General features: G+C 51.3%; 55 protein-coding genes, 1 tRNA gene and 2 pseudogenes (2 of these 58 cut by a window edge). 33 read left to right on the top strand and 25 right to left on the bottom strand.

From position 1 onward, the window contains the following. The 7 genes from IPL17_RS25630 to IPL17_RS25600 all read left to right on the top strand — a co-directional run. Positions 1-469: the 3' portion of a TetR/AcrR family transcriptional regulator gene (locus IPL17_RS25630; RefSeq protein ID WP_345309931.1), read on the top strand. The gene continues 161 nt to the left of window position 1, outside the view; only the last 469 of its 630 coding nucleotides appear in the window; its start codon lies off the left edge, out of view; its stop codon occupies positions 467-469. Next, positions 469-1,293 carry a maleylpyruvate isomerase family mycothiol-dependent enzyme gene (locus IPL17_RS25625; RefSeq protein WP_345309930.1) on the top strand — a complete coding sequence of 275 codons (825 nt, stop codon included), beginning with the start codon at positions 469-471 and terminating at the stop codon, positions 1,291-1,293. The genes IPL17_RS25630 and IPL17_RS25625 overlap by 1 nt, the downstream gene beginning before the upstream one ends. A 23-nt stretch (positions 1,294-1,316) precedes the next feature. Further along, positions 1,317-1,877, top strand: coding sequence for a hypothetical protein (locus IPL17_RS25620; RefSeq protein WP_345309929.1), 561 nt, complete (start codon positions 1,317-1,319; stop codon positions 1,875-1,877). Between the two features lie 85 nt (positions 1,878-1,962). Then, on the top strand, positions 1,963-3,582 hold the full coding sequence (locus IPL17_RS25615; protein WP_345309928.1) for a hypothetical protein: 1,620 nt from the start codon (positions 1,963-1,965) through the stop codon (positions 3,580-3,582). Positions 3,583-3,721: 139 nt separating this feature from the next. Beyond that, positions 3,722-5,077 (top strand): hypothetical protein, encoded by a 1,356-nt coding sequence (locus IPL17_RS25610; RefSeq protein WP_345309927.1) that lies wholly within the window; start codon positions 3,722-3,724, stop codon positions 5,075-5,077. Between the two features lie 230 nt (positions 5,078-5,307). Next, complete coding sequence (locus IPL17_RS25605; protein WP_345309926.1) at positions 5,308-5,712, top strand: protease inhibitor I42 family protein; 405 nt, start codon at positions 5,308-5,310, stop codon at positions 5,710-5,712. 51 nt (positions 5,713-5,763) lie between these two features. Further along, complete coding sequence (locus IPL17_RS25600) at positions 5,764-6,462, top strand: hypothetical protein (protein WP_345309925.1); 699 nt, start codon at positions 5,764-5,766, stop codon at positions 6,460-6,462. 95 nt (positions 6,463-6,557) lie between these two features. On the opposite strand, the gene IPL17_RS25595 is transcribed toward IPL17_RS25600, so the two are convergent. After that, positions 6,558-7,238 (bottom strand): DUF4230 domain-containing protein, encoded by a 681-nt coding sequence (locus IPL17_RS25595; RefSeq protein WP_345309924.1) that lies wholly within the window; start codon positions 7,236-7,238, stop codon positions 6,558-6,560. Between the two features lie 67 nt (positions 7,239-7,305). Between IPL17_RS25595 and IPL17_RS25590 the strand changes: the two genes are divergently transcribed. Genes IPL17_RS25590 through IPL17_RS25580 form a run of 3 tightly spaced genes read left to right on the top strand, consistent with a single transcriptional unit; the run spans position 7,306 to position 9,581 of the window. Continuing rightward, a complete protein-coding gene (locus tag IPL17_RS25590; RefSeq protein WP_345309923.1) occupies positions 7,306-8,322 on the top strand; it encodes a PhnD/SsuA/transferrin family substrate-binding protein in 1,017 nt (338 codons plus the stop codon). 17 nt (positions 8,323-8,339) lie between these two features. Next, positions 8,340-8,987 (top strand): ElyC/SanA/YdcF family protein, encoded by a 648-nt coding sequence (locus IPL17_RS25585; protein ID WP_345309922.1) that lies wholly within the window; start codon positions 8,340-8,342, stop codon positions 8,985-8,987. 21 nt (positions 8,988-9,008) lie between these two features. Next, positions 9,009-9,581: an HDIG domain-containing metalloprotein gene (locus tag IPL17_RS25580; RefSeq protein ID WP_345309921.1), complete on the top strand. Its 573-nt coding sequence runs from the start codon at positions 9,009-9,011 to the stop codon at positions 9,579-9,581. A 77-nt stretch (positions 9,582-9,658) separates the two neighbouring features. Here the strand turns inward: IPL17_RS25580 and IPL17_RS25575 are convergent, their stop codons facing one another. The 4 genes from IPL17_RS25575 to IPL17_RS25560 form a co-directional block, all read right to left on the bottom strand. Next, a complete protein-coding gene (locus IPL17_RS25575) occupies positions 9,659-10,210 on the bottom strand; it encodes an LURP-one-related family protein (RefSeq protein ID WP_345309920.1) in 552 nt (183 codons plus the stop codon). A gap of 133 nt (positions 10,211-10,343) precedes the next feature. Beyond that, on the bottom strand, positions 10,344-12,905 hold the full coding sequence (gyrA, locus tag IPL17_RS25570; RefSeq protein WP_345309919.1) for a DNA gyrase subunit A: 2,562 nt from the start codon (positions 12,903-12,905) through the stop codon (positions 10,344-10,346). A 241-nt stretch (positions 12,906-13,146) separates the two neighbouring features. After that, positions 13,147-13,365, bottom strand: coding sequence for a zinc ribbon domain-containing protein (locus IPL17_RS25565; protein WP_345309918.1), 219 nt, complete (start codon positions 13,363-13,365; stop codon positions 13,147-13,149). Further along, entirely contained in the window at positions 13,352-14,251 is a 900-nt protein-coding gene (locus IPL17_RS25560) for a transposase (protein ID WP_345309917.1), read from the bottom strand. Before IPL17_RS25560 ends, IPL17_RS25565 begins: the two co-directional genes overlap by 14 nt. A 110-nt stretch (positions 14,252-14,361) precedes the next feature. Between IPL17_RS25560 and IPL17_RS25555 the strand changes: the two genes are divergently transcribed. Next, positions 14,362-14,784: a hypothetical protein gene (locus IPL17_RS25555; protein WP_345309916.1), complete on the top strand. Its 423-nt coding sequence runs from the start codon at positions 14,362-14,364 to the stop codon at positions 14,782-14,784. Here the strand turns inward: IPL17_RS25555 and IPL17_RS25550 are convergent. From IPL17_RS25550 to IPL17_RS25515, 8 genes are all read right to left on the bottom strand, one after another. Next, entirely contained in the window at positions 14,781-15,593 is an 813-nt protein-coding gene (locus tag IPL17_RS25550; RefSeq protein ID WP_345309915.1) for a class I SAM-dependent methyltransferase, read from the bottom strand. The two genes, IPL17_RS25555 and IPL17_RS25550, sit on opposite strands and share 4 nt — an antisense overlap. Positions 15,594-15,644: 51 nt before the next feature. After that, positions 15,645-16,964: a hypothetical protein gene (locus IPL17_RS25545; RefSeq protein WP_345309914.1), complete on the bottom strand. Its 1,320-nt coding sequence runs from the start codon at positions 16,962-16,964 to the stop codon at positions 15,645-15,647. Then, positions 16,939-19,122 (bottom strand): DNA-directed RNA polymerase subunit beta', encoded by a 2,184-nt coding sequence (gene rpoC / locus IPL17_RS25540; protein ID WP_345309913.1) that lies wholly within the window; start codon positions 19,120-19,122, stop codon positions 16,939-16,941. Before rpoC ends, IPL17_RS25545 begins: the two co-directional genes overlap by 26 nt. 81 nt (positions 19,123-19,203) lie before the next feature. Next, positions 19,204-19,899 carry a hypothetical protein gene (locus IPL17_RS25535; protein ID WP_345309912.1) on the bottom strand — a complete coding sequence of 232 codons (696 nt, stop codon included), beginning with the start codon at positions 19,897-19,899 and terminating at the stop codon, positions 19,204-19,206. A 234-nt stretch (positions 19,900-20,133) separates the two neighbouring features. Then, a complete protein-coding gene (locus IPL17_RS25530) occupies positions 20,134-20,844 on the bottom strand; it encodes a hypothetical protein (protein ID WP_345309911.1) in 711 nt (236 codons plus the stop codon). A 2-nt stretch (positions 20,845-20,846) separates the two neighbouring features. Beyond that, on the bottom strand, positions 20,847-22,109 hold the full coding sequence (locus IPL17_RS25525) for a penicillin-binding transpeptidase domain-containing protein (RefSeq protein WP_345309910.1): 1,263 nt from the start codon (positions 22,107-22,109) through the stop codon (positions 20,847-20,849). Then, positions 22,072-23,853, bottom strand: a complete 1,782-nt coding sequence (locus IPL17_RS25520; RefSeq protein WP_345309909.1) for a transglycosylase domain-containing protein — start codon at positions 23,851-23,853, stop codon at positions 22,072-22,074. Before IPL17_RS25520 ends, IPL17_RS25525 begins: the two co-directional genes overlap by 38 nt. 89 nt (positions 23,854-23,942) lie before the next feature. Then, positions 23,943-24,392 carry a MaoC/PaaZ C-terminal domain-containing protein gene (locus tag IPL17_RS25515; protein ID WP_345309908.1) on the bottom strand — a complete coding sequence of 150 codons (450 nt, stop codon included), beginning with the start codon at positions 24,390-24,392 and terminating at the stop codon, positions 23,943-23,945. Between the two features lie 136 nt (positions 24,393-24,528). Here IPL17_RS25515 and IPL17_RS25510 point away from each other — a divergent pair, with 136 nt between their 5' ends. From IPL17_RS25510 to IPL17_RS25500, 3 genes are all read left to right on the top strand, one after another. Beyond that, on the top strand, positions 24,529-26,913 hold the full coding sequence (locus IPL17_RS25510) for a hypothetical protein (RefSeq protein WP_345309907.1): 2,385 nt from the start codon (positions 24,529-24,531) through the stop codon (positions 26,911-26,913). A gap of 275 nt (positions 26,914-27,188) precedes the next feature. Beyond that, positions 27,189-28,406 carry a glycosyltransferase family 4 protein gene (locus tag IPL17_RS25505; RefSeq protein WP_345309906.1) on the top strand — a complete coding sequence of 406 codons (1,218 nt, stop codon included), beginning with the start codon at positions 27,189-27,191 and terminating at the stop codon, positions 28,404-28,406. Between the two features lie 11 nt (positions 28,407-28,417). Next, positions 28,418-30,223 (top strand): glucosyl-3-phosphoglycerate synthase, encoded by a 1,806-nt coding sequence (locus tag IPL17_RS25500; protein WP_345309905.1) that lies wholly within the window; start codon positions 28,418-28,420, stop codon positions 30,221-30,223. Between the two features lie 46 nt (positions 30,224-30,269). Here IPL17_RS25500 and IPL17_RS25495 read toward each other — a convergent pair whose 3' ends face one another. The 3 genes and pseudogenes from IPL17_RS25495 to IPL17_RS25485 form a co-directional block, all read right to left on the bottom strand. Further along, complete coding sequence (locus IPL17_RS25495; RefSeq protein WP_345309904.1) at positions 30,270-30,506, bottom strand: amphi-Trp domain-containing protein; 237 nt, start codon at positions 30,504-30,506, stop codon at positions 30,270-30,272. Positions 30,507-30,517: 11 nt separating this feature from the next. Then, positions 30,518-33,209: pseudogene (locus IPL17_RS25490) on the bottom strand (cation-translocating P-type ATPase). Between the two features lie 4 nt (positions 33,210-33,213). After that, positions 33,214-33,471: a hypothetical protein gene (locus IPL17_RS25485; RefSeq protein ID WP_345309903.1), complete on the bottom strand. Its 258-nt coding sequence runs from the start codon at positions 33,469-33,471 to the stop codon at positions 33,214-33,216. Positions 33,472-33,872: 401 nt separating this feature from the next. On the opposite strand from IPL17_RS25485, the gene IPL17_RS25480 reads away from it, so the two are divergent. The 6 genes from IPL17_RS25480 to IPL17_RS25455 all read left to right on the top strand — a co-directional run bounded on the left by IPL17_RS25480 (position 33,873) and on the right by IPL17_RS25455 (position 38,754). After that, positions 33,873-34,967, top strand: a complete 1,095-nt coding sequence (locus tag IPL17_RS25480; RefSeq protein ID WP_345309902.1) for a calcium/sodium antiporter — start codon at positions 33,873-33,875, stop codon at positions 34,965-34,967. Between the two features lie 68 nt (positions 34,968-35,035). After that, positions 35,036-35,497 carry a CBS domain-containing protein gene (locus IPL17_RS25475; protein WP_345309901.1) on the top strand — a complete coding sequence of 154 codons (462 nt, stop codon included), beginning with the start codon at positions 35,036-35,038 and terminating at the stop codon, positions 35,495-35,497. Next, positions 35,494-36,783 (top strand): ArsB/NhaD family transporter, encoded by a 1,290-nt coding sequence (locus IPL17_RS25470; protein ID WP_345309900.1) that lies wholly within the window; start codon positions 35,494-35,496, stop codon positions 36,781-36,783. Before IPL17_RS25475 ends, IPL17_RS25470 begins: the two co-directional genes overlap by 4 nt. A gap of 134 nt (positions 36,784-36,917) precedes the next feature. Continuing rightward, entirely contained in the window at positions 36,918-37,253 is a 336-nt protein-coding gene (locus IPL17_RS25465; RefSeq protein WP_345309899.1) for a cyclic-di-AMP receptor, read from the top strand. Between the two features lie 17 nt (positions 37,254-37,270). Further along, positions 37,271-37,534, top strand: a complete 264-nt coding sequence (locus IPL17_RS25460) for a cyclic-di-AMP receptor (protein WP_345309898.1) — start codon at positions 37,271-37,273, stop codon at positions 37,532-37,534. A 2-nt stretch (positions 37,535-37,536) separates the two neighbouring features. Next, positions 37,537-38,754 carry a hypothetical protein gene (locus IPL17_RS25455; RefSeq protein ID WP_345309897.1) on the top strand — a complete coding sequence of 406 codons (1,218 nt, stop codon included), beginning with the start codon at positions 37,537-37,539 and terminating at the stop codon, positions 38,752-38,754. Positions 38,755-38,799: 45 nt separating this feature from the next. On the opposite strand, the pseudogene panC reads toward IPL17_RS25455, so the two are convergent. Continuing rightward, positions 38,800-39,634 (bottom strand): annotated as a pseudogene (panC, locus tag IPL17_RS25450) (pantoate--beta-alanine ligase). A 103-nt stretch (positions 39,635-39,737) separates the two neighbouring features. Here panC and IPL17_RS25445 point away from each other — a divergent pair. Both IPL17_RS25445 and ssb read left to right on the top strand, forming a co-directional pair. Beyond that, positions 39,738-39,950, top strand: coding sequence for a hypothetical protein (locus IPL17_RS25445; RefSeq protein WP_345309896.1), 213 nt, complete (start codon positions 39,738-39,740; stop codon positions 39,948-39,950). A gap of 106 nt (positions 39,951-40,056) precedes the next feature. After that, on the top strand, positions 40,057-40,440 hold the full coding sequence (gene ssb, locus IPL17_RS25440) for a single-stranded DNA-binding protein (protein WP_345309895.1): 384 nt from the start codon (positions 40,057-40,059) through the stop codon (positions 40,438-40,440). Between the two features lie 140 nt (positions 40,441-40,580). On the opposite strand, the gene IPL17_RS25435 is transcribed toward ssb, so the two are convergent. From IPL17_RS25435 to ychF, 4 genes are all read right to left on the bottom strand, one after another. Further along, positions 40,581-42,398: a M3 family oligoendopeptidase gene (locus IPL17_RS25435; protein WP_345309894.1), complete on the bottom strand. Its 1,818-nt coding sequence runs from the start codon at positions 42,396-42,398 to the stop codon at positions 40,581-40,583. 30 nt (positions 42,399-42,428) lie between these two features. Then, positions 42,429-43,367: a hypothetical protein gene (locus IPL17_RS25430; RefSeq protein WP_345309893.1), complete on the bottom strand. Its 939-nt coding sequence runs from the start codon at positions 43,365-43,367 to the stop codon at positions 42,429-42,431. Next, positions 43,327-43,848: a hypothetical protein gene (locus IPL17_RS25425; RefSeq protein WP_345309892.1), complete on the bottom strand. Its 522-nt coding sequence runs from the start codon at positions 43,846-43,848 to the stop codon at positions 43,327-43,329. Before IPL17_RS25425 ends, IPL17_RS25430 begins: the two co-directional genes overlap by 41 nt. A gap of 99 nt (positions 43,849-43,947) precedes the next feature. Beyond that, entirely contained in the window at positions 43,948-45,012 is a 1,065-nt protein-coding gene (ychF, locus tag IPL17_RS25420) for a redox-regulated ATPase YchF (protein WP_345309891.1), read from the bottom strand. Positions 45,013-45,066: 54 nt separating this feature from the next. On the opposite strand from ychF, the gene IPL17_RS25415 reads away from it, so the two are divergent. The 11 genes from IPL17_RS25415 (at position 45,067) to IPL17_RS25365 (ending at position 55,189) form a co-directional block, all read left to right on the top strand. Next, positions 45,067-45,149: transfer RNA gene (locus IPL17_RS25415), tRNA-Leu, on the top strand. A 333-nt stretch (positions 45,150-45,482) separates the two neighbouring features. Further along, on the top strand, positions 45,483-46,733 hold the full coding sequence (locus tag IPL17_RS25410) for a glucose-1-phosphate adenylyltransferase (protein ID WP_345309890.1): 1,251 nt from the start codon (positions 45,483-45,485) through the stop codon (positions 46,731-46,733). A 197-nt stretch (positions 46,734-46,930) separates the two neighbouring features. Further along, positions 46,931-47,176: a hypothetical protein gene (locus IPL17_RS25405; RefSeq protein ID WP_345309889.1), complete on the top strand. Its 246-nt coding sequence runs from the start codon at positions 46,931-46,933 to the stop codon at positions 47,174-47,176. Further along, a complete protein-coding gene (locus IPL17_RS25400) occupies positions 47,173-47,688 on the top strand; it encodes a DUF6754 domain-containing protein (protein ID WP_345309888.1) in 516 nt (171 codons plus the stop codon). Before IPL17_RS25405 ends, IPL17_RS25400 begins: the two co-directional genes overlap by 4 nt. After that, the gene (locus tag IPL17_RS25395) at positions 47,685-47,903 is read left to right on the top strand and encodes a DUF6754 domain-containing protein (protein ID WP_345309887.1); all 219 of its coding nucleotides are present in this window, start codon (positions 47,685-47,687) and stop codon (positions 47,901-47,903) included. Before IPL17_RS25400 ends, IPL17_RS25395 begins: the two co-directional genes overlap by 4 nt. After that, a complete protein-coding gene (locus tag IPL17_RS25390; protein WP_345309886.1) occupies positions 47,903-48,514 on the top strand; it encodes a hypothetical protein in 612 nt (203 codons plus the stop codon). Before IPL17_RS25395 ends, IPL17_RS25390 begins: the two co-directional genes overlap by 1 nt. Next, a complete protein-coding gene (locus IPL17_RS25385; protein WP_345309885.1) occupies positions 48,514-51,027 on the top strand; it encodes a hypothetical protein in 2,514 nt (837 codons plus the stop codon). Before IPL17_RS25390 ends, IPL17_RS25385 begins: the two co-directional genes overlap by 1 nt. Position 51,028: 1 nt before the next feature. Next, positions 51,029-51,727: a hypothetical protein gene (locus IPL17_RS25380; RefSeq protein ID WP_345309884.1), complete on the top strand. Its 699-nt coding sequence runs from the start codon at positions 51,029-51,031 to the stop codon at positions 51,725-51,727. A 2-nt stretch (positions 51,728-51,729) separates the two neighbouring features. Further along, positions 51,730-53,487, top strand: a complete 1,758-nt coding sequence (locus IPL17_RS25375) for a glutamate mutase L (RefSeq protein ID WP_345309883.1) — start codon at positions 51,730-51,732, stop codon at positions 53,485-53,487. Positions 53,488-53,490: 3 nt separating this feature from the next. Further along, positions 53,491-54,546, top strand: coding sequence for a hypothetical protein (locus IPL17_RS25370; RefSeq protein WP_345309882.1), 1,056 nt, complete (start codon positions 53,491-53,493; stop codon positions 54,544-54,546). 58 nt (positions 54,547-54,604) lie between these two features. After that, positions 54,605-55,189, top strand: a complete 585-nt coding sequence (locus IPL17_RS25365) for a hypothetical protein (RefSeq protein ID WP_345309881.1) — start codon at positions 54,605-54,607, stop codon at positions 55,187-55,189. A gap of 77 nt (positions 55,190-55,266) precedes the next feature. On the opposite strand, the gene IPL17_RS25360 is transcribed toward IPL17_RS25365, so the two are convergent. From IPL17_RS25360 to IPL17_RS25345, 4 genes are all read right to left on the bottom strand, one after another. Continuing rightward, on the bottom strand, positions 55,267-56,517 hold the full coding sequence (locus IPL17_RS25360) for a flagellar hook protein FlgE (protein ID WP_345309880.1): 1,251 nt from the start codon (positions 56,515-56,517) through the stop codon (positions 55,267-55,269). Positions 56,518-56,590: 73 nt separating this feature from the next. Beyond that, positions 56,591-57,016 (bottom strand): TIGR02530 family flagellar biosynthesis protein, encoded by a 426-nt coding sequence (locus IPL17_RS25355; RefSeq protein ID WP_345309879.1) that lies wholly within the window; start codon positions 57,014-57,016, stop codon positions 56,591-56,593. Between the two features lie 2 nt (positions 57,017-57,018). Next, on the bottom strand, positions 57,019-57,429 hold the full coding sequence (locus IPL17_RS25350; protein ID WP_345309878.1) for a flagellar hook capping FlgD N-terminal domain-containing protein: 411 nt from the start codon (positions 57,427-57,429) through the stop codon (positions 57,019-57,021). A 31-nt stretch (positions 57,430-57,460) separates the two neighbouring features. Next, positions 57,461-57,671, bottom strand: the final stretch of a protein-coding gene (locus IPL17_RS25345; RefSeq protein ID WP_345309877.1) for a flagellar hook-length control protein FliK. It continues 1,037 nt past the right edge of the window; the window shows 211 of its 1,248 coding nt (coding positions 1,038-1,248); its start codon lies beyond the right edge, outside the window — the gene reads right to left on this strand; its stop codon occupies positions 57,461-57,463.

Genomic DNA, 57,671 nt, shown 5'->3' with positions numbered 1-57,671 from the left:
CTACTACTTCAGCAGCAAATCGGAAATTTACGACACCCTCTTCCGCCTCGGCTTTACGATGTTCGACACGCACATCAAGGAATTAATGAAAAATTCCACAGGTCTACGCGACGAACTGCGTATCAACATCGAAGGTTATATGTCCTTCGCGTTGGAAAACCCCGACCTCTATCAACTTTGTTTCGAGCGACCCGTCCCCGGCTTTGTTCCTTCCGAAGAAAGCCTTGCATTAAGCTTCGGCATCCTCAACCAATCTTATCAACGCGCCGATCAATTCAAAAAGCAATTGAACACCAAGCTTACAGGTCAACAGATCGTGGATACGGTCATCGCCATTTCTCACGGTCTCACCGCCATGCATCTTGCAAACGAGCCGCATCTTCCCATCGGGCAGGGACGCTTCGGCTCTTTAATTCCTGTCGTCTTATCCATCCTGGAACAAGCCATGCCCATCAAAGGAGAATCTTAATGAACGCTGCTATTTCCCCTTCGGCCATTGCCAACGCCGAATCTATTCCCTACACTCATGCGGATGAAGCTCATCGCCTCCTGACCACCGCCCTGAGTCGCTTCCTGACTTTACTTGAATCTCTCCGCGCTGACGATTGGTTCAAACCCACCCCCTGCACTGCGTGGAATGTGCATGATATGGTGGCGCACCAAGCAGGCGGATATGCCAGCGGCACAAGCTACAAGGAAATGATTCGCCAATACACCAGCAAACCCAAGCCAGGTCAACTGCCAGAGGATGCGATCAATGCGCTGCAAGTTGGCGAACGCGCCGATAAAACTCCCGCAGAATTGATCGCCGAATTGAAACAAGTTGGCGAAATCGCCGCACACAATTGGGCATACGGCTTCAACGCGATCAAGTGGATTGCCACTCCGCACCCCGTTGGCGGCTTTATGTCTATTCGTCATTTGATGTGGATCATCCACAGCCGTGACACCTGGATGCACCGCCTCGACATCTGCCGCGCCGCGAACCGTCCCTTCGAGCAGACCCGTGAACACGATGGTCGCATTGTCGAACTGGTGGTATTGGATACAGCCAAAAAGCTGACTAAAAAACTCAACGATCAAGCCATCACATTGTCATTGACAGGCATCGCAGGCGGCACATGGCAGATCGGCAAAGGCGAATCCGTAGCCGAAATGGAAATGGACGCACTCGATTTCAACATCTTCGTCTCGGGACGTTTTTCCTACGTGGAAGCCATGAAGCATGTAAATGTTTCTGGGGATAAGAACCTGGTCGAATTCGCTTTCAAGGATCTGCTTGTTTTGTACTAAAAGGTAACGATATAATAAATTCCATGCCTGCCATTTTCTCACTCATCTGCCCCACCTGCGGTGCCAGCCTGCAAGCTGACGGAACGACCCGCAATATTCTCTGCGAACACTGCGGAAATAAATATCTGCTCGACCAAAAGATCGAGCAGATGAATGAGGCCGAACGCGAGCATCTTTCTCCGACAGTCACGTATTCCAACAAGCCCGGTCAATGGATCAAAGTGGCGGGAGTGGATGTTCTTCTGCATAAATTCTCTGTGGAAAAAGTCGGCAAGGAACGTGTGTTTTTTATCGAGATCGAATATGAAAACAAAACTTCCGATCCTTTGAAGTATCGTCACGACCAATGGATCATCTACGACAAAACAGGCTATACCTATGAAGCGGTCAAGGATTTTTCCCATCCGCACCTGTATAAAAAAGAAAAGATCTATCTGGGCATGACGCGTGTCCTGAACCCTGGCATGCGATTAAGAGGCTGGCTCGCATTTGTGCTGCCCTCCGAGAGTGACATCGAATGCCTGCAATTTTCAGCAGGCACGCCGCTAAAGACATTGGAATTCCGAATAACGGATCAGCAGTAAACCCAAAACTGTTGTATAGTGGTAACAGGCAGGGCGGGTCGCTTCGCGTGGACCGCCCTTTTGTTTTATCTGTAATAGAGGAAAAATGAAACGAAACATCCCCCTGTTATTTACATTGGTTGTATTTATATTTGCATGTGGGGCTCCTGCCGTGTCAACCCCGCAGCCCGATAAACAAGTTAAGTCGACATCCACGCCACAGTCTGTGGAAAATACAGCAACCGCAACAAACACTTCAATTCCTGAACCAACCATAACTTCCACCCCCGTGCCGCCATCTCCGCGTTGGTATTGGTCAGTGGATGATTCAGATACGGCAAAGGTCATTGCGGTGAATCAATTTGGGGAGAAGCGTGAACTCGGCGCATTGGAACAGTCAGACGACATGCATACCGCAGTCACACCCCTTGACCATGAACGAGCCCTGCTCTTCCTGGATGCGGACAACACCCTGCGCGTGTACTTGCTTACGCCAAATGGCATGCAAAAGATCAAACTCCCTAACGAGCCTTTTTATTTCAACACTGAATTTTCACAAACTAGCCGTGCGATCATCGGTGTGTATGAGGATCACGTGCTCTTCTCGTATGTGACCGAGAGCGCCAGCAATATCATGCCTGATACCGGTCCCATCTTTCTTATGGATCTAACCGCGCTCACCACCCAATTGATCGATAAGACGGTCAGCCGCGACCCATACAGCAACAACAGCTATTGGTTCCATCCTTCGCCAGATGGTCGTTATCTGCGTTACATGAGTGGTGACCAGAGAAAAATGGACATCCGCGAATTGGACATGGCAACCGGCGAGGCACGCACGCTCTTCACGACCAGCGGCTCATCGTACAATATCCGCACTTCGCCCAAGGGTAACCTCTGGTATTTACGAGCCGATAAAAAGATCCTGGACCTCAATGGCAACCAAACTGAGTTCACGGATGAGTCGCAAACTGTCCGCCCCATGCAGGATGGTAACGTCGCGGTATACCCGCGTGAGTGTGTGGACGATTGCGAGATCAAAGTATTTGCGCCGTTCGGGAACACAACCGAACTTACTTATAAGTTTCCGTGGGTGATCGAAGCGGCATCCATTTACAACAACCTTAATCAAGTATTGCCTGATCAAAGTTTGTTAGTGGCAGGCAGACCGTCTGCCTTTCTATCAAAAACCCCCGCAGCCATGGCGGACTATCCCGATCTGCTGGGGGAAGATAGCCCGCTCTTTCGCCTCACTCCCGATGGACAAGCACGCCTCGTGGGCATTTACATCGGAAATGCTTCAGAAGACGGGCGCTATATTCTTCTGCGATCCTCAGACCAGACGAAGTTCTTTATTTACGATGTGATCGCAGACCGTCCACTCTTTGATATCCCAATCGATTCTACGCTGGAGGATTACTTTGTCATGTCCGCCAGATTCTTTGATACGGGTATGCTTGTCAATTTGAGCGCGTCTGTTCCGGGGGACCAGAGTGCATACCGATTCTTTTATAGTGCGTATGTCTATGACACATCAACCTCCATCGCCTGGGAGGATATCAACGCCGAGATCAATAGTTGTCCCGACCTGCTCGAAGATGGAAATCTGGTCTGCTGGTTTTATCGAACAGATGGCACCAACTTCGATCTTGTCCGCTTTGACCCGGTCGCTGGAACAAGGACAGTCTTGATGGAAAATGGGTGGCTAATCGATTTCACCCAATGATCTTTCAGGTGTGGATTGACGGGCAGCGGTTTTTATTAGCTGAGAAAAAAGGACTGTCAATGGCTTAGCAAAAAGCAGGTGATGGCAAAAGTTATCTATTTTTTTGTGACGGTTCACCTAATAATGAAGGAGTTTGATCATGAATAAAAGAATGACTTGGTACACCGTTGTGTTATTTATTGTTACATCTCTCGCCTGCCAGACATTATCATTTGGCGGTGGAGGCACCGGCACTTCAACTGACGCCCTGTTTACCGATCCGTCTGATCCCGTAAACGTGGCTGTTGAATTGGAAACTCAACAGGCACAAACGGCCACGATCTCGCCTGAGGGCGGGCAGATCACCGCAGTGGATATCGCCGGAAACCGATTCACCCTGGATATTCCAGCCGGCGCGTTGGTGGTGGATACGGAGATCACGATGACACCTGTTGGCTCGATGAACGGCCTCCCGTTGACGAACGGCTTGGTGGGGGCGGTACAGTTCGAGCCTGATGGTTTGTTCCTGTATCAAGATGCCATCCTGACCATTGAACCGATTCAGGAACTCCCGCTCGAAAATCAGATCATCTTCGGCTATGTTGGCAGCGGGCAGGACCTGCACCTAGCCAGCCCTGGTCCGGACCTCGATCGGATTCAGGTGCGTGTCCCGCATTTCAGCGGATTTGGACTTGGGAGCGGGATGGCAACTGACCGCGCCACGCTGCTGCTTAAACGAGCCGCCGATCATGAGATCCGCATCCAGCAACAGGTGGCAGACCTGCTCACCCGTGAACGGGAGGCGCAGTTGCAGGGTCAGGAATCGTCGGTCGATCTATCCGCACTAACCGAGTACTTTAAATCCTATTACGGCCTTGTCGTGCGGCCGCGTATGCTTGCCGCCGGCTCAAGTTGCGCAAACGGAAAATTGGCGATCCAGACTCTGCTTGGTTATGAGCGGCAAAAGCAGCTTTTAGGGATGGATGATGGTAACAACAACAGTATGCAGGATTTAATCGCCTTGATGGATACAGTGTATGCGAAATGTCGCGAGGAAGCGGTCAAAGAGTGCCAGGCGAAGGTTGATCCAAAGATCCTCATTCAGTTTGAGCTTGGATACGAACGCCAAAAGCAGCTGCTGGGATTAGGGGGAGGAAATCCCTCGGTGGCGAACATTCTCGAGGAGGCTGTCAGGATTTGCGGACAGAGTTACTCGATCTCCGGCGGGGCTGATGAATTCTTTGGGACTGGAACCATTTGCAGCATCGAGCAGCCTTGGACAATATCAGGCAGCGGTGTGACTGTGACTTTCACTCCTTCTTCAGCGAATGGCGGGTCTTACAGCTACTCCGGTTCGATGTCTGGCATCGATGTGTCCGGCTCCGGCAGCTATACTGTGATCTACAGCGACGGTTTCGCGGTATCAATCCAAGCGGGAGGCGGGGGGCAGGCTGGCGGCGCCTCAGGGTCTGGCGAGGAGGTTTACACGTTAACGCCCATTGCCAGTTGTCAATAAGATCACTCTTATCCCCGTGTCAGATGCAAGGATTTTATATCCAAATAACAAATTGTTGGCTCATGTCTTGAACTCTGTGCGATCGGGAAAGTTCTTTTTAACGCGAAATACAAAAACAGGGCGACGGGCGCGCAAAATTTGCATTAGGATTTTTGATCTTTGAAAATGCCGCGAATTGTACATAAGTCGCGTTTTTGACCGAAAGATTTATAATCCGTATGGAGGCGCACATGAAAAAATTTTTGGTCTTGCTGTCTATTACAGCCTTTATCTCTGCCTGTTCGCTTGCAAAAACAACAGAAGCACCAACAACCGTTCCGCAATTACAAATCTCCGATCCTGCGAAAATACTCGAAGCGTCTGCGGGTAATGAATTCAAGATCATCATCGACTCAAACCCAAGCACGGGTTATCATTGGGAGATCATCGGAGAAGTAGACAAGAGTGTTGTTGAGTTCATCTCAAATGAGTATCGTGCCGATGAACCTGTGATGCCCGGCTCCGGCGGCGTGGACGTCTGGGTATTCAAAGCCATTACGACAGGTAAGACTGATATCACTCTTGGGTACTATCCACCGTCAAATGACCCTGTAGAACCGCAACAAACGGTGACTTTCACTGTTACAGTAAAGTAGATGAACAAAGGCGACCAAACTTGGTCGCCTTTTATTTCCGAGGAGGAGATATTGAAACGCCTTATTCTATTTACTGGTACGCTCTCGCTATTATTGGCGGCGTGTTCCATCAGCACGCCTGCGCCTACCGCCACCCCAACCGCCGTTTCAACAGTTGCCGCTCCCACGCCGGCCGCGAGTCCCACCGCTACCCCGCTGCAAATGAGCCTGCGGGTGAAGGATGGAACTGTAAATTGCAGGTTTGGCCCGGGGATAAACTACGTCACGGTCAACGAATTGCATCAAGGGCAATCTGCGCGCGTAACGGGCAGGAACGATTCCTCCAATTGGTTGTATGTGCGCGACCCCGGCAATCCCGGCGGATTTTGCTGGCTGTCTGCATCGGTGATCGAACTCGATGGGCAGGCCGACCTGCTGCCTGTGATGCCTCCACCCTTCGTGACGGTGACAGATGTAAGTTTACGGGCTGACCCAACCCGCATCCTGGTGAACTGCTCCCAGTTCCCGCAGACGGTTTTCTTCGAAGCCGAGGTCACCACAAATGGTCCGACCCTGATGACCTGGAAATGGGAAGCTAGCACCGGCGCGATGTCGGATGTTGGCACAATGGTTTTTGAAAGGGCAGGCACACAACTACTCAACGAGTTTTATCCGATCGGCGCGCCAAATGAATACTGGGTGAAACTTCACATCCTCACACCAAACATTTTGGAAAAACAGGTGAGTTTCCCCGTGAGTTGTACTCAGTGATCTGTGGGGGTTCCACCGGCAAGGGACTGTTCGATGCCAGAGTAAACAAAAACTGCAGATGATACTCCATCTGCAGTTTTTCTAAATTGAAGAGTCTAGTGTTCGAACACAACCATCTTATACCCAAGCGCGGTGAAAAATTTGAGCAGATAATTTTCCGCATTGGTTTGTCCCTGCGTAAGGATGCCGTCTTCCAGCGCGGCTTTGCGGATCTCATCCTCCGCGGTCTGACGGGCGAGAGTTTCAAGGTCGGTAAAACCCTTGGTCAACAGGCCGGTTTCGCGGTCATAGACATAGGATTTTTCATTATCAAGTGTGGCAATAAAAATTTCAGTAGGAGGCAGCTTTACATAGAGCACACCATTCTCCAAACGCATGTCGCCGGGCTGTAGTTTTTCCATATCTATGCCAGCGATCACAACACCATGCGCGACGAAGAGCAGTTTATCTCCGAACGCGAAACCAAAGGTACCCTGCCCCACTTCAGCGGTGATCACTTTCTCAATGCTGTATTGAATGGTTTCAAGTCTGGCGATTGCGCGGATTTCGTTGATGTATGTGACGGGGTCGGGTATGATTGTGGGTGTTGGATTCAACAACTGAGCGACCTGCGTCTGCATCGAGGAGTTTGCCTCCTGGATTCCCTGAAACGGCGCGGTGGCGGCATTTGCGGCAGCGGCTGCACTCTCGCGCACGGTTTGTACGATAAAATATACACCTGCCGCCAATACGGCAAGGATCAGGATGGACATGAACGTGTTGAGACTATTTTTCATAACACTCCTTTTAACACATGTCTTATTATAGCAATATCGTGTCTTTGTGCGCCGACAAACCTGCAAGATGAAAAAACTCTTACTAATCCTCTCCCTCGCAATTCTTGGATGTTCACTCCCGGTTCAACTGCAACTGACCAGCGGGACTCCTACACCGTCGCCTGCCCCCACGCAGACTCCCACTCCCGCGCCAACGCCTCTACCCACGTCTGAGCCTGGTACAAAAACAAATCCACTGATCCTGGCCCTGGCACCCTCCCCCCGCCCGGATGATGCAGTTGCCGCCGCCGGTCAGGTGATCGCGGCCTTTATTGAAAAGCAGACCGGCTTCACCATCGTCATAGTTCAGAACACCTCCGAAAGCGAACTGGTGGAGGCGCTGGTAAAAGGTAATGCTCACATCGCATCTCTTTCACCCTATGGATATGTACTTGCCCGTGAAAATAATTCAGTCGAAGCGGTATTGGCGAGTGTGCGCAATGGCGAATTATTCTACGGTACGCAATTCATCGCCAATCGTGAAAGTGGTTTCACCTCATATTTCGACTCGGCCAGAAATGAAAATACTGCCGAAGCTGTTGTGGCGCTCAAACAATTTCAAGATAAAAAACCCTGCTGGAGCGACAGCGCTTCGCCGTCAGGATATGTGGTGCCGCTCGGATTGCTGATGCAGTCTCAAGTCGAGACGAGAAGCGGCGCATTCATCGAGGGGCAGCCCAGCGTGGTACGGGCTGTCTACGCTGACAATATCTGTGACTTCGGCGCAACCTTCATTGATGCCCGTCAATCTCCCGTGCTTGAAGCAGATTATCCGGATGTAATGGACAAGGTCCACGTCATCTGGCGCGCGCCGAAGATCATTCCGTATGAAAATATTTCCATTTCGAACAGACTGCCTTTCGAAATGCGCCGTGTCATCCAGCGCGCGTTCATTGACCTGATGCTCACGCCTGAGGGGAAAGCCGCGGTGCAAACGGTGTATGGATTGGATGAATTGCAGATCGTGGAAGATACAGCATATGACAGCTTTGTGTTGTACCTGCAAGCTTCGGGATTGGAATTGCAGGATCTGTTCAAAGAGTGATGCTTTAAATTAAACCCATGCTAAAAAAAATAATTAAATTTTCAACGCGCTTTGCGCTGATCCTCAGCCTATTGGTTTTATTCGGGTTGTTATTTCCAAAATTGATCGTGTGGTTGTTCGCGTCTCCGCGTATTTTCACAAAAGAAGGCGTGCCTGCCGGGCGTGTGGCGATCGTCTTCGGCGCAGGACTGCGTTACGATGGGACTCCCACGGCCATTCTGAGAGACCGCGTACAGACCGCTGTTCAGCTGTATCAACTCGGCAAGGTGAACAAGCTGTTGATGAGCGGCGACAATAGAGTGGTTGACTACAATGAACCAGAAGCCATGCGCCAATACGCGCTGGGGTTGGGCATTCCCGATGAAGATATCGTTTTGGATTATGCCGGCCGCCGCACGTATGACACCTGTTACCGTGCCAGCGCGATCTTTCAGGTGAATACAGCCGTATTGATAACTCAAGATTTTCACCTGCCGCGCGCAATATTTCTTTGTAACTGGTTCGGCGTTGAATCTGTCGGCGTGGAGTCGAACAACAATTATTACAGAAAGATCTCGCACTTTATCTGGAACACAAGGGAATTATTCGCAACCTCACAAGCCGTCTGGGATGTGTATGCGTTAAAACCCGTGCCTGTGCTAGGTGAGCCTGAACCGATCCACTAATCAAATCAATGGAGAATGTTAATGACCCGTGATGAAGCTCTTAACCTTGTGCGTGAATTTGTAAAGAACGAAGGCCTGGTGCGTCACATGCTGTGCGTGGAGGCCGCCATGCGTTTCTATGCTGAAAAATATGGCGAGGATGTGGAACTATGGGGCTTGCTTGGCTTGATCCATGATTTTGATTGGGAGATCCACCCCACGCTGGAACAGCATCCGCAGGCGGGGTCGGCGATCCTGCGCGAGCGCGGACTGAGCGAGGCGATCATTCAGGATATTCTCAGCCACGCGGATCATTGTGGTGTGCCGCGCGATACCCTGCGCCGCAAAGCGCTCTCCGCGTGTGATGAGGTGACTGGACTGGTGACAGCGGTTGCGTTGGTACGTCCCTCGCGCTCTTTATATGACCTGGAAGCCTCCTCGGTCAAAAAGAAGTGGAAGGATAAAGCCTTCGCCGCCGGCACAGACCGCTCTGAAATGGAACATGCCGCAAAAGATCTTGGCGTTGACATCTGGGAGCATGTCGGCAATGTCATCACCGCCATGCGCAAGATCGCGCCGGAGTTGGGGTTGGTGGGGAACATTCCACAAGGATAAGTATTTGACATTATCGGTAATGAGAAAAAACGCCAGGCTCAAGCGCCGGCGTTTTTGATTCAGGACATCGCAATTATTTATTTTCCCTTCTTATCCTTGTCTTTCTTATCTTTCTTGTCTTTTTTATCATCATCATCGTGCGCCATCATATCAATGGCAACCGCCACAGCGAGGATGAGGATATCATTCTGCCCGGGATCGATCTCAACGCCATACGTATCGGTCAGGCGGAACCATTTCTTCGAGATCTCGGCGACCTTGCTCCAGCCCTGCTTGATCGAATATTCATGGTCAAGGATATTGCCCTGCACAACCAGGTCCGGTCCATTCTTAACCTTCACATCCCATTTGTCGCGCAGTGGAGCGATAAGCGCCTTCTTGATCACAGCCAGGTCCTTGCCGTTCGCGTCCTCGACAACCATCGTATCTTTGATGGTCAGCAGGCGTTCCTTGATCTGACATAGGGTATTTCCGTTTATATCCTCAAAGACCAGGGTCTTGCGAATGCGCAGTACCTTGCCGTCCACTTTGAATACCTTTTGACCGGCTTCATTCTCGATCCAAAAATCATCCCCGATCGAGATCAGGTTCTGGCGTATCTTATAGCGGGACATTTCATTTTTTGACATGTTTGTTTCCTTTTAGGCGGATTGTTCAATTTGACATACTGACTCAAGCGTACCTTTCCAATCTCAATTATACAGAGTATCACTGATGATATTGGGGCAAAAAATACACTCTCAAAAGAGAGTGTATTTTTGCTTATTTTTTCTTCTTCTTAATTGGTTTCGAATCCTTTTTTGCCGCAGGCTTCACAGCTTTCGCCGCTTTCTTATTTTTTTCTTCCTTCTTCTCTTCCTTGATAGTTTTTACAAACCGCTCAACTGTCCAGCCGACAACCACGGATGTAACAGCTTCGCCCGGCTTCACTTCCACAAGCGCGTCGCCTTTTGTGGCGCCCCGTTTGCGGATCCCGGCCGCGTCCAGCCTCGCGGACTTAGGCGCGCCTTTGCTGGTGTGGATGGTAGCGATGTGATTCGGTTTACCGGAAGCGACGCCCGCAATGGTGATCTTTTTCGGCAACTGCCAGGCAACCACACCTTTGCCGTATCGTCCCTGGGTCGGGAATTCTTTTTCGCTGACGCGCTTGGCTTTGCCATCGGAGGTCATCAGGAATACTTCACCTTCGGTGGGCAGGATTTCCGCGCCAACCAATTCAACGCCATCATCTAATTTGATGCCGTTCACCCCCGCGGCGACGAGTCCCATCGGGCGCACATCGTCTTCCTTGAAGCGGATCGCCATGCCTTGAGACGTGACCAGCAGGACATCCTTCTTCAAGCCGTCAGTCAGTCCCACCCAGCCGAGCCTGTCACCTTCGTTGACCCTGGCCAATACAAAGGTCTGGGCGGAAGGGCCAGGCAATTCAGAAACCAGACTCTTCTTGACCATGCCAAAACGTGAGACCGTGATGACACAGGTCTCCGGCGCAAATTCAGAGCGTTTGGCGGGCATGGAGAATATCGCAGCAAGTTTATCGTCCTGGGTTAACGGAGAGGCTTTGAAGTATGGAATGCCGTCGGACAAGTGTCCATTCGAGCCGATCTCAGGCAGGGTATGCAATGCGATCGCGGCAGCCTTGCCGTTTTCAGCCGTAAGATAAAGTGTATCTGTGGATGAGGCCCTCACAAGGAAATGCGGCGCTTCATTCCCGGATGGACGCGGCGCCTTGTCGTCATGCGTGCGGGCCATGATGCCATCCGCGGTCACACCGATCCAGACGGTTTGTTCGGTGATCAGGTCCGTGGCGACCAGGGATTTCACACCCTTTCCACTCTTCTTAAGGTTCACGATCTGTGTACGGCGACGGTCGCTGTAGGCGGCCTTCACACGCAGTAATTCATCTGAAACAACGCCGCGCATTAACTTGGGAGATTTTAATAAATTCGTTAACTCTTTAATGATCCCAGCAACTTCCTTGTATTCGGTTTCGATCTTTTTGCGTTCGAGCGCGGCCAGACGGCGCAGCTGCATGTCAAGGATGGCGTTGGTCTGCAACTCCGTCAGCTTGAAACGCTTCATCAATTTTTGGCGGGCAGTATCCACATCTGGCGCAGACCGAATGATGTTGATGATCTCGTCCAAATTCTTTAATGCGATCAAATATCCTTCGAGGATATGCGCGCGCGCTCTGGCCTTATCCAGATCAAACTCGGCGCGGCGTTTGATGATCGTCAAACGATGTTCAACATAAACGCGCAGTGCCTGCTTCAAAGTTAAGGTGCGCGGCTCGCCGTCCACCAGCGCCAGCAGATTAATGCCGAAGGTGGTTTGCATGGGTGTGCGCTTATACAACTCGCGCAAAATATTTTCGGGTTCAACGTTCTTCGTCATTTCGAGGACGATGCGCATCCCCTGGCGGTCGGATTCATCGCGCAGATCGGACAGTCCTTCGAGATGACCGTCGCGCGCCAGCTCGGCAATGCGCTCGATCAAACTGGACTTGTTGACCTGGTACGGTAATTCTGTAACAATGATTCGGCTCTTGCCGCGTTCCATTTCCTCGATGTGCGCCTTGGCCTGCACCGTGACCCGTCCGCGCCCCGAACCATAGGCAGACTCAATATCCTCCTCCCCTTTTTCCTGAATGATGATGCCGCCCGTGGGAAAGTCGGGACCTTGTACGAACTCCATCAACTGCTCGACGTCAATATCATCAAGCTTTTCCCACTTCTCGATCATGTACACCAGCGCGTCAACGATCTCGCCGAGGTTATGCGGCGGGATGGAGGTCGCCATACCAACTGCGATACCTGTTGCGCCATTCACCAAAAGATTTGGAATCGCTGCGGGAAGAACACCTGGCTCTTCGAGCGTGTCGTCGAAGTTCGGGACAAAGTCAACTGTTTCTTTATTGAGATCGAACAAAATATCCAGCGCGGCGGAGGTGAGTCTCGCCTCGGTATAACGCATCGCAGCGGGCGGATCGCCATCCACTGAACCAAAGTTACCCTGACCATCCACGAGCAAAGTCCGCAGGGAGAAATCCTGCGCCATGCGCGCCATTGCTTCGTACACCGCCGAATCACCATGCGGATGATATTTACCGAGCACTTCGCCCACGATACGCGCAGATTTCTTATACGCCGTATCCGCGCGGATGCCCATGTCATACATCGCGTAAAGAATACGTCTCTGCACAGGCTTGAGTCCGTCGCGCGCATCAGGCAGGGCGCGCGCCACGATGACGCTCATCGCATAATCAAGATACGACTGCTGCATTTCAGTGTCAATATCTATTTTTCTAACGATACCAAGTTCCATAGTTACTCCGAAAATTTAACCACGAAGGGCACCAAGGCAGACAAAGGAAAACCCAACCTTCGCGCTATTTGTTTTCTTCGCAGTGAATGTATGTTCTATTGCGGGGCTTATCTTACGGGGAAAGGGAAAAGGCGTCAAGTGCGAAGCACTTTCTCAACCATTCAGGTGATTGCACAACATATGGTGAATCAGTAAAATTTTTCCCAAAAATTTAGAGGTCACCTGTAAACGAAACCCACAGCTAAAGCAGGGGGCTTTGTCCCTGACCACGAAGGTTCGAGACCATTGGCAGGTTTACTTCTGCCCTGACTGCGATATTCACAGCCGCTACTCTGTCCGCATTGCCAGAGAAGTTGCATGCGCTACAAAGGAAAACAGATTGAGACTTACGATTGGCTTTATCAACACAACCACATTCGGGGCAGGTGCGCGAGGTGTTTCTTGGATCAACGAAGATCACAGGAACCCCCCACGCGCTCGGCTTTGTATACGATGTACTGCCTCAGTTGGTAGAACGACCAATTCGCATGTCTCGCTCTCTGCTTGCGTCCTTTTACCGGAGCCTCACGGATACCGCCCAATTCTTCAAGGGCAATCGCTCGATGAGTGTCATACGCAATCTGTACGAGAATTTTGCTAATTCTATGGTTGGTTATTTTTTGAAAACGGGATTGAACGCCAGATATCTTCTTGAGTTTTCGTGTGGCGGATTTGGTCTGTTTCTTTTGCAAATTGCTTCTGCGATGTCCAAACTTTCGGCGGTTATCTTCGATCGCCGCGCCGCTGAACCCGCCACCGTCCGAAGTTGCGGCGATCTGGACAAGACCCAGATCAACCCCCAACACCCCTTCCACGTCAATTGGCTTGGGTGTCTCCACCTCGCAGACAACCATCAGGTAAAACTTGCCTTTGACCAGACACAAGTCGCTTTCCCCATGCTGGCCTTTGAGCAATTCAAGCTGGCGTTTTCCGCAGGCAAAGGACATCTTTTGTCTGCCCGCTACTGTCCAGAGGCTCAACTCCATCCTGTCCAGTTTGTAGGTCAGGATGCGGTCATCAAAAGCAATCGCGCCATGCGGCTTGAAAGTACGTTTGACTTTTCTATCCAGCTTATAAGCATCTGCAACTTTCGAAATGCAACGAACAACCACCTGTGCTGTCAAGCCAAACATTTCCTTGACAGCGTAATACGTAAGTTTGTGGATTGGAAATTGTTTGAATGTCTGACTCTCCCACGCCTGTTCGCTGATGTAATTGCAGGCGGCGTTTGCAACCTCAAGAGTTTTACGAAGGGCTTGCGCTTGTTCAGGCGTAGGCAGGAGTTTTATTTGAGCGATCAATTTCATGGCGTGATTATACCGCAGCTTCAATCTATTGAAACTGCTCTAGCGAAAGCACATCGCCAGCGGCTATCCCTCTCCACTGCTAAAGCAGGGAGTTTCTTGCCGAGGTCTCGATGAAACTGAATTCAGCAAAAGAAGTTTGGATCGCGCGTACGATCGCGTGGGTTGTGCTTGGTGTCATCTCATGCGGCATATTTTTTTCGGCCACGTTTATGCTTGGACCGTCATTATCTGCAATCCCCGACTTGAATGACACGATCGCTCTGGCGGTGTTCTGTCCGGGCGCCGAATCATCATCCACACAGGAAAGCGCATCCACACCGACCACGAGCGATCCCAATGGCATACGCGGACATACTGTGGAGATCACCTGCTATTTCACGGACGGCAGTACGAAGATCATTCGTAACGAGCAATTTGCACTGGCATCGATTGGCGGCATGTTCGGCATCGGCGGTTTGACCGGCATCCTGATCACAATCCCTTTAATGCTTCTGCCGATCTTCTTAATTCGCAGGAAGAAGGAGCCAGTCTAATCCAGCTGCCAGATCAGCCAGCCTTTATTGACAAATCTTTTTTGCAAGTTGATGGAATAGCCCTTTAACGCAAGACCTTGTGCCGATGCGGCGAACCATTGTTTTAATCCAAACACCCTTGCCGGGGATGTCTCTGCCGCGGAGCGTTTCCATGCTTCGATGAAATCATAAATTAATTCACCCTGCACGACATGGTGGATATAATTCTTCGGCAGCACGGCTTGAAAATCAGTAATGTCGAATCCCAAGCGGAAGTTGGTACTGAAGATCAACGCTTCCATTTTCCATGATCCGCTTTCCATTTTCCGCGCAATATTCGCAACCCAAACGCTTCCAAATGGATTCGATGTGCCTTCGATCATTATTCCGCCGGGCAGGACATATTGAGCGAGCCGTGTGTAAGCGGGATTGAAATCCTTTTCTTCATACTGACGGAGAACGTTAAAGGCGCGTATCAACCTGACCGATTCGCCTGCTTGCAATGGCAGGTTAAATCCACCCAGACGAAAGTGCGTGATCCCGTCTGCATAAGGCAGCGCAGCCTCGACTCTTTCCTTGTCAATCTCAACGCCGAGAATGGGGAGGTTCGGATTCACAACCCTGAACCGCTCCGCGCTTTCGAGGGTGGTGCGCGCATCAAAGCCATATCCAAGATCAACGAATAAGGAACGCTGAAACAGCCCGTCGGTCCGTGTGAGAAGCGAAGGCTCGTAGAGCAGAATAAAGTTATCGACACGCCGCAACCTGTTCGAAGCAGTCTTTCCGCGGGTGATTGATCCAACCGGTTTTTTATTTATTGATTTCGCCATAAAAGATCCAAAATAAAAGCGGCCGTTAAGCCGCTTTTATTTTTTCGTGCGTTAGTCTCCGATACTGCCCATGTCTGGGAGGTTCGACCACTGCGTGGCGTTGTGGACCGTTTCCGTGTCCGCGAAGCGCCCGTGAATGAAACCTGTGCCAGCCGGGATAAGCTTGCCGATGATCACGTTCTCCTTCAAACCGAAGAGCGGGTCGGTCGTGGAACCGATGGCTGCGCTCGCCAGCACCTTGATCGTGTGCTGGAAGGAGGAAGCTGAGAGGAACGAGTCGGTGCTGAGCGACGCTTTTGTAACGCCGAGCAGCACTTCCTGGAAGCGCGCCGCAGTCTTTCCATCTGCAAGCAATGCTTCGTTGGTCTTGCGGATCTCAAGACGGTCCACCGCGTCGCCGGGCAGATACTTGGTATCGCCGGGGCGAGTGACCTGGACCTTGCTCAGCATCTTGCGGATGATGACTTCAAAATGTTTGTCGTGAATGTTCTGACCCTGTGAACGATACACCTTCTGTACTTCGGTCATGAGGTACATCTGGCATGCATTGCGTCCCTGGATCTTCAAGATGCGATGCGGGTTGAGCGAACCTTCCGTCAACGGCTGACCAGGTTCCACATGCGCACCGTCCTTGACGAGCAGGCGTGAGGTGGTGGGGATGTCTACGATGGATTCTTCGCGCTGTTCGTAGGAGACAATGATCTTGCGGTCTTTCTTTTCGACAGCAACACGTCCAGCGTGTTGGGCGGTGATGGTGGCTTTTTCTTTTGAAGCAAGGATGTCGCCAGCCTGCACTTCGTCTTCATCTTTTGCAACGAACTTCCAATCTTCAGGAAGAGCGTATTCATCATGGATCATTTCCGCGTGTTCAATATGAACTTCGCGCATATCCGCATATTTCTCGGACTGCATAATACGAACCACGCCGCTGATCTCTGCGACAACCGCTTCGCCCTTCGGCATCTTGCGGGCTTCGAAAAGTTCTTCCACGCGCGGCAAACCTGTTGTGATGTCCGCAGCGCCCTGAGAAGCCACACCACCGGTGTGGAATGTGCGCAGGGTCAACTGAGTACCAGGCTCACCGATGGATTGGGCAGCCACAATACCAACCGCCGCACCGAGTTCAACGATCTCACCGCGACCCAGGTCAATGCCGTAGCATTTGGCGCAGATGCCGTGTGTTAATTCACAGGTCATCGGCGAACGGACTTTCATTTCAGTCACACCTGCATTGGCGATCTTGCGCGCCAAGTCATGGGTGATCACATCATTGTATTCAGCCAGTACTTCACCGGTATTGGGGTCAAGTACGCGTTCAACAGCCAGCCGGCTGTAAAGACGGTTGCTAATCGGTTGACCGGGCAACATCATCCACCTTGCGGATCCATAATCCTTCGTGCGTTCCGCAATCATGTTCGTTGATGATGATATCCTGTGCAATGTCCACGAGACGACGGGTGAGATAACCCGCATCCGCCGTACGGAGAGCTGTATCCGCGAGGCCCTTGCGCGCGCCATGCGTCGAAATGAAGTATTCCTGCGCTGTGAGCCCTTCGCGGAAGTTGGAGCGGATCGGCATCGGGATAATACGTCCGGAAGGATCTGCCATCAGGCCACGCATACCCGCCAACTGTGAGATGGTCGAGAAACCACCTTTTGTCGCACCGGAGGTTGCCATGGTCGAAAGGTTGCCATCCGGGTCCATGTGCTTTCTGACGGCGATACCCACCTTCTCGGTGGTCTCCTGCCAGATCTGGATCTCGCGTTCGTTCTTTTCCTGCTCGGTCAACAGACCACGGCGGAAGTCGCGCAGAACCACTTCAACCTGCTTGAGCGCATCTTCAATGATGCCCTTACGTTCCGGCGGGATGGAAATGTCCGCAACCGCAAGCGTGGTGCCGGAGATGGTGGCAAATGTAAAGCCAATATGTTTAATGGCATCAGCCACATCGGTCGTGATGACCTGTCCGCATAATTCATAGACTTCAGCGATCAGATCTTTGACTCCGCCTTTGTCAAGTTTTTCATTGACGAACTGTACCTGCTCAGGCAGCACGCGGTTGAACAGGACACGGCCAACGGTCGTATTCAGGATGCGGTACTCGGCTTCGGGCAGGCGATCACCCTTGTCGTCGTACCAGGTCTTCGCGCGGAATTTGATCTCAGAATGAACTTCCACTTGTCCGAGTGCGTAGGCGAGTTCCACCTCATCCATATCGGCAAAAGCGCGGCCGTCACCTTTATGGACAGCCTTTTTCTCCATGGTCAGGTAATACACTCCGAGAACCATATCCTTGGAAGGCGAGATGATTGGTTCGCCGTCCGCAGGCTTGAGCAGGTTCTTTGAAGCCAGCATCAGGTCACGCGCTTCGGCAACTGCTTTCGCAGAAAGCGGAACATGAACAGCCATCTGGTCGCCGTCGAAGTCCGCGTTGAAAGCGGTGGTCACAAGCGGATGTAATTGAATGGCAGAGCCTTCGATCAGGATCGGCTCAAAGGCTTGAATGCCAAGGCGGTGCAAGGTGGGCGCACGGTTCAACATGACCGGGCGATCGCCGATCACACTTTCGAGCGCTTCCCAGACCTCGGGTCTGTTACGTTCGATCAGGCGGCGCGCACCTTTGACATTCGCGGCGTAATTATTCTGAACGAGTCTTGCGATCACAAACGGACGATATAGTTCCAGAGCCATGCTCTTGGGAAGACCGCATTGATTCAACTTGAGTTGAGGACCAACCACGATCACGGAACGACCGGAGTAATCCACGCGCTTACCGAGCAGGTTGCGGCGGAAGCGTCCCTTCTTGCCTTTGAGCATGTCGCTCAAGGATTTGAGTTCGCGGCGTCCGCGGCGGGAAAGCGCCTTGCCGCGCTGGCTGTTATCGATAAGGCTGTCAACAGCCTCCTGTAACATGCGTTTCTCATTGCGGATGATGACATCCGGCGCGCCAAGTTCGAGCAATCTCTTCAAACGATTATTGCGGTTGATCACACGGCGATAAAGATCGTTAAGATCGGATGTCGCAAAACGGCCTCCATCCAACTGCACCATCGGACGCAGGTCCGGAGGAATGACCGGAAGAACTGTCAGGATCATCCAAGCCGGGCTGTTGCCGGAACGGCGGAAAGCTTCCACCACCTTCAAACGGGTCGTGGATTTCTTGCGCTTCTGCTTGCTCTTGGTGCTGCGGACTTCATGCCAGAGTTCTTCAGAAAGTTTATCGAGGTCGAGACGTTCGAGAATGTCGAAGAAAGCTTCGGCGCCCATATCAGCGCGGAATACCTGTCCCCAACGCTGTTTGAGTTCGCGATAGCGAATTTCGCTTAAGAATGTAAAAGGACGCAGTTCCAACAGCTCATCGCGCAGGCGTGAGGAGTTATTGGAGGAAGCGGTGGTTTCATTTTCCAATTCACCGCGCAAGGCTTCCATTTCCTGGTCAGCCGCTGCTTTGATGGTGGCCGCCTGGGTCTTTATGGCTTCCAGTTCATGTATCTTCTTGGTATTTGATTCGCTCTCAAGTGTTTCCAATTTTCTGGTAACGCTCTTTTGAACGAGGGCAATGTGCTTGCTGTTGACTTTTTCGCCGGCATCAAGGATCTTTTCACCTGGTCAACTCAAAGAAGATGGCTTTCCCGCGGCTTCACCCATTTGATCTTGAAGTTGCTTCTCAAGTCTCTGGCCTTCCTTGGTGATGGGCTCCATCTGCTCGGCAATTTGTTCATCATAGCTTTGTTGAAGTGAAGCCTGCTTTTGTTTGAGATCGGAGATCTCGTGGTCGCGCTTTTGCTTGATCTCGGCGATCTTGGCATTGACGCCTGCCGCCTGTTCGCGCTCGGACACGGAAATTTCATCTTCCAAACGCTGCAAGGCTTTCTTGCGAGCATCCTCATCCACATAAGTAACGATGTATTGTGCAAAGTACAATACACGGTCCAGATTGCGACGTGAGACATCAAGCAGCATACCCATTTGTGATGGGATGCGGCGCGTATACCAAATATGCGCAACCGGTGTGGCCAGGGTGATATGTCCCATGCGCTCGCGGCGCACGGCAGAGCGCGTGACTTCCACACCGCACTTATCGCAGGTGATGCCTTTGTAGCGCGGGTTCTTATATTTGCCGCAGTAACATTGCCAGTCGCGTGTGGGTCCAAAGATGGCTTCACAAAATAGACCGTCTTTCTCTGGGCGTAAACGTCGATAGTTGATGGTCTCGGGTTTAAGAACCTCACCATATGACCATGACAGAATGGTCTGCGGCGAGGCTAAGCTGATACGGAGTGCGGTCAGTCCCTTAGTTTCCACTGGTACTCTCCTAAAAAAATAGTATTCGATTTTTTCTCTGAATTAATGCAGAGACAAACAAAGGCAAGCGCTTCGAGAATTTTTTCTGAAGCGCTTGCTTTTGTTGATCGATTTTAATATCCAATCTGGTGATTATACGCACACGCAGAATGCGCGTCAAGGGTTGTTAATAGTGAAGAGTCACTGATTTTAAGGTGGATTGGCGGTTTTGGCTGGGTTATCAGCGGATTTGGTCTACTTGGGAACTTCCCGCAACTGCAGATCAGAAAAAGCAATCGTGATCTTCGATTTTTCGCTTGGCTCCGCCACAAGATACAACTTACCCATTGTGAACTTTTCATCCTTGAATGAGGTGGCCATTACGCCATTTAAAAAGATACGAAAATTACCAGCATTACAGATGACACGCAGACGGTTGACCTCATTAAATCCAGGTCTCAAGGCTGTGTGATATGTCCATGCCATTATTTTATGAAAGACCAACTCTCCCGTATTATCTTTAGCAAAGGTTCCGAAAGTATAGGAAGCTTGCGCGGAAACGAGGAATCCATATCCGCCTTCAGAAGAAAAGCGGGTGTACAACCCGCCGCGAATCCACTCCTTATCGCCGCCGGTGAACTTGATGTTCACACCGGCATCAAAATCATCCCATAGCCCGGAACTTTTCAATAGATAATATGAATTCGTATGCGGGTCAAACGTACCCCGCAATTCCGGGGGTGAATTTTTGTGGAATGTTAGCTTTTCCGGATTAAGAGTTTCCCAACCAGGTATGATCTTTTTGCTGAAATCAGCGCCAAGGAGCAGGTCACCCATGTCAGGTTCGGGCGTTAGCGTCTTTGAAATACGAAAGGTTGTACCGCAAAATTCGCACGAAGCGAGATCTGTACTGACTACATGGGCGGGCAAAGCCGCTCCGCAGCTGGGACAGTTAAGCGCCTTCATGATCAGGGTGTCACCGTTGACGTTTCAGTGGGAGTTTCAGACGGCACGATAATCTCCAAAGTGGGAATCTGTGTAGGAGTGGGCGTTGGGGATGGGGATGGTGTCTCTGTCGGCGTAGACGGGGGCGGAGTGGCGGTAGGCAGGCTAAGGTTTAATGTGACACGCTTATCCACCTCGGCTTTGTCTCCAACCAGAGTTAAGCGCAAGGTAACGATCCCATTTGGAATGGCGGTTAGATCCCATGTAAAAAGCGTTCCATCCTTTACAGGATTATCGCTCTCGCTCAAAACAGACCATGAGCCGGGTTCCCCCCCCAGGCCGTATTCTAAAATCCATTTCTTGAATCCGCTATCTGCCGCAGCAGATCCCTTGATCTCCAAGATCGTGGATGTAATGACTTGAGCATCCGTCAGATTGATCTCGACAATTGGCTGTGGATCATTGGCGCTGCATTCGCGGTCCGGGGCGTAAATCGGATTGCGCGACAGACCATTATCTTCAAGCCAAAACTGACCATCGCCAGTTCCCAGCCAGTCACGCCCCCATTTGTCGGTCACATTCATTACCAGCTCTTCTGAGCTGGGACCTTTACAGGCATCGGATGCTTCGAGACCGGTCCACTTGTCAATTTTTACACGGCGTACAAGATCCTTCCCTGCAGGCAGCGGAGGCTGGTCGCTGGCATAAATCTCTGTATATTGCGACCCGCACGCGTTGGAAGGTTCAGTGCCCGAGATTCTGCATACGATCCTATCCATAATTCCGGCCGGCCGATTAAACGGAGTTGGTGCGCCATTGGTAAGATAAGGAACCGCGAACTCCATGAATTGACCCCAAATAGGCGCCGCACCGCTTAAGCCCGATGAATTGGTCATGGGGGTGTAATCTGCATTGCCGACCCATACACCAGTAACCAGGTCCGGGTTGTAGCCCATTGTCCAGTTATCGCGGATATCGTTGGTGGTACCTGTCTTTGCCGCAACGGGAAAAGATAAATTCAAAGCGGAGTGTCGTCCAAAAGTAAAAGCACGCGCCTCATTATCAGAGAGGATCGAAGAAATGAGATAAGCGTGTTCAGCGCGGATGACCTGTTCACCAGCTTTCGGGGCATATTCATCAATGATATTGCCGGCAAAATCCGTGATCCTGAGAATGGCAACGGGCGGCATACGTTGACCGCCGTTTGCAAAGACTGAATAAGCAGAAGTCATATCGATCAAACTGACGTCACCGCCGCCCAGCGTAAGGGGAAAGCCCGTAATCATTTCGTGTCAGTGATGTAATGCCAAGCTTTTCGGCCATGCCGATCATGCCTTCCTTCTCAGGCGTGTTCGGGTCATCATATATACCAATGAATTCAAGCGCTTTCACAGCGGGAATGTTAAATGAATTGGCAAGCGCGGTTCTCACGGTCAACGGGCCGTGGAATGTGCCATCATAATTTCTCGGTTCATAAGGCGGGTTGGCACCATCAGGGAATTGGGTTGGCACGTCCCAGATCAGTGTGGACGGGGTCCATCCCTTTTCAAAAGCCGCAATATATGTGAATGGCTTCATGGATGACCCCGGCTGGCGCGTAGGGCTCGTAGCCATATTCACCTGGCCGGCGATCTCCGCATTGTTAAAATCAGGGGAACCCACCATTGCAAGAATTTCGCCGGTGGATGGGCGAATGGCGACCAGCGCGCCGTTATGCGCGTTGCTGTCCACCATTGCGGCGACTTGATCAGTGACAAGTTGTTGGGCTTTATCCTGCATCACGGAATCGAGTGTGGTGTAAACCACAAATCCGGAGCGATAGATCGTTTGCGCATCATACTTTTCTTCAAGCTGGGACCGTACAAAATTAACCCAGTGTGGATATTTCGAATCAAATGACGGCGGGCGGTATGAATAAGCCTTCATTTCATTCGCGGCTTGCGTAGCCACAGTGGGATCAACGCAAACAGGCGTGTCGCTGTTGCTGACAGCGATGCAGTTTTGTGTATTGCTCAGGTCGAACATCAACACCAATACCTGCTGTTGGCGGATCAGGGTTCCATCCGGGTTGGTGTAAATATCATACACAGCCGGTGATTGCGGCAGCCCCGCCAGGAAGGCGGCCTCGCCAAGTGTCAACTCTTTTGCCGATTTGCCGAAGTAGGTTTCCGCGGCAGCTTCCACGCCATAAGCCAGGTTTCCATAATAGATCTCGTTGAGATAAAGTTCCAGGATCTCGTCCTTGGCATAGCGGCGTGTAATTTCAGCAGAGAGGATGATCTCGCGGGCTTTGCGGTTCACTGTGCGCTGGCTGCGTTCTTCAGGCGAGAGCAAAAGCGCGCGCGCTAATTGCTGGGTAATAGTGGATGCGCCGCCGCCCTGGCCGCTTGTGACGTAGTTCTGCCACAGGGCGCGGACAATGGCAATCGGGTCAAAGCCCGGGTTTGTATAGAATTCCTTATCTTCAGTAGCAATGGTGGCCGCGATCAGATTGGGTGAAATTTTTTCCAGGGGAATATAGTTGCGACGGCCCGCAGTGGGGTCAAGCAATTCATATAATAACTGGCCATTGCGGTCTAAAATACGCGTGGTCTGAAATTGCGAGGCGCGGTCACGCAAGGTACCTACATCGGGAAGAGTGCTCGCGATCAAATAGTATCTATAAACAAAATACGACCCCATCAACAGACCAATCACAAGCAAAGCAAAAACTGAAGCGATCAAACCACGCAGGAAACACCCCATGGTCCCGCGCCGGCGATAGAATGGGATTCTAGGTGTGGTATTCGGCTCAGTTGGCGGGAGGTATTTGGGCAGTTGTGGTGGAACCTGCCTTGAGGTCGGCTCATACGCGGCCCGCGTAACGCGCGTACCTTCCACGTCGATCTCATCCACGCGGCGCGGCAAGGGCATATTGTCCTTATCGAGAGCGGGGCGTGGAAAAGCGGGGGGCGTGGGGTTATAAACGCCCTGCGTCTCTTCTTCAGATTTTATAATTCGGCGTATTCGGTCGTTCTCTTCGTTGCTCATGTTTAATTACATCCACAGATTCACCCGTTCGGGCACACTGACGCGGATTGTGCAAACTTTAAAAATCAGCGCAATCCATGATAAAAATTTTATTTGGGTTTGCTCAACAGTAGTAAATTCAATGTTCCACGCTGGCAGACTTCATCATTTTGATTACGAGCTTCCACCGATGCGATCAAAGAACCGCCGCCGATACGCGGTAAAGCCTTCATTTCAACAATGGATAGGAGCGCATGTACCGTGTCTCCTATCAGAAACGGTTTTACGAATTTCCATTCATTAATCTCGCGGAAGGCAAGCACGGTTCCTTCGAGCAGACCGGTTTGCATGATCAGCCCGACGGAAATGGACATGCCCAGCAGTCCGTGCGCGATGCGCTGACCGAACTGGGTCTTGCTGGCAAACGCCGCATCTGTATGGATCTGATTGTAGTCGCCGGTCAACCCGGCGAATGAAAAGATCGCATCTTCGCTAATGGTACGCCCGGCGGTTTTTACCATTTGCCCGATCGTGAATTCCTCAAAGTAAAGTCCAGCCATGTTGCTCTCCTCGTGCTGTAGTCGTTAGTCTTGTAGTCCTTGCAATCGACCAGCCGGCTAACCGACCAGTGACTTGACTATATACTCAAATTATACCCGTTTGACCTGCCGCCGTTTCGCCCGTACAATATGTGCCATGCGTGATTGGTCCTTAAGCCTCGGCGACCCGCTATATCTTTCTCTGGCGGCGGACGCCCGTCTGTGTAAACCAGACTACGTCAATGATCATATTTGGGAAGTGGAACTAGGCGGGACAGATGTTGAGCGTTCCGCAGTATCCCTGAACACCACATTTGGACTACGCGCACGATCCATGCGCCTATATTTGCGCTTCACAGAAAATAACAACTCCGTTGTAGACCCTAACACCTTTATCACCAAACCGTCACTGCGCCGTTCCTATCCTAACTTCCTAACACTCGATTTTGTTCCCATCGAGAACCTAAACGTCACGACAGAATTCTGGGTTCCTGAATCCCATGCGGTGGCCGGACGCGTCATTCTCACCAACAAAAGCAACGCCATTCGCCAGATCCATCTGGAAGTATGCGCCGCGCTTGCTCCTTTAGATGGTCAATCCATCATCCCCACCCAACAACAATTAGTTAATATTCTGGCGGGACAAACCAGCGGAATCGCGCCTGTCATTTTTATGACAGGCGGCCCAAAACATGGTCCGGGGCCGCATTCCTCGCTCCTGCTGGAATTGGAACTTGGCCCCGGCGCAACAAGACAGATCACTTTTGCTGAGGCCGCACTGGATACCGTGCCCACATCCTTTGAACTTGCGCGCCGCAGCGCGGCGCGTCCCTGGGAAGCGGAACGCGCCCGCATCGAAATGCTGGATGCCGCGCAGACCCTGGACATCCGCACCGGCGACCCGGACTGGGACGCAGCGCTGGCGTTTAGCCAGAAAGCCGCACATGGATTATTCTTCAGCGGCAATGATCATTTACCCAACCCGTCTTTTGTAAACGCGCGTCACATGGACAACGGCTTTTCACGTAAAGGGGATGGCACCGATTACGCCCCCTCCTGGAATGGGCAAACTCCATTGGATGCCTATTACATCTCAAGCATTTTACACGGCGCGCCGCAAGTAACAAAAAAGCTCATCCTGAATTTTCTTGCCACACAAAACGAAAGCGGCGAAGTGGACAGTAAACCCGGACTCGCCGCGCAGCGCGGAAAATTGATCGCTGCGCCCTTGCTCGCTTCCCTAGCATGGAAATATTATCAGGACACACAAGACGATGCCTTCCTCGCCGAGGTATATCCCCAATTAATCAAATTCTTCTGGGTCTGGTTCTCACCCGAACATGACCGCAACCGCGACGGTGTGCCGGAATGGGACCACATCCTGCAAACCGGTTTTGATGATAATCCTGTTTTCGATGCGTGGGCCCCTTGGTCGCAGGGGTTGGATATTTCGCTGGTACACAGTCCGTCTCTGGAAGCCCTGCTGGTCCATGAAGCGAAGTCCATTGTCAAGATCGCAAGAATAATAGGCAGGCACGAAGAAGAAACCATGCTTGTGCAGTCACAGGCTGAACGGATCAAAATCTCACTGGTGGCTGGCTGGAATGCGGAACAAAGTTTTTATTCCTATCGAGACCGTGACTCAGGGCTGGGTTCCACGGGCAACGTCATCGCCTCGAAAAAAGGGGATGGAAACATGCGCCCTAAAGTTGAGTTCGAAAATGGCGTCCGCCTATTGATCGAGGTTCAGACCAAAAGTCCAGCCGCGAAGCGCCCCGAAGTGGAGATCAGTGAATACTTTACAAAATCCAAGGGTGAAACCGAGATCATTTTAGGGCATCAATTCCAATGGCGCAGCGGCGGACTGGTTGCGACGACTCAGAAATTATTTACGCGCGTTGGCAGGATCAGCGTTAGCGGCCTCGATAAAAACGACAAGATCGTTGTGAAAATAATCGATACGACTGGCGAAGATATCACGCTGGCACTGCCGCTTTGGGCAGGCGTTCCAGAAAAACAGCAGGCCCACGCCCTGATCGGGCGCAACTTGCTGATGGCAGATCGATTTGACCGGCCTTTTGGAATGCCCTCGCTCCCGCTCCTGCCGGACCCCGAAGCTGATTCGGTTGCAATGGGCGTGGCTTTCCCGTGGAATCAATTGATCGGCGAAGGCCTGCTGGCGTATGGATTCCGTGCTGAAGCCACCCGCCTGACCGCACACTTGATGAATGCAGTGATCCAAAACTTAAAACAGAACCGCGCCTTTTATCAACGCTATCATGCCGAAACAGGTGCGGGGATAGGCGAACGCAACTCACTGCATGGCTTTGCGCCTGTTGGATTGTTTATGCGAACACTGGGCGTGGCGATTCTTTCAGCCACAAAAGTAAAACTTGAGGGCAGGAATTTATTCCCCTGGCCGGTCACCATAAAATATAAAGGGCTGACCGTTGTGCGTGCGGCGGAGCAGACTGTGGTCACGTTTGCAAACGGGGAAAGCGCGATCGTGAAAAATGAACAGCCTTGCATCGTTGAGATGTAAGCTGCAAATACACATGCCTATTTTATTTTCTTTTGGGGAATTAATCTTAAGCCATAAATTTCATGATATAAAAATCATGCTTTTATATGAATGACTTTAATAATGTCACTTATCAATGCTGAGGCATTGTCTTGTCGCAACAAAAATCCCGTTGAACATCAAACTTAAAAAGATCACCTGTAAAGTCCACGTGCGCGCCTATACATGGCACGGCGCTTTTGCTTGAGAGCCGCAAATCGCACAATTAACAAGGAATAATTTTGGAGGGTCTGATCATGAACATAGCCATTCTTCACTACTCGGTTCAGCCCGTCGTGGGTGGTGTCGAAAGCGTCATCGCCCATCACGCGCGGATGATGTCAGCAAACGGGCACTCAGTCCGATTGATCGCGGCGCGCGGTGAGGCAATGAGCGCACAGATCCCGTTGATCACCATCCCCCTCGCGGATTCACGCCACGTGCGTGTGGCGAAAATGAAGGAAGAATTGGATCGCGGCGAGGTAACACAAGAATTCGAGGTGTTGCGCGCTGAACTCGCCGAACAATTACAAGCCGCCGTATCGGGCGTGGATATTTTGATCGTCCACAATATCTGCTCGTTGAATAAGAACCTCGCACTGACGGCCGCGCTTTATCAATTACATATCGCCGGAAAACTTCCGCGTCTGATCCTTTGGCATCACGATCTCGCATGGACAACACCACGCTATCAATTCGAATTGCATGAAGGGTATCCGTGGGACTTGCTTAAAACTGCCTGGATCGGGGCAGCTCAGGTCACTATTTCTGAAATGCGGCAAGAAGAGCTTTCCGATTTAATGAAGATCGAGCAATCCGCTATCCGTGTCATCCCCAACGGCGTGGATATGGGAAAGTTTCTCAAGCTGGAAGAACAAACTCTTGGGTATATAAAAAAGCTCGATCTGCTGCTGGCGAGCCCTTTACTCCTGCTTCCTGTTCGCATCACATCGCGCAAAAACATTGAACTCGCCCTGCAGATCCTGGCGGTATTGCGAATTGATCTTCCGTCTGCGCAGATAATAATCACAGGACCGCTCGGCCCGCATAATCCTGCGAACCTTCAGTATTTCGAAAAATTAAGTGCGTTGCGCGAAGATTTGGGATTAAAAAATTCGGCGCATTTTCTCGCCGAATTGACAACTGAATTCATACCCGACCGGGTCATTTCAGATTTTTATAAACTTGCGGATGCGCTTTTATTTCCCAGCTTTGAAGAAGGATTTGGCATTCCCATTTTAGAGGCAGGCTTTGCAGGCATTCCGGTCTTTTGCTCAGACATCCCTCCTTTAAAGAAACTGGGCGGCGTATTGGTAAACTTTTTTTCCCCGCAGGAAGACCCGGCCGCCGTGGCGAAAATGATCACCACTCATTTTATGAACAATAAAGTCTTTGGTCTGCGCAAATCCGTCCGTGAACAATTCACCTGGGAGCGTATCCATGCAGAAAAGATCGCTCCCTTGCTCAAGGAATAAAAGGAGAAACCATGTTCCCCATTCCGAAAAACGCTTTTATCGCAAAAGTCCTTGTGCCGGTCGTGTACGGGTGCGAGCAAAAATCCGCCATCCATGCCGCGCATGCGATCGCCGGTGACGAAAACGTCCTGCTTAGCGGTTTTATTTATGTCGCCAATGATCTATCACTCAGCACGGCGGCAGTTGACGCGCGCAAGTTGAGGCAAACTCTCAAAAAACTTTACAAAGTAAAGCGGGGGGATAAATGGGCGCAGGTCACCGTCTCACATAACCCATGGGAAGATCTGGTTAATATCGTGAAGCGCGAAGATATCGATCTTTTATTGCTTGAATGGCCCTGTCATTTTGAAGCCTTGAAGACCTCGGTTGCCGAGATATTTTCTCAAGCGCCCTGCAATATTGCCATTGTCAATCAACATATTGGATCGAACATCAGGGACATCCTGCTGCCCATTCGCGGCGGCCCGTACGCTGAATTAAGCCTGCGTATTGCATTATCCATTCGCAATACCAGCAGCGCGGAAATTTCATCACTGCACATTTTTCCGAATAACATAACAAGAGATCAGGATGTTGCCTTCAAGGGGGTCAACCGTGTTTTGAAAAGCCTGCCTGAAATTAAGTGGGAGGAAGTCGTTACGGATAATCCAATCAATGCAGTCTTCGAAGCTGCCAAAAAACATGACCTGCTCATCATGGGTGCATCCGCCCGCCCGGTTGACGAGGTCCCATCCATCGGACCTGTGGCCGAAAAGATCATGCAGGAAAGTCAGCATGGCGTGATCGTTGTAAAAACAAAATTACCTTATGAGGTCAATCCTGCCAGTGAAGAGGCGGGCCAGACCGCCATCTCCGTACTCGTGGACAAATGGTTCGCGGAAAACACATTTCACGCCGACGAGTTCGCGGACCTGAAATATTTGCTTTCACTGAAGGAAAAGCAAAACCTTACCATCAGCCTTGCGCTTCCCGCGCTTAACGAGGAGCAAACGGTTGGAAAAGTCATCAGAACGATCAAGAATGTCCTGATGAAACGTATTCCTCTGCTGGACGAGATCGTTTTGATCGACTCGAATTCAACCGACCGCACCCGCCAGATCGCAAAAAAAATTGATGTGCCGGTCTATATCCATCAGGAGGTATTGTCTCAATATGGCGCACGCAAAGGGAAAGGAGAGGCGTTGTGGAAAAGCCTGTACTGCACACGCGGAGATATCATTATCTGGATCGACACCGATATCGTTAACATTCATCCGCGCTTCATCTATGGATTGATCGGCCCGCTCCTGCTTCGGCCTGAAATTGATTTTGTCAAAGGGTTTTACCGCCGCCCATTAAAAGTCGGCAACAAGATGCAGGCCGGCAGCGGCGGCCGTGTCACCGAATTGACCGCCCGCCCGCTCCTCAATCTGTTTTATCCCGAACTCTCAGGCATGATCCAGCCGCTTTCAGGCGAATATGGCGGCCGTCGAAAAGTTTTGGAACAGATGCCATTCTTTTCAGGGTATGGTGTTGAGATCGGATTATTGATAGATATGCTTGAAAAATTTGGATTAAGGTCAATCGCCCAGGTGGATCTACAGGAACGCATCCATCACAACCAGCCATTGGAGGCATTGGGGAAAATGTCCTTTGCGATCATCCAGGCGGTCATCCGAAAACTCGAGGGCAAGTATGGGCAGAGCATGCTGGAGAATATCAACAAAACCATGAAGATGATCCGCCATGAACAGGATCGCTTCTTCCTCGACATCGAAGAGATCGCCGAAGGCGAACGCCCACCCATGATCGAAATTTCAGAATATCAACAAAGATAAATAATCCAGACCTCGGAGTTCTTGAAGAACTCCGAGGTCTTTTCACCTATTTATCGAGCGTCCACTTAAGTTGAAATTCCAACTCCTCTGAAGAATCACTGCGTTCATGTTCGATGTTGATGACGGCTGTGGCAGGTATGTAGATTCGTTCACCCGCCACCTGGATCTGAAACTTCTGTCCCTGCTCGATACAGTCGGCAAGACGCCGCAGTTTTTTGACGAACTGTTTGACAGGATAATTCTTCTCGATATCACGCTTGCGTTTTTTCTTTTGTGTTGCCATTTGCAGTCTCCTTATTCCATAGCTCCAAACCAGCCCTTTCGTTCCATCCACTTGACCAGTTCCAGCACGGGCGAAATTGTCAGGGAAAGGCCGAGTACGATCAACCAGTCCACTAGAGGCAGGCTGAACGTATTGAACGGTTCATGCAGAGCGGGCACATATACGATGAGCAGAAGCAAAACAATTTCCCAAACAATCGCCGTATTCAGCCATTTATTGGCAAAGGGTTTCTGAAACACCGAGTTCCGATCAGAGCGGAAGTTGTACGCCTTGAAAAACTGGATCAGCACCAGCGAGACAAAGGTCATTGTCATCGCCTCCACCTGACTGCGCCCGGAATTCGACGCCCAAATGAACAGGCCCAGATTAATGATCGTTGACCAGACTCCGCCCGCCACCATCAATGAAACGACGGGGCGGGTAAAAATCCCCGTGCGCGGATTACGCGGCTTGCGCTTCATCAAATCCTTTTCAGCCGGGTCAACTGCGAGAGCCAGAGCAGGTAAACCGTCGGTAGCCAGGTTGACGTACAGGATTTGCACCGCCGTCAGCGGGAGAGGCAGACCCAGCAACGCCGAACCAGCCATCAGCCCGATTTCGCCGATATTCGAAGACAGCAGGTACATCAGGTATTTCTTGATGTTGTCGAACACCCCGCGCCCTTCCTCCACCGCCGCCACGATCGAAGCAAAATTATCATCGGTCAACATCATCGCAGCGGCTTCCTTGGTGACGTCGGTGCCGGTGATGCCCATCGCAATTCCAATGTCGGCTTTCTTGAGCGATGGCGCGTCGTTCACGCCGTCGCCGGTCATCGCCACGATGTGACCGTTGGCTTGCAGCGCCGTCACCACGCGCAGTTTATGCGCCGGGGAAACACGCGCGTAGACCTCAATCGTCTCGACCTCGCGTTTGAATTCTTCGTCGCTCATTGCTTCCAATTCTGCGCCGGTCACAACGCGCCCTGTCTTGAGCAGACCCAATTCACGCGCCACCGCCTGCGCCGTTACGGGATGATCGCCGGTGATCATCACTGCCCGAATGCCGGCTTGCGCGCAAGTCGCAATTGCGCTTTTGGCTTCGGGGCGCGGCGGATCGATCATGCCTGCCAGCCCTAAAAATGTCATGCCCGTTTGCGCCGTTTCAAGTGTGGCATCTGCCTTCGTGGAAATCCCAAGCACGCGCAACGCCTCACCCGCCATATCCTGCGCCATCGCCAGCGCTTGTTTTCGCCCCGCGTCATCAAACCGTTTCACGCCGTCGGCGGTCAGGTGCCAGTCGCAGCTTTCCAAAATCATCTCTGGTGCGCCTTTGGCATACGCCGTCAGATTTCCATTTGTCTGATGCAAAGTGGTCATGCGTTTTGTTTCGGATGAGAATGGGATTTCCTGCACCCGTGGATATTCTGAGTCGAGCGACTCTTTCTGCAGCCCGGCCTTTGCCGCAGCGACCACCAACGCCCCTTCGGTTGGGTCGCCCTTAATCGACCATTCATTACCCGATTCATTTTCCACGTCACCGATCAGGTGTGTGTCAGATGCCAGCGTGGCGGCGGTCAATAGTTTTTGCAGACCAGTTGTCGGCGCGATGGCTCCGCTTCCGTTGAGTGAAAACTCGCCGACTGGCGAATATCCCGCTCCCGAAACTTTGAACAACTCCCCGGCGGCGAAAATTTTTCGTACGGTCATTTCATCCTTGGTCAGTGTGCCGGTCTTATCCGAACAAATCACAGAGGTGCTCCCGAGGGTTTCCACAGCGGGCAGGCGGCGGATGAGCGCGTTGCGCTTGACCATCTTTTGCACGCCGATCGCCAGCGAAATCGTGACGACAGCGGGCAGGGCTTCGGGCACAACTGCGACCGCCAGCGCAATGCCGAAGATGAGCATCTCGACGAAGGGCTGTCCGCGGAATAATCCCAGCGCGACGATGATGGCAACCACCACGAAAGCCGCACGCGCCAGCGCCGTACCGACCTTATCCAAATTGTGCTGGAGCGGAGTCTTGCCGGTCTCGACGGTTTGCAGAAGTTGGGCGATCTTGCCGAACTCGGTCTGCATCCCGGTGGCGACGACCAATGCCTTGCCGCGTCCGTAGGTGGCGGCGGTTCCGGCGTAGACCATGTTCTTGCGGTCGCCAACAGGCAGGTCGTTGACGGGAAGCGGCTGAATGTGTTTTTCCACGGCGACCGATTCGCCGGTCAACGCGGCTTCTTCAATTTGGAGATTCACTGCTTCAAGCAGGCGGGCATCGGCGGGCATGCGGTCGCCGGTATGCAGGATGACCACATCGCCCGGTACCAACTCACGCGCCGGGATTTTGACTTCCACTCCATCACGCAGAACGGACGCGGTGGGCGCCGCCATTTGCTTCAACGCTTCAATCGCGCGTTCGGCGCGATATTCCTGGATGAAGCCCAGTAGAACCGCGAACAATACGATCACCGCAATGGCAATGGACTCAATCCCGTGTCCCAGAAAAAGGGAAATGGCGGTCGCGCCAAGCAGGATCAAGATCAGGATATTCTTGAATTGATCGAACAGAATCTCCCATGCAGAGATGCGTTTCGCGGCCCGAATTTCGTTTGCGCCGTATTGCAGAAGTACGCTCGGCAGCATCCGCCTGACCCAATCCACCGGGCTGGCTCTTGAGATGGGTAAAGGCTTGCTCGATTGTCTGGATATGCCAGATTTTATTTGATTCCATAACTTTATTTTTTCACTCCTTTGGATGTATCCTGCAAATCGTCCTGGCGGGGGATGCGGGACTTGAATATTATGTTATCGAACAGGCAGATCAGCCCCCCCATAATAGCCAGGAGAATCACGCCAATGAAATCTGTTGCAAAGGCAATGATCTCCTCGAACCAGATGACCAGAGTTGTACCGCCTGCCCCGGTGGCAACGGCAGGCTTCCAGAGTTTTCGAAACGGGGGGAAATGGGGAACGGAATGCGGCTGGTTGGACATGGGAATCTCCTTTTTGTTTATCCATCAATCCGGAACTTTTTTCCATACGGACATTGCTTCCAGATTAACAAAAAAGACCACCGCCTAGAAAGGCGATGGTCTTGCGTTTTCTTTCAAACAGCCGGGAAATCTCTTTCCGTCTTGACGACTGTTTACCCAAAAAGCTGGGCGCTACTCCCCATCGGAGTAACTTGAATATACAACATAAACTGATACGAGTCAATTACACTATTGTTAAGATTTTGTGGGTAAGTTTGTCAGTCAGGCTTTTTTTGTTGTGCACTACATGCTTGTTTTTTTCGTAACGCGACACTGATCCATCATTTTTTACAGGAATTAATCACAGCCAGTGAAAGTCATGGTATAAAAAATTCAACGGAGTTCGCCATCGGATTGCATACATGACAAACACTATTCTCCTATTCATCGCCGGACTTGTTATTTTAATCCTTGGCGCAGAGCTTTTAGTGCGCGGCGCATCACGCCTGGCGGCGGCATTTGGCGTTTCGCCGCTTGTCATCGGGTTAACGATCGTAGCCATTGGAACAGCCTCGCCCGAGATCGCGGTCTCGATTCAAGCCGCGGCAAACGGTCAGGGGGATTTGACGCTTGGCAACGTGCTTGGTTCCAATATATTCAATATCCTCTTTATTCTCGGTGTTACATCAATTGTTGCGCCGATCGTGATCGCGGAACAATTGATCCGTAAAGACGCGCCCCTCCTGTTGGGCATATCCCTGCTTGCCTTTGTGCTCGCATTCGATGGGAATCTTGGCGCATTCGATGGAATCATTCTCTTATTGCTTGTGGCTATGTATGTATTTTTTGCATTGAAACAAAGCCGCTCCGAAAGCGAAGCGGTGCAAAAAGAGTATGCAGAAGAATATAAGCAGAAGGAATCACGCACCCAAAAAAGCATCATCATAAATAGCGCCTTTATCCTTGCCGGTCTTGGACTGCTTATATTAGGTTCAAACTTGCTGGTGGATTCCGCGGTCCGAATTGCAAAAGCACTGGGCGTAAGCGAACTGGTGATCGGATTGACGATCGTGGCGATCGGAACGTCATTGCCTGAAGTTGCCACTTCCGTGATCGCGGCTCTTAAAGGAGAAAGCGACATTGCAGTTGGCAATGCCGTTGGAAGTAATATTTTCAATTTACTTGGCGTGTTGGGAATTGGCGCGCTTGTTTCTCCAAACGGTATTTTTGTTGATCCCCAGGTCTTGCAGTTTGACCTGCCTGTCATGGTCTTTGTCGCATTGGTGACGCTGCCTGTCTTTTATATAGACAGCCGCATTTCGCGCCTTGAAGGCGGGTTGTTATTTTCATACTATGTTATTTATGTGATCTATATCATTATGCGCGCTGGCGGGAGCGCGTCTCTGACTTCAATGCAGTTGTTCATCACGTTTTTTGTCCCGACAACTTTTATTGCAATTGTGATCGCAGCGATGCGCTCATTAAAAACAAAACGGCAGGATAAATCCATTCGATGAGCAGCAAAGAATGTATGTTATGTAAAAATGTGATTGATGGGATTTAAAAATTTTTGGAGAAATTACATATGAATGTTACCTCATGTATGAAACACAATGTTGTCTCCATCCATGTGACAGCCACGATCCGCGAAGCCGCAGCGATTTTGGTCAAGAAACATATCGGCGTACTACCCGTTGTGGATAATGATGACAGACCAGTCGGCGTGATCGGCATTCGCGATATGCTGACCCTCGAACTGCCTGACTTCGTCACTTTCCTGGCAGATGTAGACTTTGTCCACGATTTTGGCGCGGTAGAGGAAATACATCCTTCAGCAAGGACGCTCAATAAAACTGTCAAGACGTTAATGAAACCCGCGGTCACCGTTGATGAAGACTGCGGACTGCTGCGTGCCTATGCCCTGCTGCTGCAACACAACCTGCACGATATGCCTGTGATTTCCAAAGATGGAAAACTGGTGGGCATTACTTCACGTGTTGACATCGGAGTTGCCATCCTTTCCACCTGGTCAAAGGCGGAAAGATGACCGTGATTCCAGCTGTCATTTCCAGCACCATCTTTTTCGGAAGCCTGATCCTGATTTTTTCCGAAAAGATGAATCGTTCCATTACGGCTATTGCAGGTGCAGCCTTGATGGTGGTAGTGGGGAGAATTTTGGGATTTTATTCCGAAGAAGCCGCCCTAAAAGCGATCGACTTCAATACCCTTGGCCTTCTGTTCGGCATGATGATCCTTGTTGCCATGTTGGAGCCAACAGGGTTCTTTCAATATCTGGCAGTTCTCGCGGCACGTTCCTCGAAGGGGAACCCTTTGCGCCTGTTTATTCTATTGGGCGTCATTACAACAATTCTTTCCATGTTTCTTGATAACGTGACCACCGTTGTCCTTATCGCTCCGGTAACCATCCTGATCTGTGAAATTGTTGGGATAAGTGCCCTCCCATTTTTAGTCTCCGAGGCCTTGCTGTCAAACACCGGCGGTGTGGCAACATTGGTCGGTGATCCGCCCAATGTGCTGATCGGTTCCGCTGCAGGTTTTTCTTTCAACGATTTTTTGATCTATTCGATGCCAATTGTATTGGTCTCATGGGCAGGCGCATTATTTCTGTTGAAATATCTTTTTAGAAAAGAATTGTCCAGACGGCCGCGCGGTGTCAAGGCCATCATGAGGCTTAATCCCGCTGAAACGCTCAATGAACCATTGATCGCGCGCCGCATTCTAATCGTCTTGATTGGCGCTATTTTATTTTTCTTCCTGCATCATGCATTACACGTAAGCCCATCCATGGTCGCGCTGACCGCGGCAGCAGTTGCCCTGGTCTGGGTGCGGCCTGATATTCAGGAAGTCCTCAAACATATTGAATGGAGTGTGCTTATTTTCTTTGGCGCACTTTTTGTGATGGTTGGAGGGTTGGAACATTCCGGCGTCATGGAAGCAATAGTAGGGTTATTGGAACGGGCATCCGGTATCCCGCCGGTCTTATTTGGATTTGGATTGATCTGGATCGTAGCCGGGCTGTCAGCAGTCGTGGATAATGTTCCCATTACGATTGCGCTGATTCCTGTCATCAAAGGGTTGGGCGAATCGGGCATGGATATCACACCCCTTTGGTGGGCGCTGGCGTTTGGCGCAGGGTTTGGCGGAAGCGGCACGATCATTGGCTCGACTGCAAATATTATCGTTACAACTCTTTCGGAAAGAACGCGCACACCCATCACAGCAAAGATCTGGAATAAACGAGGCTTGCCGGTCATGTTAGTGACATGCGCCATCGCCAGTATCCTTTACGTTGTGATGTTCCGGTGGATGTGATTTTTACGCCAGGCTGCCCGCTAGCAAAGGTTGAATCATCCACTGACATCTGATAATATCAAAGTAAGTAAAATTTCTTAAACAGAGTCAATCCAGGGCGCGGCGTGAAGCGCCTTCATTGAAGGAGAATCAGTATGGAAAATCCGATCCATTTATTATTGATGGCGGTCGTCCAGGACCAGGATCTTGAGACTGCCACCAGAGCCCTGCAGGGAGTCGGCGCGTCGTTGACCTATCTTTCCAGCGCGGGCGGATTCCTGGGGCGGCGCAACGCAACACTCCTGATCGGCCTGCCTGCTGAAAAAGAACAGGAAGCGCTCGAAGCACTCCAAAGATCCTGCCGCCAACGGATCGAGTATATGACCCTGCCGCTCGAAGGCTCGCCCATGCCGATGCCCGCGCCTGTCCCCGTGACAGTCGGCGGCGCGACGGTGTTCGCTTTGCCTGTTGAACGTTTTGAACAAATCTAGCATTGGGAGAAATCACCATGAAAATGATCATCATCATTGTCAAAGATAACGATGCCGACACACTTACGCAGGCTTTCACTGCAGGGAATTTTCGTGTGACGCGGGTTGCATCCACGGGCGGATTCATGCGCAGCGGTGTGGTCACCATGCTGCTGGGCGTCGAAGACGCGCAGGTGGACGCGGCCATTAAAGTTGTGCGCGATGCCCTGCCCAAAGCGTTAGACAATGAAAAACGCGCCACGCTGTTCGTTGTGCCTGTCCATCATTTTGAGCAGATCTGAAAATGAAAAAGAAGATCCTCCTTGCCTTGATCGTATTGCTGGCGGGGATGCTGGCATGTTCCCTTGCCAACCCTGTCAGCACACCCGCTCCCGTTAATGTGGAGACGATCGTCGCGGAGACATTCGCCGCCCTGACCTCCACTGTGCCTGAGATCGACGCAACGCCTCCGCCCCCGACCGAAAGTCTGCTCCCGCATTCGATGTATTTTCTCAACAACGACGGTGCCGGGCTGGCGCAAGTGTATCGCCTTGAGAAAGATGGCAAGACCGTTACACAATTAACCTTTGAACCCGCCAAAGTGGAAGATCATGATGTTTCATTGGTGGACGGAAGTGTTGTGTACGTCTCCGATAACAAGTTGTACACTGTCAATGCTGATGGAAGCAATCGCAGTATGATCGTGGACGGCGGCCCGCTCGATGCGAATAATCCCTTCCTCTCGAACATTACCAGTCCTGTCTGGTCGCCCAATGGTCAGACCATTGCGTATGGACATAAGGGACTGAATTTTTATTCCATCGCATCCGGGCAATCCAACCGCGTGCTTGACAATGATATTGACGATCTTGGGAATGACCTGCTTGTTCCGCGTGAAATGTACTGGCCTGAAAAATACTCTGCCGATGGCGGCAAACTGGTCATTACACTTGGTTATTATGAAGGCGCATCCGCTGCCATTTATTATCCAAACGGCAATGCGCTTGTCCGTTTGAGCAATGATGAGGGCGCGTTCATCTGCTGCGGCTTTACCGAATGGAGCGCCGATGGCTCCGCCTTGTACTCGGCATATCCATACATGGGGATGTTCATGCCCGGCTTATGGCGCGTGGACTCAGCCAATGGCGCGGTGACTACTCTGGTCAACGGCGACCCGGGCGACGGCACATTCAACTATGCAGACGCGCCGTACCCTGCCCCTGACGGTCAGTTGTATTATTTCTTCGCGAACATGCCGAGTTCAGATGAATTTGTCAACCGTCCGCCCTTACAGCTTGTCCGCTCTGCGGTGGATGGTGCGACGAATAGAACTGTCCTGCGCCCCGAAACTTTTGAATTAATGAACGAATCCCTCTGGGCTCCAGACGCCAGTTTTGTGCTCGCGGCCATGGCTCCGATCCAAGATGTGTACCAGGGCGGCCGGGTGGACATGTATTACACAGACGGCCAGCCGGTCATCTCGCTGATTCCTTTTGCAATGGAAATGAAGTGGGGACCATAAGGTGAGTCCAAAACCTCCGAAGTCTTTAAGACTTCGGAGGTTTTTTTATTCCAATACAAAATTATCGATCAGCCTTGTCTTTCCTAAAATTACTGCCATCGAAAGCAGGGCTTTTCCCTTCACCACATCCAACTCTTCGAGCGTGTCATAATCCGCGCATGAGACATATTGCACAGGTCGCGCGCGGCTCGCTCTCAAGCACTTCTTTCATCTTTCCTCTTAGTACTTCCGCATTTTGCTCACCGCCTTCGTAAGCGTCCTTCGCCGCGCTCAGTGCGCGGAACAGCACCGCCGCGGCTTTGCGGTCAGCGCCTTCCAGATATTTATTGCGGCTGGACATGGCCAGCCCGTCCGCCTCGCGCACGGTGGGGCAGACGATCACATCCACGGGGAAATTCAGATCCCTCGTCATCTGGCGGATGACCGCCGCCTGCTGTGCATCCTTCTGACCGAAATACGCCTTGTGCGGCTGGACTGCGTTGAACAGCTTCGCCACGACCGTGGTCACACCCTTGAAGTGGGTCGGCCTCATCGAGCCTTCCAGCGGACGAGTGACCGTATCCACCTCGACCCAGGTCTGGTAGCCAGTCGGATACATGATCTCAGGGGTGGGAGTCCAAACCAACTCCACGCCGAGGGGTTTGATCAGGCTCAGGTCACGCTCAAGGTCGCGCGGATATTTCGAGAGATCCTCGTTCGCTCCGAACTGGGTCGGGTTGACGAAGATGCTCACGACTACATGATCACACTCCTCTTTGGCGCGGCGGATCAGGGAGAGATGTCCCTCGTGCAGGTATCCCATCGTTGGGACCAGACCAACTGTCCCTGCGAGAGAGAGGCGGGCAGTTCTTAGGTCGGAGAGAGAAATCACAGTTTTCATATCAGTTCCTCAATAAATTGTCTAGACAAAATTCCTTTTGGGGCTTGACAGGCTAGAAACTTTGTTCTACACTTTAGTCACCAATTAGACATAAGGAGAAAAAATGGCATATTCACACACGAATTCAAAAGGCAACACCTACTACCTGCACTCAAAGGGCAAAATGTTCTTCTTCGCACGTGAGATCAAGGAAGGCGCAATGGATGCCCTACCTGCTGGTTACAGCGTCAACGAAATGAAGACAGGCATGCTCGTCCTAAAGAGAATCGTCGCTGAAGGCGAAGGCAAGCCGGCGGAAACCAAAGCATCCTCATAAAGTATAACTCTGTTCGACACAACCAAATATTCTTTTAGATAAAAAAGGAGACCACTATGACACGTAACATTGCATCTAAAAGCCACGAGACAAAAGCGAGGGGAACATGCCTACACTAAACCGCGTTCAATTGATCGGCCGTTTGGGCAAGGATCCCGAAAGCAAGTTCACCCCCACCGGCAAGAAAGTGGCCCATTTCAGCCTTGCGGTCAGCAATCACTGGAAGGACAAGAGTGGAGAGACAAAAGAATCCACTGAGTGGGTCAACATTGAAGCCTGGGGACGGCTCGGCGAAGTCTGTCAGGAATATCTCAAGAAAGGCAGTCTGGTTTTTCTTGAAGGACGATTGAAGACAGATAAATACGAGGACAAGAGCGAGACGAAATACTTTACCAAAGTAGTGGCGCTCACCCTGCAATTCCTCGATAAGCGCCCCGCGGAAGAACCCATGATGTCTGTGGATGAAGACCCGGGCGATTACGACGCGTAGCGAGTAAGAAGTAACGAGAAACGAGTTACAAGTAAAAAGACGACCACTTTTTGAGTGGCCGTCTTTTTTTGTTGAATCAATGCACTACTTTTTCTTACCAGCTTTGGCTTTTACCGTTTTCTTCGCCTTGGCGGAAGGCTTTACAGCAGCTTTCTTGCCCTTCGAGACCGGGCAGTCTTTTTACTTTTTCCCTTCAATGGCAACTTCTCCAATTCACTCACCAATTTCTCCAGCACATCGAAACCGCCCTGCCAGAACTTGGGGTCGCGGATGTTAATGCCCGCTTCTTCAAGGATTTTCGCTGGGGCTTCCGACCCGCCCGCAGAGAGGATCTTGAGATAGCGCGGCTTGAAGGATTCTCCTTCAATTTTATATTGCTGATAAAGCGAGAAAACCAGCAACTGTCCGAAAGCGTAGGCATAAACGTAGAACGGGGTGTGATAAATATGCGGGATGGAGACCCATTCCCATTTGAATTCATCGCTCAGCTCAACAGAATCGCCGAGTTGTTCCTTCAGATTTTCCATGTACGCGGCGGATAGTTCATCCACAGAGGCATTCTTCTGGATCATGTCATGCGCCTGCTTCTCGAACAAGGCAAAATACGATTGGCGCATGATGGTGGCGTAGGCATCGTCCACTTGCTTGAAGAGGATGTCACGGCGCACCGCTTCATCCTTTTCTTCGGCCAGCAGCTTGTCAGTGAACATCATCTCACCGAATGTGGATGCGGTCTCAGCCAGCGGCAGGGACGAATGGAATGTAAAGGTGCTGTGATGGGATGCCAGCATCGAGTGAATGGCGTGACCGAGTTCATGCGCCATGGTGGCGACATCCCGCGCGTTGCCCTGATAGTTCAACAAAACGTAAGGCGTCATGTCAGGCAGAACAGACCAGCAGAACGCGCCGTCACGTTTGCCCTTGCGGACTTCACTGTCGAGGCGGTTGTCATCGAACACGCGGCGGGCAAGATCACCCAACTTCGGATCGAAGGCGCTGAACGACTCCAACACCATTTCGGCGGCTTTGCCGTAGTCATATTTCTTGTCCGAGCCGGCCACGGGTGCGTAGATGTCGTAACGGCGAAGTTTTTTGACCCCGAGTGTTTTTGCTTTCAAATTGAAATAACGTTTGAAAATATTTGTATTCTTGCGCGCGGTCTCGAGCAAGGCGTCCACGGCTTCGTTGGGAATATCATTCGCAAGGTTGCGGACCGAGAGCGGATCGGAGAATTTGCGCAGGGAAATATTCTCGTTGTGCCAGTCGCGGGCAACAGTCTGGTAGATCTGCCCGAGAATAGGTCCTGCTTCACCGTAAACACGATACAGTTCCTGATAGGCAGCGGCGCGCATTTTTGGGTCACTGCCCTGGGCAAAGCGCATCACCTGTCCGCGGGTAAGTTCCTGTACCTTCCCTTTTACTTTCAACTTGAAAACGTAACGGCTCGTGATCGAGTCATATAATGTATTCAATGCATTGACACCCGTCACATTTTTCAGGTTGACCACTTTCTCTTCCGCCTCGCTCAAGGTATGCGGCTTGAACAGGCGCATGGATTCGAGATAATAGCGATAGTCACCGGAAGCGTCCATCAAGCGCTTTGCGTTGACCTCATCCACTTCCTTCCACCACAAACTGAAGAAGAGGGTTCGGTTCTCGATCTCTGCCAGGAATTGCTGTGCGCGTGAGTACAGGGACTGCGCCGCCTGATCCTGCGTATCCGCTGTGAACGACAGGCCTGCAAACGAATAGAGTTTGTTTCCCACGCGCGTCATTTCTTCGCTGGCGTGGATGACCTGCAAGAACTGTTCGGTGGAAATGTCGGGATTGAGCTTTCCGCGCACGCCTTCGAACGAAGTGACCTGCTCCTCGATCATGTCGAATGCGCTTTGCAGTTCAGCGCTTTCATAGGACGGGTAAAGCGGCGCAAGGCTCCATTTTGAAATTTTGTATGCCATGGAATTCTCCTATTTCTTATGGTTAATAAATTAAGCGGATCGTTTCCGCTCACGGACTGCAAGGGTAATCAGAACGATCAGAGTAAGGATTGAACATGCAAACCCTATTATAAGGGTGGTTACATAGGCAGGGTCCGAATAATTTCCCACAACCACTTCGATGATCTCAGTTGACCGTTTGGAATCACCAAAATTTACAAGGCTCCAGGTGCGGGAATGAATGATCAGGTCATACGCCATCAATCCTCCACCGAACAAAACCAGAATCTTCTTTTCCCAGTCTTTTTGTCCCCATTCAGTGAAATGAGATTGGATCTGGATTCCCGCGAATGTGATCAAAAACACCAGCGGGACGATCACAAAACGGGTTGGCGCACGCTGCGAGTCTAAAAATGGAATATGAGAACTAAAGAGCGGCAGATAGGTTGACCCTATCGAGAAAAAAAACATAACCATAATGGGAAGGTACAGTGGACGATATTTCTCAGCTTTCGCCCAATTTTTGATGACCCCGAAGTAAAGCAGGAAGGCAAAACCCAGCACACCTACATAATACGCTTTTTCCCAAAACCCCTGACTATTCTCCGCGATGAATGCTTGCAGCAATTGAAGAACTGATGTGAACCCTCCCAGGTATTTAAGCCCGGTGCCGCCAGCAAACTGAAGAGCGGGAGGCAGAATTCGGATCATACTCAGCAGGGCGCTCAGAATGACTGCCTTCATCATAGTGGAGAAATATTGCGGCTGGAACAGTCCCAGTAAAAGCAGGAAACTTATACAATAGATATAGAAGTGCGCGGCTCCCTGCAGGACAATTATCAGCAAGACCAGACACATGGCGAGCAGCCACTTCCAGCCGGTACGCTCTCCCTCCACCATTTTCAAAACAAGCAGAACATAAAATGGCAGGAGAAAATACCCCACCCACTCAAAGTGACCGACTCCCAATGTGAGCAACGATGTGCCCATTCAAATTGAAAAGCAGAAAAATCGAAAGAAAGGAAACAAACGAAAGTTGATATCTGGCGCGGATCAACAAAAGACCTGCGAAACTCAGGCTATAAAAGATCCAGACATTGACAAGCACATAGGTGGACGGGTTCAGGAAATACAGCAAAAGAATTTGAGGCGAGAAGGGACGATTTTGTCTGGCAAGATATTGCGAAGGAATGATATAGGCAGAATCCGCGTGCAGTGGAAATTGTCCGCTTCTGAAAGCCTTACTTAAGAAATCCAGATAAGGACCGACATGCAGGTGCCAATCTTGAATATCAAAGCGGTTATTGAACCAATCCAGGAAGAATCCCCAATGTAATAAGCCTGCGCTGAACAAGCCCGCCAGCAGGATGGTCACAGCCCATTTTGCGGAAAGGGACTCAAGCGGTTTAAAAAGAACATCCAAAAAAAACTGACCGACTTTTGAAAGTTTTTGTAAGAATGGATTCGTCATATTTTTTCTTGTCGCTAAACGATCATCTTTTGAAATAATAAGTGAGGGCGAAAGCTGCACCCTCACTTATTATAAGATATACAAAACATACCTGGTTCGTTACAAGCTGGATCGGACGTGCATGATATCGCCATCCTTAACAGGATATTCCTTGCCTTCGAGTCTGAACTTCCCTTTGGCTTTCGCTTCATTCATCGACCCGAGGCTGATCAGGTCTTCGTAGGCGACCACTTCCGCCCGTACAAATCCGCGCGACAGATCGGTGTGGATCTCACCCGCAGATTCTTGCGCGGTCGCGCCGCGTTTGGTTGTCCACGCGCGCACTTCGTCTTCGCCAACGGTGAAGAAGGTTTGCACTTGCAGCAGATCGTACGAAAGGTTGATCATGCGGCTCAAACTTAATTCCTTGATGCCGTATTCTTCCATGAAGACAGCCGCATCCTCCGCGCTCAGTTGGGCGATCTCCATTTCGAGTTTTCCCATCAACGCAACGGAAGGGTGGTCAAGCTTGCCTTGAGTATCGGGAGCAGTTTGTCCCTCACCCATATTGAAAACAGTGAGGATGGGTTTGCGTGTCAGCAGACCAAAACTTGCCAGTTCCCTGTGTTCATCATTCGTGAACTCCATACTTCGCAAAGGTTTGTTATCCGAAAGAGTCTTGTTTAATTTTTCGAACAATTCTGTCTGGCGCGCATTCAGCGTTTTATCCGTGCCGCCCTTTTTGCGTTCCTCGATTAGTTTTTCCAGCTTTCTTTCAACCGCGATCAAATCGTTCAACAGCAGTTCGGTTAACATACTATCGGCATCGCGCATCGGGTCAATACTTCCACTTGGATGCATGACGTTCTCGTCTGTGAAACCGCGTACGACGAGGATCAAACCGTCCATTTGGTTGAGTTGATTCAACAGTTGCCCGGAGATGCCGCTTTTGGCGGAACCAGCTTCCAGCCCGGCAATATCCGCGTATGTCACTTTGGCGTAGATGGTCTTTCTCGGGTTGAACATGCCTGAGAGTTTGGTCACGCGCGGGTCGGGGACATCCACAACGGCGTTGTGAACTTCGATACGCCCCGCCGAGGCGGTGGTGGGAGTATTTCCGCGCGTGAGGGCGTTGTAAATGGTGGTCTTTCCAGATTGGGGTAATCCTATGATTCCTAGTTTCATGCTTGACCTTATCAGTGAGAGTTTGTTATACTAGCGGGCGCTAAACAACCGAAAGCCGGAGTGGCGGAATAGGCAGACGCGCACGACTCAAAATCGTGTTCCCTACGGGAATGAGGGTTCGATTCCCTCCTTCGGCACAAAGATTATACTCGACGTCCTCTCATTACGAGAGGACGTTTGAGTTTTATTAGAATTTATCACTATGCGTTGACATTGATTTTTTGGAATTGTAGAATCGTTAATGAGGCAACTTTTTTCGCCGTGAAAGCGTAGATAACTTTATACTATTCATACCAGCCATTTTATTGGAGGTGCAAGATGAAACTTACCCTGTTCTTTGCCGCGATCGATCTGTTGATCTTGCTGTTGTATCCGATCGCGTACATCATGCATAATGTACGAAAAATGATGGGCTTAAAACATTAGCAGGAAATCAAAATAAAAGTAAAATAAATCCAGGAGGCACCATCATGCCATCAATAAACGATATCCTTGCTGTGATCCTGGGTGGAGGTCGCGGTGCACGCCTGTATCCGCTGACCCAAATGCGCTCGAAGCCCGCTGTTCCAATTGCGGGCAAGTATCGTCTGATCGACATTCCCATTAGTAATTGCATTAATTCAGAGATCTATCGAATTGCGGTCCTGACGCAATTCAATTCAGTCTCCCTGCATCGCCACATTTCGCACACATATAACTTCGATGCCTTCCATACAGGCTGGGTGCAGATCTGGGCTGCGGAACAAACCATGGAAAGCGCAGACTGGTATCAGGGCACGGCAGACGCGGTCCGCAAGCAAACGCTTGAGATCCAATCCAGCGGAGCCAAGAATGTGTTGATCCTTGCCGGCGATCATCTCTATCGCATGGATTACAAGGCTCTGGCTGAATATCACTGGGCAACTAAAGCCGATGTGACAGTGGCTGTCCAGCCGGTTCTGCGGGAAGAAGCGCCTCGTTTCGGAATTTTGAAACGGGAAACAAATGGAAAAATCTCCTCCTTTGTCGAGAAGCCCAGGGATGCAGAGACCCAGGCGAAATTCGTCAGCCGTGATGACCCGGCCCGCCCGTTCCTTGGATCGATGGGCATTTATATGTTTAAGACGAAAATCCTGATGGAATTGCTGGCCAACTTCCCCAGTTACCATGATTTTGGCAGTGACATTATCCCGCAGGCGATCAAGACCCATTCAGTGTTTGGTTTCGATTTTGACGGTTACTGGCAGGATATTGGAACGATCCGATCCTTCTACGAAACGAACCTTGCGCTGACCACGCCTGAAACCCCATTTAATTTTTACGATCCCAAACTGCCGATCTATACCGACACACGCTTTCTGCCAAGTTCAATTATCGAGGACAGCAAACTTCAAAATGTGTTGATCTCGGATGGCAGCCGCATTCTACGATCTGACATTTCGCACTCGATCATTGGCACGCGCAGTCAGATATCGGCGGGCTGCACTATCAAGGATACCATCATGATGGGCTCGGATTATTACGAGCGTGATGATGAAGGACTCCCCATTGGCATTGGCGCGAACTGTCATATCGAAGGCGCCATTCTGGATAAGAATGTACGCATTGGCGATGATGTGGTCATGCTGCCCTTCCCGCGCAACGCGGATATTGACAATGAAAAATGGTATGTGCGGGACGGCATTGTAGTGATCCCGAAGGATGTGACGATCCCCGCCGGGACGCGTATCGCCCCGTCATAGATCATCCTCTCTCTTCTGAATTTGTTCAATCCAACTTCCCGCAGGTTTCGACTATAAACAGTCTTGAATAATTACCTGCGGGAAGTTTTGTGCAAATATGTTGATAGCAATGAGGAGCCTTCTTCATTGAAACATAATCCGCTTCTAAACGCCTCCCGTGCGCGAGCCAACCTTAAATTATGCTATACTCGCATTATATGAAGTCATCGCGCGAATATTGGCCGCGCTGGGCAGAGACCTTGCGACGTTATCAACTTCACGAACTGACCGCCTCGCTCCTTGAAGCAGGAAGTCCTTTGGCCATGCTTGGAGCGCAGGCGCTTTACTTTAGCCGGGGATTATTCGAGAACGATCAAATAACAGCCCTGGCAGTGACATTGGAAGAAGATGATGAAGCGCGCGCCTTCGCTTCGTTCCTTGTTCAAGAGAGAGCCTCCGTATGAACGAGTTGATCATTATCATCATCAGCGCATTCCTGCTCTTTGCGATTACATTGTGGAAACGAAGATCGCCATCAGTCCTGCGGGAGATTCCCGCGTTGATACGGCTATATCGCACACTCGGACTTAGCATTGAAGATGGCACACGCCTGCACATATCACTCGGGTCTGGAAGCCTGCTGGATGCGCGCGGCGGTCCCGCCTTTGCGGGATTGGCGATGCTGCGTCATATTGCAGAACGCACCTCAGTGAGCGACGAACCCTCCATTGCTTCTGCCGGCGACGCCGCCCTCGGCTTGCTGGCGCAGGACACCTTGCAGTCCGGCTATCAAGCCGCCGGCGTGAATGAGTTATATATTCCTACCAATGGTCGTGTAACCGGGTTAAGCCCCTTTGGATACGCCGCCGGCGCGATGCACATCTCACAAAATGAAAATGTTTCAGCCAATATCATGATCGGGCATTTTGGTCCGGAAGCCGGTCTGCTCGCGAAGCATCAGACCGCGAAAATGTGATCAGCATTGGCGCAAGCGACGAGTTAAGCGGTCAAGCGGTTTTATACGCAAATACAAATGACGCCCTGATCGGTGAAGAACTTTTTGCAACAGGCGCTTATCTTGGCGCGGGCGCTTCCCACGCGGCCAGCCTGACCGTTCAGGACATTCTACGCTGGCTGGTGATCCTCTCTTTGTTGGGCGGAGCTGCAGCAAAGTTTTTTGGGGTGATCTAATGCGAGTATTTACAGCAGTCATTGCCATTGCCGCGGGAGTTTTAGTGTTGGGTGGTTATTTCTTTCCGGTGCTCGCGGCTATCCAAACGCTTTTATTGAACTGGGCAATTGTCCTTGCAGGCATGGCTGCGCTCGTTGGGATTTTTAATTTGATATCTGTTCATACAAATAAAATCCGCAGTCAGCAAAAAGGAAGCGTATATAGCGCGATCCTTGTCATCGCCCTGACAGCGACTTTCGCAGGCGGCATCATCCTACGGCCCGATCATAGTACGATGGCGATCCTGATGAACGGTATCATCATTCCTGTTGAAGCATCGCTGATGGGTCTGTTGACCGTCTCATTGATCTACGCAGCCATCCGTCTTTTACGCCGCCGCGCAGATTTGATGAGCGTCGTTTTTTTGGCTACAGCCGTACTGCTTATTCTTGGGTCAGCCACGCTGCCTTTCGGAAATATTCCCCTGCTTGGATCATTGGTAAAGCCATGGATCACTCAAATATTGGCGTTGGGCGGCGCGCGCGGAATTTTGATCGGCGTGGCGCTCGGCACATTGACGACCGGTCTGCGTATCCTGTTTGGCGCTGATCGTCCGTATGGGGGCAACTAATGGCAGACCTTATTAAGTGTCCCGTTTGCGGTCAAAACAATTTTTCAGATCAGGAATTCTGCCTGTTTTGTCAATCACGGCTGGAGCCGCTGACAGGAGCGCTAAAAGGAGCAGACTCTCCGATCAAACCCGGGCAGGCTCCCACAAAAAAAAATACAGCAGAACTTGAACCGATCCTGCCACAATGGTTAAGGGATGCGCGCGATTCCGCGCGCAAGTCTGCGAACGATGATGCCGCTCCTCAAAATGGCAAACAATCACAGGATACGTTCCCTGCATCCAATTCCGACCTGTTAGCTGGTTTGCAATCCCAGGCAGACAGCGACGACGAAGGTATTCCTGATTGGCTCGCCGGCATCACCGGCGACTCGCCAAAAATCAATAAACCTGAAGCAGAATCTTCCGAAATACGCTGGGTGGAACTGGGCGGCGCAAAAGATTTTACACAGGAAGAACCATCCGCAGAATCGTCATCCGAAGAAAAAAATGACGTTATGAATTGGCTCCGTGGAGCAAGCGATGACCCGCAATCACAAGACGCGCAGCCACAGGACACCATTATCACTTCATCTGAAACGCCGGAGTGGCTGCGTCAGATGTCTGCAGAACATGAGACAAAGAATGAGAATGTTCCACTCAAGCCGTTCGATCCAGCCCCGGAATCCCTGGCTACAGCGGATTGGCTGCATCAACTCGGTGAAGACGCCTCAAAAAATAGCGCCTCATTTTTCAACAATGCTGAATCCTCAGACAGCACAAAAGACTCTGCTTTGCCGTCTGAGGATGAACCAAACTGGTTAAGTTCACTGCGCGGCTCACAGGCGAACATTGAAAGCGCTGAATCTGCCTCTTTTTCAGAACCTGTTTCAAATGGATCTGAAGCGGCCGAAATATCATCCAACGACAGTTTACCGGATTGGATGAAAAGTCTGCAATCCAGCGAATCTGAACCATCCACACCAGCCGCGACGCCGCCCTGGCTTAAGAGTGAAGAAGTATTACCTTTTGAATCTTCTGACAGTTTTGAGATGCCTGCATGGCTATCTGCATCATCATCGGCTTCCGAGCAGCCCGGCAAAGAGGAACAGCCCGCCCAGGAAGACCTGCCGCTCGGTGACATTCCAAACTGGCTAAAGGCCGCCGCGCCGCAATCGTCGATCTACTCTGACCTGCCTGCCGATCAAACACCCCCGACTTCTGATGAAGATTGGCTTAATTCTTTTAAATCATCCAATCCAGCTGAGGACCAATCCCCGCCCCAATTGACGCCCGCGTTTTCGACAGAGGAATCGCAGCAAGCACCTGCATTTACACCGGATGCGCAGTCAAATTACAACATGGACTCGCTCTTTACCGACATGCCGGATTGGCTTTCGAACGCAGTCGAGGATTCTTCGGTATCTGCACCCGCCGCAAGCAACGTAGATTCACTTACACCCAGTGAATTGCCGTCCTGGGTAAAGGCAATGCGGCCGCTTGAGGCTGGCACTTCACGATCAGATCCAAACGATGAAACCTTTGAATCACGCGGTGCGCTGGTTGGTTTCCAAGGCGTACTTCCGTCAGTGCCAGGCTTCACGCCCTCCAGTAAACCCAAAACATATTCGATCAAGTTGCAGGCCAGCGAAGAACAACAGGCACAGGCCGCAATGCTCGAGCAGATATTGGCGGCAGAAACCGCGCCTGACCCGATCGCTTCCTTCTCGACGCTGCCCACCTCCAAGGGCTTGCGCTGGTTTATCGCTTTTGTCTTGATCGCAGCGTTGGGGGCCGTATCATTCCTGCGTACACAGATCTTTGCCTTGCCCGTGGGCGTTCCATCTGAGATCAGCGGAGCGCTGCTCGTATCACAGGCCATCCCTGAAGGCGCGCCCGTACTCGTGGTTTTTGATTATGAACCTGCCCGCGCTGGAGAAATGGAAGCCGCGGCATCGCCGATGTTCAACCTGATGCGAAATCCAAACTTTACTTTCATCTCCACCAGCGAGACCGGCGCGATCCTCGCAGAACGCTTCATTTCCGGTCCCCTGGCTGACTCTGACCAAAGCGGAATTCAGCATCTAAACCTGGGCTACCTGCCCGGCGGCCAGATGGGCATCCACGCGTTTGCACAGGATCCAGTCTTTGTATTTCCCCAATTAAGAGACACCACATCCTTATCACAATTTGCGGCATTGATCATCATCACGGACAATGCCAATTCCGTCCGCGCATGGATCGAGCAAACTTCATCGGAGCGCGGGGAAATTCCAGTTGTTGCCATTTCCAGCGCGCAATCTGCGCCGATGATTCAGCCGTACTATGATTCAAGTCAGATTCGCGGTTTGGTGAGCGGAATATATGGCAGCGCGGTCTTCGAGCAGAATATGAGCGGCGGCTCCGGGATTTCAAGGAAATATTGGGACGCCTATAGTATTGGCATGCTGCTTGCCATGGCATTGATCTTAAGCGGCGGGCTGATCAGTTTTGCCTTCGGGCTTCGTGACCGCGTCGCAGCGAGGGAGGAAAAATAAGATGGCCATCCCTCTTGATCTGATCACCGCTGTTTTGAGCTTTTTGTTTACCCTGCTTATCTTCAGTTACCTGATCGGCGATAATCCGCTGTTTAAGATCGCGCTCTATATTTTCGTTGGTGTTTCTTCGGGATATATTGCCGCAGTCGCATGGTGGCAGGTGATCTGGCCGCGACTCATCCAGCCTTTGATGGCGGCCATGATATCTGACGGACCACTGACAGAGAAAGTACTTGTCCTTGTGCCATTGTTTGGCGCAGTATTGATCCTCATGAAAACATCAGCGAGATTCGCGGGTCTGGGTGGAATCGTCATGGCATTTTTGGCGGGTGTGGGTGCGGCAGTGGCCATTGCCGGGGCAGTGAGCGGAACGCTCCTGCCGCAGGTAATGGCAGGCATCAACGCATTTGACCTTGCTTCCGCCAGTGCGCGCAATATCAGTTTGATCGAAGCGATCTTCAACGGCGGAATCGTGCTATTAGGCACAGTATTTACACTCACCTATTTTCATTTCGGCGCAAGCATAAAGGCGGACGGTTCCACCAGGCGACTGGGATTGATCGAGATCTCCGCATGGGTCGGACGCATTTTCATCGGCATCACGCTGGGAACAGTATTCGCGGGTGTCTATGCTGCCGCGCTGACCGCGCTGATCGAACGCATTATGTCGCTTATAAACTTCCTTGGGAACTTCCTGTAATCATGACCACATCATTGATCGATGGTAATTCACTTCTTGCGGTAGATGTCGGCGCAGCAAATACGCGTGCCGTCCTGTTCGACGTGGTCGAAGGCGAATATCGCTTTGTGGCATCGGGCAGCGCGCCCTCCACGGCTGAGTCCCCGTTCAGGGATGTGAGCGAAGGTGTGCGCAATGCCATCACAAGCCTGCAGACGATCCTTGGAAAGCCCATGCTCGATGCAAACGGTGGTTTCATTACACCGAGCCAGCCCAATGGTTCGGGTGTGGATGCGATGGTGGTGACACTGTCGGCCGGCCCAACCATCCGCGCCGTTGTTGTGGGCTTGCTAAAGGAAGTCTCGCTGGAAAGTGCACGCAGATTAAGCGAGTCCACCTATGCGCGTATCGTTGAAACCATTGGCTTGACAGATCATCGCAAGCCCGAACAAAAAATAGACAGCATCCTGCGCGCACGGCCTGACCTTGTGGTGATTACCGGCGGGACGGATGGCGGCGCGTCCCGTTCCATTCAAAAATTACTTGAGCCGATCGGGCTTGCGAGCTATCTCCTGCCACCTGAAAAACGCCCCGCAGTATTATTCGCGGGCAACGAGAAAATTTCAAAGGATGTAAAATCCCTGGTCGGATCGCTGGCCCCCTCTCTGCACATTAGCCCCAATGTTCGTCCTTCGCTTGAAACCGAAGACCTTGAACCGGCACAGCGTGAATTAGCGCGCATGGTCATTAACATCCGCAAACAACAGATCAAAGGCGTGGATGTTTTGGATCTATGGTCCGGCGGACATATCCTGCCGACCGCGTACGCCACCGGCCGCATGGTGCGTTTTCTTTCAAAAGTTTACGGCGCTAAAAAAGGAATCCTCAGTGTGGATATTGGTGCTTCCGCCACAGTGATCTCTGCGGGCTTCAAAAATAAATCCACCCTGAACGTGTATCCGCAATTCGGGCTGGGAGAGAATTTGTCAGCCCTGCTAAATTACACATCACTTGAAAATATTTTACGCTGGTCACCGCTTGATATTCCCGCCAGCGTTCTGCGCGATTATCTTTATCAAAAGTCATTATATCCATCTGCCATCGCCGCGACCTTGGAAGATCTCGCCATGTCGCAGGCAGTCGCGAGACAGGTGCTTTATCTTGCCATGCAATCTGCGCGCCGCGATTTTCCGCGCGATATCGCGTTCATCAAGCCGACATTGACCCCACTGTTTGAACCGATTCTCGCGGGCGGCGCGATATTGACGGGCGCTTCGCACCCCGGTCAGGGCTTGCTGGTGCTCCTCGACTCGCTCCAGCCTGTGGGTGTGACCACCGTCATCCTCGACCAAAATAACCTGCTTCCATTATTGGGAGCCGCCGCTTCGCAAAACAACATACTTCCCGTTCAGGTCATTGAATCAGGCGCATTCCTCAGTATTGGAACCGTGATCTCCCCCGTCGTTTCTGCAAGTATTGGGGTACCCATTCTGCGTGGAAAATTAACCTATGAAAACGGCGTGGAAGCGCGTGTGGAATTAAAGTATGGAAGCATCGAAACACTTCCACTAGCCACAGGCGAGACGGGGAAATTAACCATTCAGTGTTTGCATGGTGCAGATGTGGGTTTTGGTCCCAATCGCGGCAAGGAGATCACAGTCAGTGGCGGCGCGCTTGGTGTGGTATTTGATGGGCGCGGGCGTCCTTTGGATCTGCCTGCTGACACAGTCCGCCGTCACGAGTTGATCAAAAAATGGAATTGGACATTGGGAGGCGAATAGCCCATGCAAGCGCCTGTAAATCATATTGTCGGATTGACTTCCATTGTGCGTGAACGACTCCTTCCCATTGAAGGGACGGTGCTTGCGCGTCTCAACCAAAAGGTCAGCCCGAACGATGTCATTGCTGAAGCGAAATGGTCGCGCGAGCATGTGCTGCTCGATGTTGCCCGCACATTGCATATTTCTCCCGATGCCGCCGATCGGATCATCCAATGCAAGCTCGAAGACCATCTCAAAGCTGGCGCAGAGATCGCAGTAGGCAGAGGCCTCTTTCCGCGCAGAGTGACCGCGCCGCGTGATGGAACTGTTGTCATTGCCGGCGGCGGACAGGTCCTCATGGAAGTCGGTGAAACCAAGATCGAGTTACGCGCCGGCATTCCCGGCACGATCATTCAAATCATCCCTAATCGCGGCGCTGTCATCCAGACGGCCGGGACATTGGTGCAGGGGGTCTGGGGCAATGGCCGTATTGATTCCGGGTCGCTGGTAAATATTGCCGAAAAACCCAATGGTATGCTTACTGTTAATCGTCTTGATGTGAGCCTGCGTGGTTCGATCCTGCTCGCCTGTATGATTCAAGACAGCGAAACCTTGAAAGCCGCCGCCGACCTGCCTGTGCGCGGATTGATCCTTTCGAGTTTATCTCCAACGCTGATACAGCAGGCGCGTGAGGTGCGGTTCCCGATCATGGTAACCGATGGCATTGGTTCCGCGCCGATGAATTCTGCTGCGTTCAAACTACTCAGCACAAACGCCAAGCGTGACATCACTTTAAACGCGGAAATCTATGATCGCTATAGCGGCGCGCGTCCGGAAGTCATCATTCAACTTCCAACGTCTTCCGAACCAACCCTGCCAAACGAAACAGAATTTTTCGCGCCGGGTTTGCAGGTGAGGATGCGCCGTCCGCCGGCCTTTGGAATGATCGGCTCGATCATTTCCCTGCCATCCGGCCTGACCACACTTCCCAGCGGATTGCGCGCGTCTTCAGCGGAAGTAAAGCTTGAAAATGGCGAAATCATTATCGCGCCTCTCGTAAACCTTGAAGTTGTGGGATAATTATCCCGTGAATGCTATTCAAAAATTTGCAATGAAATCATGATCAGGAGAGTGCTGCATGTCTTTCGATGAACCCAATTTTGATGATGGTACCGAAGCCCAACCCGCGGAGGAGTCAAATAACAATCGCACTTTTATGGTCGCGGTTGGAATTTTGGGCGGGATCATATTGATCTCGGTTGCCTGTCTTGTGGGCGTGTATTTGTTTGGCCGGAACCGGATCAATACTGGAACGCAGCAAGCTCAAGTCAGTGCAAATTCAACAGCAACCGCAGCCGCCTTTATCAATCAGGCGCTGACCGCCACTTTTGAAGGCCTGGTCAGCCTGCCGACCACTACTTCCACCTCCGTGCCGACCTCGGTGGTAAAAGCCGCGACCGCCACCAGCACAACAGATCCAGCCGTGACAAATGCAATAGCCGGGGCCGCCGGCACCCCTGCAGCCGCAACTGCCACAGTCGGCGCCGCGCTGACGCAAGCCGCAGCCGCGCAACTCACAGTTGTGCCGACGACAACTGCCCTGCCGACAACCGGATTTGCTGATGAATTTGGTCTACCCGGACTTGTGGTAATGGCACTCGCTTTCGTGATCGTGATCCTGCTTGCCCGCAGATTACGCGTCTCACCCGCATTGAACAGATAAAAAATATTACTCTCACAATAAAAAAACACGGAAGTGTCTAAAAATAGACAGTTCCGTGTTTTTTTGCTTTATATATTCTAGCGCTTCAAGTTAACCAACTCCTGCAATATCTCATCTGAGGTGGTGATCACACGGGAAGAAGCTTGAAAACCGCGTTGGGCAAGGATCATATTAGTGAACTCCTGCGCCATATCCACGTTTGAGGCTTCAAGATAACTGGCGGCGATGGAGCCGCGTCCGCCGGTGTTGCCAGCGCCAATCTGGGGATCGCCCGAATTCAAGCCCGGCAGGAAAGTGGTGTCATCCGCTTTCATTAAACCAGTGGGATTATTAAAACGGGCCAACGCCACCTGACCAACCTGCTCTGACATACCATTCGAATACATCAGGGAAATGATACCGTCATTGGGCGAGATGTAGACATCGGTTACTGTACCGGCCGGCAGACCATCCTGACTGGTAACGGCCACCGTGCTGGTCGCTGACAGCATGGTCAGCTTGGAAAAATCGATCGTCAGGTCGAATGCATCCGCACCCGTTGAGGTTTGGAGCACGATGGGAGCCCCTGGTGTGTCAGAGACGTACTGGCCGTTTTCATCAAACGTGATCGTGCCGCCGCCCGCTTCAGCAACAGCAGTGGCGGGGTCGTTGACGAGCGCCCAAGACCATTGAGTGGTGATATTGGGGGTAACTCCCGCAGTCGCGCCGCGAGTGAATTGAACAGTGGCGGTCTGTAATGCGCCCAGGGAATCATAGACCCCCATGGTGACATTGTATGTTCCGTTTAATGCCGTACCTGCGCTCAAGTTCCCGCCCAGGTTAACTGTTGCAGTGGCGCGCGCCAGGGTATTGTCAGTCACGATGCTAATGTCATCTACAGGGATATTGTTATCGATTGCACCGCTGGCATCGGCCAGCCAGCCCTGTGTTCGCAGACCAGAGGCGGAATTGACCAGGTATCCATCCATATCGAGGCTCATGGAACCTTCGCGTGAATAACGGCGATTCTCGTTGCCATAGATGAAAAAGCCGTCGCCCTGAATGCCCAGGTCCATATTGCGGCCGGTACTTTGCAGTACACCCTGGGTGAAGTTGGAGGAGATATATCCCAGGCTTACGCCGAGACCGATCTGAATGGGGTTGACCCCGCCTTGTGTCGCAGTAGGAGACGAGCCCGGGCTCATCATTTGAGAGAACTGATCTTGGGAGAGTACGCGGCTGGCTTTGAAGCCGATGGTGTTTGAATTCGCAAGATTGTTGGAAACGACATCCAGGTATTTCTGTTGAAGATTTAAAGAACTGATTGCGGTGTACATTGAGCGGATCATTTTATTTTCTCCTATAGGGTTGTTGTTATCAGGCTTCCTCCAGGAGGGCCAGCCTGTGTTTTTGAAAAAAGGATTATCCTTTGATATCGATGGACGGCGTTACGGTGCCGCCATCTGCGGGGTCGGCAAAAACAACGCTGTCAATTTGGGTAAACACACCTTCACCGCGCTGATTCTTGTCGAGGGCTGTGACCACTGTGCGGCTTTGGACATTCACAATAAAAGCCAGGTCATCCAGCATCACGAGAGAAGATTTGCCGCCGCGTTTTTCAGCCTTATCAATGGCATCTGCCAAACGGCCTACATTCTCACTGTTTAGATTAATATCGCGGCTTTGAATGCGGTTTTGCGCATGGTTTGAAAACCGAACACCTTGAACATTTTTAAGCGTCTCAAGAAAACTTGTACCCTGCACAGAGGTGCTTGTACTGGCCGGCTTGAGCGGCTGTTCAGCTGCGCCATTTACCCGTCCAAGTTGAACGTGAAATGGATCTGACATATTCATTCTCCTTTAATTTCGAGAACATCACTCAAATCCACAATTTCGGTCCCGATCCGAAGCTGGGGGGTATCTTTTCCTGCAAGGACTCCGTCCACAACGCCTTCCAGAAATTTTCCATCAGGGCGGCTGACTTTTACCGTTTTGCCGATCAGGCTGGCCAGATAGGCCGTCTGATTTGATACGGACACCTTGTCCATTGCCGTGTGAATATCACGCAATTCCTGCAATGAATTGAGCTGGGAGAACTGACTCATCATCTCATTGTTATCCATCGGTTCCAGCGGGTTCTGGTGGGTTAATTGCGCCATCAGGATCTGCATGAACTGGGCTGAATCCATCGCGTTCGCAGCGGCAGTGCCGCCCGCCTTTGCAGGGGTATTCACAGCGCTTGATACACTATTTACTTGCATTTGTTTTCTCCTTTTTCATGATTTTTCTAGCTTAGATCAAGTAATCGACTTCATTTGACAGCCCGTCAATTCGTTGCGGGTGCACCAGCGCTTTGTTCACGATTTCAGTCTGCGGAGTGCTGGCAGGTAAATATTGACTGAATTGCGGGCTTTGCCTTAAGAAACCTCCTTCCTGTTTGGGTTGATCATGCTGGCTGAAATTGAGGTCAGTGAGTTGTACACCGGCATCCTTCAGCGACTGG

This window comes from Candidatus Villigracilis saccharophilus, assembly GCF_016711665.1.
Note: the sequence above shows the minus strand (reverse complement) of the source record. Positions and strands in the feature narration are given on the sequence as shown.

Excerpts from the sequence above, each read along its gene's own strand:
- IPL17_RS25625 (WP_345309930.1), top strand. The coding sequence starts at position 469 with ATGAACGCTGCTATTTCCCCTTCGGCCATTGCCAACGCCGAATCTATT.
- IPL17_RS25620 (WP_345309929.1), top strand. The coding sequence starts at position 1,317 with ATGCCTGCCATTTTCTCACTCATCTGCCCCACCTGCGGTGCCAGCCTG.
- IPL17_RS25615 (WP_345309928.1), top strand. The coding sequence starts at position 1,963 with ATGAAACGAAACATCCCCCTGTTATTTACATTGGTTGTATTTATATTT.
- IPL17_RS25610 (WP_345309927.1), top strand. The coding sequence starts at position 3,722 with ATGAATAAAAGAATGACTTGGTACACCGTTGTGTTATTTATTGTTACA.
- IPL17_RS25605 (WP_345309926.1), top strand. The coding sequence starts at position 5,308 with ATGAAAAAATTTTTGGTCTTGCTGTCTATTACAGCCTTTATCTCTGCC.
- IPL17_RS25595 (WP_345309924.1), bottom strand. The coding sequence starts at position 7,238 with ATGAAAAATAGTCTCAACACGTTCATGTCCATCCTGATCCTTGCCGTA.
- IPL17_RS25590 (WP_345309923.1), top strand. The coding sequence starts at position 7,306 with ATGAAAAAACTCTTACTAATCCTCTCCCTCGCAATTCTTGGATGTTCA.
- IPL17_RS25585 (WP_345309922.1), top strand. The coding sequence starts at position 8,340 with ATGCTAAAAAAAATAATTAAATTTTCAACGCGCTTTGCGCTGATCCTC.
- IPL17_RS25580 (WP_345309921.1), top strand. The coding sequence starts at position 9,009 with ATGACCCGTGATGAAGCTCTTAACCTTGTGCGTGAATTTGTAAAGAAC.
- IPL17_RS25575 (WP_345309920.1), bottom strand. The coding sequence starts at position 10,210 with ATGTCAAAAAATGAAATGTCCCGCTATAAGATACGCCAGAACCTGATC.
- gyrA (WP_345309919.1), bottom strand. The coding sequence starts at position 12,905 with ATGGAACTTGGTATCGTTAGAAAAATAGATATTGACACTGAAATGCAG.
- IPL17_RS25560 (WP_345309917.1), bottom strand. The coding sequence starts at position 14,251 with ATGAAATTGATCGCTCAAATAAAACTCCTGCCTACGCCTGAACAAGCG.
- IPL17_RS25555 (WP_345309916.1), top strand. The coding sequence starts at position 14,362 with ATGAAACTGAATTCAGCAAAAGAAGTTTGGATCGCGCGTACGATCGCG.
- IPL17_RS25550 (WP_345309915.1), bottom strand. The coding sequence starts at position 15,593 with ATGGCGAAATCAATAAATAAAAAACCGGTTGGATCAATCACCCGCGGA.
- IPL17_RS25545 (WP_345309914.1), bottom strand. The coding sequence starts at position 16,964 with ATGATGTTGCCCGGTCAACCGATTAGCAACCGTCTTTACAGCCGGCTG.
- IPL17_RS25530 (WP_345309911.1), bottom strand. The coding sequence starts at position 20,844 with ATGAAGGCGCTTAACTGTCCCAGCTGCGGAGCGGCTTTGCCCGCCCAT.
- IPL17_RS25525 (WP_345309910.1), bottom strand. The coding sequence starts at position 22,109 with ATGATTACGGGCTTTCCCCTTACGCTGGGCGGCGGTGACGTCAGTTTG.
- IPL17_RS25520 (WP_345309909.1), bottom strand. The coding sequence starts at position 23,853 with ATGAGCAACGAAGAGAACGACCGAATACGCCGAATTATAAAATCTGAA.
- IPL17_RS25515 (WP_345309908.1), bottom strand. The coding sequence starts at position 24,392 with ATGGCTGGACTTTACTTTGAGGAATTCACGATCGGGCAAATGGTAAAA.
- IPL17_RS25510 (WP_345309907.1), top strand. The coding sequence starts at position 24,529 with ATGCGTGATTGGTCCTTAAGCCTCGGCGACCCGCTATATCTTTCTCTG.
- IPL17_RS25505 (WP_345309906.1), top strand. The coding sequence starts at position 27,189 with ATGAACATAGCCATTCTTCACTACTCGGTTCAGCCCGTCGTGGGTGGT.
- IPL17_RS25500 (WP_345309905.1), top strand. The coding sequence starts at position 28,418 with ATGTTCCCCATTCCGAAAAACGCTTTTATCGCAAAAGTCCTTGTGCCG.
- IPL17_RS25495 (WP_345309904.1), bottom strand. The coding sequence starts at position 30,506 with ATGGCAACACAAAAGAAAAAACGCAAGCGTGATATCGAGAAGAATTAT.
- IPL17_RS25485 (WP_345309903.1), bottom strand. The coding sequence starts at position 33,471 with ATGTCCAACCAGCCGCATTCCGTTCCCCATTTCCCCCCGTTTCGAAAA.
- IPL17_RS25480 (WP_345309902.1), top strand. The coding sequence starts at position 33,873 with ATGACAAACACTATTCTCCTATTCATCGCCGGACTTGTTATTTTAATC.
- IPL17_RS25475 (WP_345309901.1), top strand. The coding sequence starts at position 35,036 with ATGAATGTTACCTCATGTATGAAACACAATGTTGTCTCCATCCATGTG.
- IPL17_RS25470 (WP_345309900.1), top strand. The coding sequence starts at position 35,494 with ATGACCGTGATTCCAGCTGTCATTTCCAGCACCATCTTTTTCGGAAGC.
- IPL17_RS25465 (WP_345309899.1), top strand. The coding sequence starts at position 36,918 with ATGGAAAATCCGATCCATTTATTATTGATGGCGGTCGTCCAGGACCAG.
- IPL17_RS25460 (WP_345309898.1), top strand. The coding sequence starts at position 37,271 with ATGAAAATGATCATCATCATTGTCAAAGATAACGATGCCGACACACTT.
- IPL17_RS25455 (WP_345309897.1), top strand. The coding sequence starts at position 37,537 with ATGAAAAAGAAGATCCTCCTTGCCTTGATCGTATTGCTGGCGGGGATG.
- IPL17_RS25445 (WP_345309896.1), top strand. The coding sequence starts at position 39,738 with ATGGCATATTCACACACGAATTCAAAAGGCAACACCTACTACCTGCAC.
- ssb (WP_345309895.1), top strand. The coding sequence starts at position 40,057 with ATGCCTACACTAAACCGCGTTCAATTGATCGGCCGTTTGGGCAAGGAT.
- IPL17_RS25435 (WP_345309894.1), bottom strand. The coding sequence starts at position 42,398 with ATGGCATACAAAATTTCAAAATGGAGCCTTGCGCCGCTTTACCCGTCC.
- IPL17_RS25430 (WP_345309893.1), bottom strand. The coding sequence starts at position 43,367 with ATGGGCACATCGTTGCTCACATTGGGAGTCGGTCACTTTGAGTGGGTG.
- IPL17_RS25425 (WP_345309892.1), bottom strand. The coding sequence starts at position 43,848 with ATGACGAATCCATTCTTACAAAAACTTTCAAAAGTCGGTCAGTTTTTT.
- ychF (WP_345309891.1), bottom strand. The coding sequence starts at position 45,012 with ATGAAACTAGGAATCATAGGATTACCCCAATCTGGAAAGACCACCATT.
- IPL17_RS25410 (WP_345309890.1), top strand. The coding sequence starts at position 45,483 with ATGCCATCAATAAACGATATCCTTGCTGTGATCCTGGGTGGAGGTCGC.
- IPL17_RS25405 (WP_345309889.1), top strand. The coding sequence starts at position 46,931 with ATGAAGTCATCGCGCGAATATTGGCCGCGCTGGGCAGAGACCTTGCGA.
- IPL17_RS25400 (WP_345309888.1), top strand. The coding sequence starts at position 47,173 with ATGAACGAGTTGATCATTATCATCATCAGCGCATTCCTGCTCTTTGCG.
- IPL17_RS25390 (WP_345309886.1), top strand. The coding sequence starts at position 47,903 with ATGCGAGTATTTACAGCAGTCATTGCCATTGCCGCGGGAGTTTTAGTG.
- IPL17_RS25385 (WP_345309885.1), top strand. The coding sequence starts at position 48,514 with ATGGCAGACCTTATTAAGTGTCCCGTTTGCGGTCAAAACAATTTTTCA.
- IPL17_RS25380 (WP_345309884.1), top strand. The coding sequence starts at position 51,029 with ATGGCCATCCCTCTTGATCTGATCACCGCTGTTTTGAGCTTTTTGTTT.
- IPL17_RS25375 (WP_345309883.1), top strand. The coding sequence starts at position 51,730 with ATGACCACATCATTGATCGATGGTAATTCACTTCTTGCGGTAGATGTC.
- IPL17_RS25370 (WP_345309882.1), top strand. The coding sequence starts at position 53,491 with ATGCAAGCGCCTGTAAATCATATTGTCGGATTGACTTCCATTGTGCGT.
- IPL17_RS25365 (WP_345309881.1), top strand. The coding sequence starts at position 54,605 with ATGTCTTTCGATGAACCCAATTTTGATGATGGTACCGAAGCCCAACCC.
- IPL17_RS25360 (WP_345309880.1), bottom strand. The coding sequence starts at position 56,517 with ATGATCCGCTCAATGTACACCGCAATCAGTTCTTTAAATCTTCAACAG.
- IPL17_RS25355 (WP_345309879.1), bottom strand. The coding sequence starts at position 57,016 with ATGTCAGATCCATTTCACGTTCAACTTGGACGGGTAAATGGCGCAGCT.
- IPL17_RS25350 (WP_345309878.1), bottom strand. The coding sequence starts at position 57,429 with ATGCAAGTAAATAGTGTATCAAGCGCTGTGAATACCCCTGCAAAGGCG.